This window comes from Nitratireductor sp. ATLC21 (genome assembly GCF_057196525.1).
In genome coordinates this window covers 283,408-339,885 of record NZ_JBXUOU010000002.1, presented here as the reverse complement: position 1 = coordinate 339,885, position 56,478 = coordinate 283,408, and the positions used below count along the sequence as shown (strand labels likewise).

General features: G+C 60.7%; 55 protein-coding genes and 1 riboswitch (2 of these 56 cut by a window edge). Of the genes, 31 read left to right on the top strand and 24 right to left on the bottom strand.

Translation table 11 applies throughout. The features are described 5' to 3' along the window. From AC2CHD_RS09305 to AC2CHD_RS09295, 3 genes are all read left to right on the top strand, one after another. On the top strand, positions 1–500 hold the 3' end of the coding sequence (locus AC2CHD_RS09305) for a TonB-dependent receptor domain-containing protein (protein ID WP_484553451.1). It extends 1,480 nt beyond the left edge of the window; only the last 500 of its 1,980 coding nucleotides appear in the window; its start codon lies beyond the left edge, outside the window; its stop codon occupies positions 498–500. A 193-nt stretch (positions 501–693) separates the two neighbouring features. Next, positions 694–2,574: a PhoX family protein gene (locus AC2CHD_RS09300; protein ID WP_484553450.1), complete on the top strand. Its 1,881-nt coding sequence runs from the start codon at positions 694–696 to the stop codon at positions 2,572–2,574. Positions 2,575–2,781: 207 nt separating this feature from the next. After that, a complete protein-coding gene (locus AC2CHD_RS09295; protein WP_484553449.1) occupies positions 2,782–3,579 on the top strand; it encodes an ion transporter in 798 nt (265 codons plus the stop codon). An 8-nt stretch (positions 3,580–3,587) separates the two neighbouring features. Here the strand turns inward: AC2CHD_RS09295 and AC2CHD_RS09290 are convergent, their stop codons facing one another. Continuing rightward, positions 3,588–4,679, bottom strand: coding sequence for a 2'-deoxycytidine 5'-triphosphate deaminase (locus tag AC2CHD_RS09290; protein ID WP_229450430.1), 1,092 nt, complete (start codon positions 4,677–4,679; stop codon positions 3,588–3,590). A gap of 83 nt (positions 4,680–4,762) precedes the next feature. Beyond that, positions 4,763–4,840, top strand: a riboswitch (SAM riboswitch). Between the two features lie 49 nt (positions 4,841–4,889). On the opposite strand from AC2CHD_RS09290, the gene AC2CHD_RS09285 reads away from it, so the two are divergent. Further along, entirely contained in the window at positions 4,890–6,080 is a 1,191-nt protein-coding gene (locus AC2CHD_RS09285; protein WP_484553448.1) for an O-succinylhomoserine sulfhydrylase, read from the top strand. Between the two features lie 8 nt (positions 6,081–6,088). Here AC2CHD_RS09285 and AC2CHD_RS09280 read toward each other — a convergent pair whose 3' ends face one another. Beyond that, on the bottom strand, positions 6,089–6,694 hold the full coding sequence (locus tag AC2CHD_RS09280) for a CDP-alcohol phosphatidyltransferase family protein (protein ID WP_484553447.1): 606 nt from the start codon (positions 6,692–6,694) through the stop codon (positions 6,089–6,091). A gap of 191 nt (positions 6,695–6,885) precedes the next feature. Between AC2CHD_RS09280 and apaG the strand changes: the two genes are divergently transcribed. Continuing rightward, on the top strand, positions 6,886–7,278 hold the full coding sequence (apaG, locus tag AC2CHD_RS09275; RefSeq protein WP_484553446.1) for a Co2+/Mg2+ efflux protein ApaG: 393 nt from the start codon (positions 6,886–6,888) through the stop codon (positions 7,276–7,278). Here the strand turns inward: apaG and AC2CHD_RS09270 are convergent. Genes AC2CHD_RS09270 through AC2CHD_RS09260 form a run of 3 tightly spaced genes read right to left on the bottom strand, consistent with a single transcriptional unit; the run spans position 7,271 to position 10,384 of the window. Next, positions 7,271–8,272, bottom strand: coding sequence for an Hsp33 family molecular chaperone (locus AC2CHD_RS09270; protein WP_484553445.1), 1,002 nt, complete (start codon positions 8,270–8,272; stop codon positions 7,271–7,273). The genes apaG and AC2CHD_RS09270 overlap by 8 nt on opposite strands. Then, complete coding sequence (argF, locus tag AC2CHD_RS09265) at positions 8,254–9,171, bottom strand: ornithine carbamoyltransferase (protein WP_484554221.1); 918 nt, start codon at positions 9,169–9,171, stop codon at positions 8,254–8,256. The genes AC2CHD_RS09270 and argF overlap by 19 nt, the downstream gene beginning before the upstream one ends. Positions 9,172–9,190: 19 nt before the next feature. Continuing rightward, the gene (locus tag AC2CHD_RS09260) at positions 9,191–10,384 is read right to left on the bottom strand and encodes an aspartate aminotransferase family protein (protein WP_229450424.1); all 1,194 of its coding nucleotides are present in this window, start codon (positions 10,382–10,384) and stop codon (positions 9,191–9,193) included. A gap of 374 nt (positions 10,385–10,758) precedes the next feature. Between AC2CHD_RS09260 and AC2CHD_RS09255 the strand changes: the two genes are divergently transcribed. Next, positions 10,759–11,274, top strand: coding sequence for a GcrA family cell cycle regulator (locus AC2CHD_RS09255; RefSeq protein ID WP_229450423.1), 516 nt, complete (start codon positions 10,759–10,761; stop codon positions 11,272–11,274). A gap of 70 nt (positions 11,275–11,344) precedes the next feature. On the opposite strand, the gene AC2CHD_RS09250 is transcribed toward AC2CHD_RS09255, so the two are convergent. After that, positions 11,345–12,208: a LysR family transcriptional regulator gene (locus AC2CHD_RS09250; RefSeq protein ID WP_484554220.1), complete on the bottom strand. Its 864-nt coding sequence runs from the start codon at positions 12,206–12,208 to the stop codon at positions 11,345–11,347. 119 nt (positions 12,209–12,327) lie between these two features. On the opposite strand from AC2CHD_RS09250, the gene AC2CHD_RS09245 reads away from it, so the two are divergent. Beyond that, positions 12,328–12,714, top strand: a complete 387-nt coding sequence (locus AC2CHD_RS09245) for a RidA family protein (protein ID WP_484553444.1) — start codon at positions 12,328–12,330, stop codon at positions 12,712–12,714. A 62-nt stretch (positions 12,715–12,776) separates the two neighbouring features. On the opposite strand, the gene phoU is transcribed toward AC2CHD_RS09245, so the two are convergent. Together phoU and AC2CHD_RS09235 are read right to left on the bottom strand one after the other, a co-directional pair. Beyond that, entirely contained in the window at positions 12,777–13,493 is a 717-nt protein-coding gene (phoU, locus tag AC2CHD_RS09240) for a phosphate signaling complex protein PhoU (protein ID WP_229450420.1), read from the bottom strand. Between the two features lie 103 nt (positions 13,494–13,596). Beyond that, a complete protein-coding gene (locus AC2CHD_RS09235; protein ID WP_484553443.1) occupies positions 13,597–14,799 on the bottom strand; it encodes an ATP-binding protein in 1,203 nt (400 codons plus the stop codon). Between the two features lie 146 nt (positions 14,800–14,945). Between AC2CHD_RS09235 and ppk2 the strand changes: the two genes are divergently transcribed. Further along, positions 14,946–15,845 (top strand): polyphosphate kinase 2, encoded by a 900-nt coding sequence (gene ppk2, locus AC2CHD_RS09230; RefSeq protein ID WP_229450416.1) that lies wholly within the window; start codon positions 14,946–14,948, stop codon positions 15,843–15,845. Here ppk2 and AC2CHD_RS09225 read toward each other — a convergent pair. Continuing rightward, positions 15,822–17,759: a glycosyltransferase gene (locus AC2CHD_RS09225; RefSeq protein ID WP_484553442.1), complete on the bottom strand. Its 1,938-nt coding sequence runs from the start codon at positions 17,757–17,759 to the stop codon at positions 15,822–15,824. The genes ppk2 and AC2CHD_RS09225 overlap by 24 nt on opposite strands. Before the next feature lie 244 nt (positions 17,760–18,003). Further along, positions 18,004–18,894 (bottom strand): helix-turn-helix transcriptional regulator, encoded by an 891-nt coding sequence (locus AC2CHD_RS09220; RefSeq protein WP_484553441.1) that lies wholly within the window; start codon positions 18,892–18,894, stop codon positions 18,004–18,006. A gap of 301 nt (positions 18,895–19,195) precedes the next feature. Between AC2CHD_RS09220 and AC2CHD_RS09215 the strand changes: the two genes are divergently transcribed. Continuing rightward, positions 19,196–19,903, top strand: coding sequence for a transporter substrate-binding domain-containing protein (locus AC2CHD_RS09215; RefSeq protein ID WP_484553440.1), 708 nt, complete (start codon positions 19,196–19,198; stop codon positions 19,901–19,903). Here the strand turns inward: AC2CHD_RS09215 and AC2CHD_RS09210 are convergent. Beyond that, positions 19,897–20,724 (bottom strand): sterol desaturase family protein, encoded by an 828-nt coding sequence (locus AC2CHD_RS09210; RefSeq protein ID WP_484553439.1) that lies wholly within the window; start codon positions 20,722–20,724, stop codon positions 19,897–19,899. The genes AC2CHD_RS09215 and AC2CHD_RS09210 overlap by 7 nt on opposite strands. 61 nt (positions 20,725–20,785) lie before the next feature. Further along, positions 20,786–21,199: a tellurite resistance TerB family protein gene (locus AC2CHD_RS09205; protein ID WP_229450410.1), complete on the bottom strand. Its 414-nt coding sequence runs from the start codon at positions 21,197–21,199 to the stop codon at positions 20,786–20,788. Positions 21,200–21,345: 146 nt separating this feature from the next. Between AC2CHD_RS09205 and AC2CHD_RS09200 the strand changes: the two genes are divergently transcribed. Next, positions 21,346–23,001 (top strand): lysine--tRNA ligase, encoded by a 1,656-nt coding sequence (locus AC2CHD_RS09200; protein ID WP_484553438.1) that lies wholly within the window; start codon positions 21,346–21,348, stop codon positions 22,999–23,001. Between the two features lie 23 nt (positions 23,002–23,024). On the opposite strand, the gene AC2CHD_RS09195 is transcribed toward AC2CHD_RS09200, so the two are convergent. From AC2CHD_RS09195 to phnF, 9 genes are all read right to left on the bottom strand, one after another. After that, positions 23,025–23,681 (bottom strand): thermonuclease family protein, encoded by a 657-nt coding sequence (locus AC2CHD_RS09195; protein WP_484553437.1) that lies wholly within the window; start codon positions 23,679–23,681, stop codon positions 23,025–23,027. Next, entirely contained in the window at positions 23,648–24,295 is a 648-nt protein-coding gene (locus AC2CHD_RS09190; RefSeq protein WP_229450406.1) for a S24 family peptidase, read from the bottom strand. Before AC2CHD_RS09190 ends, AC2CHD_RS09195 begins: the two co-directional genes overlap by 34 nt. Positions 24,296–24,450: 155 nt before the next feature. Further along, on the bottom strand, positions 24,451–25,017 hold the full coding sequence (locus AC2CHD_RS09185; protein ID WP_229450641.1) for an ActR/PrrA/RegA family redox response regulator transcription factor: 567 nt from the start codon (positions 25,015–25,017) through the stop codon (positions 24,451–24,453). A gap of 53 nt (positions 25,018–25,070) precedes the next feature. Continuing rightward, a complete protein-coding gene (locus AC2CHD_RS09180) occupies positions 25,071–26,405 on the bottom strand; it encodes an ActS/PrrB/RegB family redox-sensitive histidine kinase (protein ID WP_229450405.1) in 1,335 nt (444 codons plus the stop codon). A gap of 38 nt (positions 26,406–26,443) precedes the next feature. Next, positions 26,444–28,903, bottom strand: coding sequence for an ATP-dependent helicase HrpB (gene hrpB / locus AC2CHD_RS09175; RefSeq protein ID WP_484553436.1), 2,460 nt, complete (start codon positions 28,901–28,903; stop codon positions 26,444–26,446). Then, positions 28,903–29,550 (bottom strand): ATP-binding cassette domain-containing protein, encoded by a 648-nt coding sequence (locus AC2CHD_RS09170; protein WP_484553435.1) that lies wholly within the window; start codon positions 29,548–29,550, stop codon positions 28,903–28,905. Before AC2CHD_RS09170 ends, hrpB begins: the two co-directional genes overlap by 1 nt. Before the next feature lie 6 nt (positions 29,551–29,556). Continuing rightward, positions 29,557–31,236 carry an ABC transporter permease gene (locus AC2CHD_RS09165; RefSeq protein ID WP_484553434.1) on the bottom strand — a complete coding sequence of 560 codons (1,680 nt, stop codon included), beginning with the start codon at positions 31,234–31,236 and terminating at the stop codon, positions 29,557–29,559. Between the two features lie 48 nt (positions 31,237–31,284). Beyond that, entirely contained in the window at positions 31,285–32,511 is a 1,227-nt protein-coding gene (locus AC2CHD_RS09160; RefSeq protein ID WP_484553433.1) for an ABC transporter substrate-binding protein, read from the bottom strand. A gap of 123 nt (positions 32,512–32,634) precedes the next feature. Beyond that, entirely contained in the window at positions 32,635–33,390 is a 756-nt protein-coding gene (gene phnF, locus AC2CHD_RS09155) for a phosphonate metabolism transcriptional regulator PhnF (protein WP_484553432.1), read from the bottom strand. 132 nt (positions 33,391–33,522) lie between these two features. On the opposite strand from phnF, the gene phnG reads away from it, so the two are divergent. The 9 genes from phnG to bfr all read left to right on the top strand — a co-directional run bounded on the left by phnG (position 33,523) and on the right by bfr (position 39,944). Continuing rightward, positions 33,523–33,990 carry a phosphonate C-P lyase system protein PhnG gene (gene phnG / locus AC2CHD_RS09150; protein WP_484553431.1) on the top strand — a complete coding sequence of 156 codons (468 nt, stop codon included), beginning with the start codon at positions 33,523–33,525 and terminating at the stop codon, positions 33,988–33,990. After that, on the top strand, positions 33,987–34,598 hold the full coding sequence (gene phnH / locus AC2CHD_RS09145) for a phosphonate C-P lyase system protein PhnH (RefSeq protein WP_484554219.1): 612 nt from the start codon (positions 33,987–33,989) through the stop codon (positions 34,596–34,598). Before phnG ends, phnH begins: the two co-directional genes overlap by 4 nt. A gap of 3 nt (positions 34,599–34,601) precedes the next feature. Then, entirely contained in the window at positions 34,602–35,717 is a 1,116-nt protein-coding gene (locus tag AC2CHD_RS09140) for a carbon-phosphorus lyase complex subunit (protein WP_484553430.1), read from the top strand. After that, a complete protein-coding gene (locus tag AC2CHD_RS09135; protein ID WP_484553429.1) occupies positions 35,714–36,601 on the top strand; it encodes an alpha-D-ribose 1-methylphosphonate 5-phosphate C-P-lyase PhnJ in 888 nt (295 codons plus the stop codon). Before AC2CHD_RS09140 ends, AC2CHD_RS09135 begins: the two co-directional genes overlap by 4 nt. A 187-nt stretch (positions 36,602–36,788) precedes the next feature. Continuing rightward, positions 36,789–37,565, top strand: coding sequence for a phosphonate C-P lyase system protein PhnK (phnK, locus tag AC2CHD_RS09130; RefSeq protein WP_349366311.1), 777 nt, complete (start codon positions 36,789–36,791; stop codon positions 37,563–37,565). 2 nt (positions 37,566–37,567) lie between these two features. Continuing rightward, positions 37,568–38,275 (top strand): phosphonate C-P lyase system protein PhnL, encoded by a 708-nt coding sequence (phnL, locus tag AC2CHD_RS09125; RefSeq protein WP_484553428.1) that lies wholly within the window; start codon positions 37,568–37,570, stop codon positions 38,273–38,275. Beyond that, on the top strand, positions 38,272–38,886 hold the full coding sequence (locus AC2CHD_RS09120) for a DapH/DapD/GlmU-related protein (protein WP_484553427.1): 615 nt from the start codon (positions 38,272–38,274) through the stop codon (positions 38,884–38,886). The genes phnL and AC2CHD_RS09120 overlap by 4 nt, the downstream gene beginning before the upstream one ends. Positions 38,887–39,178: 292 nt before the next feature. Beyond that, positions 39,179–39,493 carry a (2Fe-2S)-binding protein gene (locus AC2CHD_RS09115; protein ID WP_484554218.1) on the top strand — a complete coding sequence of 105 codons (315 nt, stop codon included), beginning with the start codon at positions 39,179–39,181 and terminating at the stop codon, positions 39,491–39,493. Beyond that, the gene (gene bfr, locus AC2CHD_RS09110; protein WP_223019485.1) at positions 39,459–39,944 is read left to right on the top strand and encodes a bacterioferritin; all 486 of its coding nucleotides are present in this window, start codon (positions 39,459–39,461) and stop codon (positions 39,942–39,944) included. The genes AC2CHD_RS09115 and bfr overlap by 35 nt, the downstream gene beginning before the upstream one ends. Before the next feature lie 97 nt (positions 39,945–40,041). Here the strand turns inward: bfr and AC2CHD_RS09105 are convergent, their stop codons facing one another. Continuing rightward, positions 40,042–41,016 (bottom strand): class I SAM-dependent methyltransferase, encoded by a 975-nt coding sequence (locus tag AC2CHD_RS09105; RefSeq protein ID WP_229450388.1) that lies wholly within the window; start codon positions 41,014–41,016, stop codon positions 40,042–40,044. Positions 41,017–41,129: 113 nt separating this feature from the next. On the opposite strand from AC2CHD_RS09105, the gene AC2CHD_RS09100 reads away from it, so the two are divergent. Continuing rightward, entirely contained in the window at positions 41,130–42,140 is a 1,011-nt protein-coding gene (locus tag AC2CHD_RS09100; RefSeq protein ID WP_484553426.1) for a ligase-associated DNA damage response exonuclease, read from the top strand. Then, positions 42,140–43,735 carry a cisplatin damage response ATP-dependent DNA ligase gene (locus tag AC2CHD_RS09095; protein ID WP_484553425.1) on the top strand — a complete coding sequence of 532 codons (1,596 nt, stop codon included), beginning with the start codon at positions 42,140–42,142 and terminating at the stop codon, positions 43,733–43,735. The genes AC2CHD_RS09100 and AC2CHD_RS09095 overlap by 1 nt, the downstream gene beginning before the upstream one ends. A gap of 6 nt (positions 43,736–43,741) precedes the next feature. On the opposite strand, the gene AC2CHD_RS09090 is transcribed toward AC2CHD_RS09095, so the two are convergent. Further along, positions 43,742–44,740, bottom strand: coding sequence for a hypothetical protein (locus AC2CHD_RS09090; RefSeq protein ID WP_484553424.1), 999 nt, complete (start codon positions 44,738–44,740; stop codon positions 43,742–43,744). A 229-nt stretch (positions 44,741–44,969) separates the two neighbouring features. Between AC2CHD_RS09090 and AC2CHD_RS09085 the strand changes: the two genes are divergently transcribed. Together AC2CHD_RS09085 and AC2CHD_RS09080 are read left to right on the top strand one after the other, a co-directional pair. After that, positions 44,970–46,112: an aminotransferase class I/II-fold pyridoxal phosphate-dependent enzyme gene (locus tag AC2CHD_RS09085; RefSeq protein ID WP_229450381.1), complete on the top strand. Its 1,143-nt coding sequence runs from the start codon at positions 44,970–44,972 to the stop codon at positions 46,110–46,112. A gap of 101 nt (positions 46,113–46,213) precedes the next feature. After that, positions 46,214–47,170: an NAD(P)H-dependent flavin oxidoreductase gene (locus tag AC2CHD_RS09080; protein ID WP_229450379.1), complete on the top strand. Its 957-nt coding sequence runs from the start codon at positions 46,214–46,216 to the stop codon at positions 47,168–47,170. A 12-nt stretch (positions 47,171–47,182) separates the two neighbouring features. On the opposite strand, the gene AC2CHD_RS09075 is transcribed toward AC2CHD_RS09080, so the two are convergent. After that, on the bottom strand, positions 47,183–47,590 hold the full coding sequence (locus AC2CHD_RS09075; protein WP_484553423.1) for a GFA family protein: 408 nt from the start codon (positions 47,588–47,590) through the stop codon (positions 47,183–47,185). A gap of 211 nt (positions 47,591–47,801) precedes the next feature. Here AC2CHD_RS09075 and phnC point away from each other — a divergent pair, with 211 nt between their 5' ends. The 8 genes from phnC to AC2CHD_RS09035 all read left to right on the top strand — a co-directional run. Then, the gene (gene phnC, locus AC2CHD_RS09070; protein ID WP_484553422.1) at positions 47,802–48,644 is read left to right on the top strand and encodes a phosphonate ABC transporter ATP-binding protein; all 843 of its coding nucleotides are present in this window, start codon (positions 47,802–47,804) and stop codon (positions 48,642–48,644) included. Positions 48,645–48,731: 87 nt separating this feature from the next. Next, positions 48,732–49,640, top strand: coding sequence for a phosphonate ABC transporter substrate-binding protein (phnD, locus tag AC2CHD_RS09065; RefSeq protein ID WP_484553421.1), 909 nt, complete (start codon positions 48,732–48,734; stop codon positions 49,638–49,640). Between the two features lie 67 nt (positions 49,641–49,707). Beyond that, complete coding sequence (gene phnE, locus AC2CHD_RS09060; protein ID WP_484553420.1) at positions 49,708–50,676, top strand: phosphonate ABC transporter, permease protein PhnE; 969 nt, start codon at positions 49,708–49,710, stop codon at positions 50,674–50,676. Between the two features lie 2 nt (positions 50,677–50,678). After that, the gene (gene phnE, locus AC2CHD_RS09055) at positions 50,679–52,238 is read left to right on the top strand and encodes a phosphonate ABC transporter, permease protein PhnE (RefSeq protein ID WP_484553419.1); all 1,560 of its coding nucleotides are present in this window, start codon (positions 50,679–50,681) and stop codon (positions 52,236–52,238) included. 100 nt (positions 52,239–52,338) lie between these two features. Then, positions 52,339–53,046 (top strand): DUF1045 domain-containing protein, encoded by a 708-nt coding sequence (locus AC2CHD_RS09050; RefSeq protein ID WP_229450371.1) that lies wholly within the window; start codon positions 52,339–52,341, stop codon positions 53,044–53,046. A 2-nt stretch (positions 53,047–53,048) separates the two neighbouring features. After that, complete coding sequence (locus tag AC2CHD_RS09045; protein WP_484553418.1) at positions 53,049–54,188, top strand: alpha-D-ribose 1-methylphosphonate 5-triphosphate diphosphatase; 1,140 nt, start codon at positions 53,049–53,051, stop codon at positions 54,186–54,188. After that, positions 54,185–54,817 carry a phosphonate metabolism protein/1,5-bisphosphokinase (PRPP-forming) PhnN gene (gene phnN / locus AC2CHD_RS09040; protein ID WP_484553417.1) on the top strand — a complete coding sequence of 211 codons (633 nt, stop codon included), beginning with the start codon at positions 54,185–54,187 and terminating at the stop codon, positions 54,815–54,817. Before AC2CHD_RS09045 ends, phnN begins: the two co-directional genes overlap by 4 nt. Before the next feature lie 84 nt (positions 54,818–54,901). After that, a protein-coding gene (locus AC2CHD_RS09035) for a ligase-associated DNA damage response DEXH box helicase (protein WP_484553416.1) crosses the window boundary here: on the top strand, positions 54,902–56,478 show its 5' portion. Its footprint extends 955 nt past the window's final position; the window shows 1,577 of its 2,532 coding nt (coding positions 1–1,577); the start codon lies at positions 54,902–54,904; the stop codon falls past the right edge of the window.

The window sequence follows — 56,478 nt, the reverse complement described above, 5'->3', positions numbered from 1 at the left end:
GAACGGGCGGTACGCTGCACAATTCTCCCGATGAGTCACGCTCGCGTGGTGTGACGCTGAATGCCGGATATCGCTGGGAAAACACGAAGATCGGCGCAACGTTCACAAAGGCGAAGGTGACGATCGGAGACAATACCGCCCTTCCCAACAGCAGTACCTTCATGCCGATTGGCGATATGGCCACGCTTTATATCGACCATGTCATTCCGGACTACAATTTGAAGCTGGGCGCATCCTTGGCCTGGGCGGGGAAGATCTCCGATGCCTATGCCACGGCTGAAGGGTTTTACGATCAGCCCGCCTATACCGTGGTCAACACCTATGCCGAATGGACGCCGCCGTCCTATGAAAACATGACCATTCGCGTCGGCGTCGAAAATCTGTTCGACGAAACCTATTTCGAGCGCACCGGCTTTGCCGCAAGCTCGAACCGTGGCGGGATCGAACCCGTGTATGCGCCAGGTCGCACCTTTACATTCCACACCGCTGTAAAGTTCTGACCTCACCGAGAGCAGAACAGAAACCTTGAAACCGGGGCCGGCCAGCGCAATGGTCGGCCCTTCCCTTTTCGGCCTTCAGGTCGACCATCCGGACACAGCCCTGTAAAAATCCTGTCGCATGCATTCGCTACGGATAACGGCAGATGCCGCCATCGGCGGCTCAATCCAGCCAAACAGCCAGAGGACTGCCGTGATGAAAAAGCAGGATATCGTTCGCCTGTCATGGGACGAATTCGACGAGATGCGCGATCCGCGCCCTGAGGACAATGGTTTTGACGCCGTGGTGGAGCGTGCCATCTCGCGTCGCGGTTTTCTGGGTGGTGTTCTCGCCTTCGGTTCTGCGGCCGCCGTTATAGGGTCCGGCGTTCTTTCTTCCACCTCAACCGCAAAGGCTGAAGGCGCGGCTTTCAAATTCGAGCCGATCGGGATCGCGACCGATCACGAAATACACGTTCCCAATGGATATCGCTGGAAAACACTCGTTCGCTGGGGCGACCCGCTCTTCAAGGATGCGGAAGGCGCCTACTCGCCAGAGGCCGGAGTTCCTGTCGAAATGTCGGACAGGGTGTTCGGTGAGAACACCGATGGCATGGAGACCTTTGTCGATGGTGACAAGACGATCCTTGCCATCAATTCCGAATATGTGAACCCGGAAATCAATCTCCCCGCAGAAGCGGAAGGCATGCCTCGCAATGCCGACGAGGTGAAACTCCTCCAGAACATGCAGGGCGTGACAGTGCTGGAAATCGCCGACAGGGGCGATGGCTACGCCGTGGTGTTCGACAGCCCCTATAACCGCCGCATCACCCATGAGACGCCGATGACCATGGACGGCCCTGCCGCAGGCTCCGATCTGGTCAAGACCAATGCCGATCCGGAAGGCCGCTCGCCGAAAGGCACCATGAACAATTGCGGCTCCGGCAAGACGCTCTGGGGCACCTATCTGACCTGCGAAGAAAACTTCAATGGCTATTTCGGCACGACGGCAGAACGCGAGGCCACGGAAGGCGAAGTGCGCTACGGCATCGGCGGTGAAGGCCGGTACGCCTATGAAAAATTCGACGAGCGATTCGACCTGTCCAAGGAACCCAATGAGCCGAACCGTCACGGCTGGGTGACGGAGATCAACCCGCTCGATCCGGAATCGACGCCCGTCAAGCACACTGCGCTCGGACGCTTCAAGCACGAAAACGCCGAGATGGTGCAGGCTGCCGACGGGCGCGTCGTGGTCTATATGGGCGACGATGAGCGCGGCGAGTTCATCTATCGCTACGTGTCGAACGGCACCTGGGCCGAAGGCCAGCCCACAGACGGGTTGCTTTCGGACGGCACACTCTATGTCGCCAAGTTCAACGATGACATGACCGGCGAATGGCTGCCACTGACACCCGAAAGCACTGGAATGTCCATTGAGGAGATTCTTGTCTTTTCCCGTATCGCCGGCTCCAAGGTCGGGGCCACCACGATGGATCGTCCGGAATGGGTTGCCGCCAATCCGTTGCGGGTCGAGGCCTATTGCGCCCTGACCAACAACAAGAATCGCGGTGTGAAAGCCAATGCCGGCGGCGATGAACAGCCGGTGGGCGGGCCCAACCCACGCGAGACCAACAATTTCGGCCAGATCGTTCGCTGGCGGCCGGAAGGGGAAGACCATGGCGCTGACAGGTTTACCTGGGATCTTTACGTCATGGCCGGCAATCCGAAGGCGTATAACAATGTCTACGCCGGATCGGACAATGTGAACGAAGGCAACATGTTCAATTCGCCCGATGGCATGGCGTTCTCTTCGGACGGGTTGCTGTGGATCCAGACCGATGGTGATGACAGCAATGAGGGTGAATTCGAAGGACAAGGAAACAACCAGATGCTGGTCGGCAATCCCGAAACCGGTGAAATTGCGCGCTTCCTCACAGCTCCGAACGGCGCAGAAGTGACCGGCCTTACCTGGTCGCCGGACCGCAAGGTTGCGTTCGTTGGCATCCAGCATCCCGGCGGCAGCTGGCCAGACGGCAATGGAAAGCCACGCTCGGCAGTGATCTCCGTCTGGCGGGAAGACGGTGAAGTCATCGGCTAGCTCGAAACGCTGCAATTGATGAACGAGGCAGGAAGACGCACTTCCTGCCTCTTTTCGTTCAGGGAAACGAGCGCGCTTCGCTCGCTTTGCCGGTGCTCCATCGCAGGCACTTTGTGGCCGAACTGTCGCGAACGGCTTGACGTTTCGCCGATTCCATCCCACCTGTGTGCCGCTCAATTCTGCCAAACACCAACCGGACTCCCAAACGTGCAAGCGCTCAAAAGCCTGATCGAATCCCGCCGTTTCGAAGCGGTCATCACTGCCCTTATCGTCGTCAATGCGATCACGCTGGGTCTTGAGACTTCTGAACGGGCCATGGCTGCATTTGGCCCACTGCTGAAAACACTGGACCAGGCCATATTGGGTGTTTTCGTCGCCGAGCTTCTCGCGCGCTTCGTCGTCTACCGGCAGAACTTCTTCCGCGACCCGTGGCGTATCTTCGACCTCGTGGTGGTGGGCATTGCGCTTGTTCCGGCGACCGCCGGGCTCTCGGTGTTGCGCGCGCTGCGCATCCTGCGTGTTCTGCGGCTTGTCAGCATGGTGCCGTCATTGCGACGTGTGGTCGGGGGACTGATCTCGGCCCTGCCTGGCATGGGTTCCATCATGCTGCTTCTAGGGCTGGTGTATTATGTTTTCGCCGTCATGGCCACGAAGCTGTTCGGCGCCTCCTTTCCGGACTGGTTCGGCACGATAGGCCTTTCTGCCTACTCGCTGTTCCAGATCATGACACTGGAAAGCTGGTCGATGGGCATCGTCCGTCCGGTGATGGAGGTCTATCCGCTCGCCTGGCTTTTCTTTATTCCCTTCATCGTCTCGACCACCTTCACGGTGTTGAACCTGTTTATCGGTATCATCGTCTCGGCGATGCAGGCCGAGCATGATGAAGAGGCATCGGCTGAGCGCACCGCCCTGCAGGCCGAGCAGGAGATCATCCTCAACGAGATTCGAGCCCTGCGCAAAGAAGTGCAGGCAATGGCCGCGGAAAAGGCGCGAGAAGAGCGCTAATTTTTGCGTCAGCCCATGCGGAAGTGTTTGGAAAGCTTCAGCGACTGGCCCTGATAATTGGATTTCAGATCTGCGCCATAGAGTGCATCAGGGCGTGAAAGCATCCGCTCGTAGACGAGGCGGCCCACGATCTGGCCATGCTCGAGAATGAACGGGACCTCATGGCTGCGCACTTCCAGAACTGCGCGGCTACCGGTGCCGCCGGCAGAGGAATGACCGAAGCCGGGATCGAAGAAGCCCGCATAGTGCACGCGGAACTCGCCCACCAATGGATCGAAGGGCGTCATCTCGGCGGCATGGTGCGGCGGCACATGCACCGCTTCCTGCGACACGAGAATGTAGAACTCGTCGGGATCGAGGATCAGGCCGCCCGCACCGTCGCCGGTCAAAGGCTCCCAGAAGTCCGCGATGTCGTGTTGATCGCGCTTGTCCACATCGATCAGCGCCGTGTGGTGTTTTGCACGGTAGCCTATCAGCCCGGTGCCGCCACCGCTCAGATCGACCGAAAGCGCGATACCACCACCGGTGATGTTGGGATCTTCCGAAGCAACAAGCGTCTCGCGCGCATGCAGCTCCGCCAGCGCGCTTTCATCGAGCAGCGCCTTGCCGGTACGGAAGCGGATTTGGGAGAGGCGCGAGCCGGTGCGCACCACGATCGGAAAAGTGCGCGGGCTCACCTCCATATAAAGCGGACCGGAATAGCCGGCGGGGATCTTGTCGAACTCCTGCCCGTGATCGGTCATCACGCGGGTAAAGATGTCGAGGCGTCCGGTCGAACTTTTGGGGTTGGCCGAGGCGGAAATGCCGTCTGGCAGATCGAGCCCCTCCAGCAGTGGGACAATATAGACGCAGCCTGTTTCCAGAACTGCGCCCTCACCGAGCGCGATCTCATGCAGCTTGAGTTTCTCGAGCTTTTCCGAAACGCGGTGGTTCGGTCCCGGCAGGAAGCTGGCGCGCACGCGATAGGCGACGGTGCCAAGTCGCAGATCGAGGCTGGCCGGCTGAATTTGATCGTGATCCAGCGGGCGGGCCGAGGCAAGCGCCCCATTGTCGAACAGTGCCGCGATATCCTTGTCCGGCAGAATTCCCGCTTTTGCCAACGCCCCTCTCCTTGCACAGGCTTTGTTTGAACGAGGTTTAGCGCCGCTTGTCGTTGACGCAAGGCGCTTGAGGGCGTAATGGAGCTTTATCCCGTGGTGATTTGGCCGGTCGGCTTGCAGCCACGTTAAAGAAGTCGCTAAAAGGCCGTGCTCGATCACCGGACCGGCATGCGGCTTTTCGCGGCCGGTTTTTTGTTGGGTGTAGAAGCGATGACAGAGAATTCCGAGAACGACTGGAAACCACAGACAGCGCTGGTTCATGGCGGGGTCACACGCTCGCATTTTGGCGAAACCTCCGAAGCGCTCTATCTGACGCAGGGCTTCATCTATGACAGTGCAGAAGCCGCGGAAGCCCGTTTCAAGGGTGAGGAACCGGGCTTCGTCTATTCCCGCTATGCCAACCCGACCGTTGACATGTTCGAGCGCCGCATGTGTGCGCTGGAGGGCGCCGAAGAGGCGCGCGCCATGTCTTCCGGCATGGCGGCTGTCACCGCCGCGCTGCTTTGCTCGCTCAAGGCAGGCGATCATGTCGTGGCCGGCCGCGCGCTTTTCGGATCCTGCCGCTGGGTCGTCGAAACGCTGATGCCCCGCTACGGGATCGAGACAACGCTTGTCGACGGCGCGAAGCTTGAAAACTGGAAAGCGGCCATACGCCCCAACACCAAGCTTTTCTTTCTTGAAAGCCCCACCAATCCGACATTGGAAGTGGCGGACATTGCCGGTGTCGCCGCCCTTGCGAATGAGATCGGCGGGCGTCTCGTTGTCGACAACGTGTTCGCCACTCCTCTCCTGCAGAAGCCTCTTGAACTGGGCGCGCATGTGGTCGTCTATTCCGCCACCAAGCACATTGACGGTCAGGGCCGATGTCTGGGCGGTGTTGTGTTGTCGGACAAGGAATGGGTGGACGAGCATCTCCAGGGCTTCTTCCGCCACACCGGGCCCAGCCTTTCGCCCTTCAACGCATGGACGCTGCTCAAGGGGCTGGAGACACTGCCGCTGCGCGTGCGCCAGCAAACCGAAAGCGCCGGCCGCATCGCCGATCTGCTCGCCGACCACCCCAAGGTCGCCCGTGTCATCTATCCGGGGCGCGAGGATCACCCCCAGGCCGATATCATCGCCCGGCAGATGAAGGGCGGTTCGACCCTGATCTGCGCTGAACTGAAAGGCGGCAAGAAGGACGCATTCGCTTTTGAGAATGCTTTGAAAATCTTCCAGATTTCAAACAATCTGGGTGACGCCAAGAGCCTGATTACCCATCCTGCCACGACGACGCACAAGAATCTGTCTGACGAGGCACGCGCCGAGCTGGGCATCGGCGACGGCACGCTGCGCCTGTCGGTCGGTCTGGAGGATTGCGATGACCTTCTCGCCGACGTGGAACGGGCACTCGATGCGATCTAGCCAGGAGTCTAGCTGAACCGCCTGCCCGCCAGAACAATGCGTGAAACGGTGGTATAGGCGGTCAGCGCGGCGAAGCCAAAGGCGAGTACCGGAAACCAGGACGGTAAGAGACACATGGCCACGAATACGGCAAGTGTCTCGCTCGCTTCGGCAAGCCCCGTGGTGAAGAACAGCGATTTCTCCCCCCGTGCATCGCTCTTGAGCCTGCGCTTTTCGGCCATGATCGCGTAGGCCAGGAAGCTCGCCCCGTTCACGTAGAACGCCAGTAGAAGGACAGCGCCGGCAATCGCGTTTGCACCGGGATCGACGATGATGAAGCCGAGCGGCACGGCTCCGTAAAAGGCAAAATCCAGAACGATGTCGAGATAGCCGCCGAAATCGGTCTTGCCGTGAATTCTGGCAATGGCTCCATCCAGCCCGTCACATAAGCGGCTGGCCAAAATGAGGGCGAGGCCCGCCCAGAAAGCCTGATATGCAATGAGAGCGGCGGCGGCCAACCCCAGGACAAGCCCCGCATAGGTGACAGCATTGGCGCGCACCCCCGCTGCCGCGAGTTGAGCGGCAATGGCCGATAATCCCGGGTCGATCTTTCGATGCGCCCAACCGTCAAGCATGTTTCACCAGCGCGTTGTCCTCAATGCCCCATGCTTATCGCCATTCGACCTCTCGTGCCGCTCACAATGGCGTCATGAAAGATCATCGCACCCCGTGCATGATCCCCCGTGACATCTCTGCTATGCTCTTGATCTTTCACGGGAAGGCCCCATCCTTCCTGCCTCGAGTGCGTGCAATGCGAGTTTGAGCCATGTACAGAGCTGTTACCCAATCGATCGAAGTGAGCGCTGAACCGAGCTACCTGCCCGCACAGTCAGACCCGGAAAGCGGCCATTTCGTATGGGCTTATCAGATCACGATCACAAACCATTCGCCCGAGACTGTTCAACTTGTCGCGCGATATTGGCACATAACCGACGAGACAGGCCGGGTTCAGGAGGTGCGTGGAGAAGGCGTGGTGGGAGAGCAGCCGGTCCTGCAACCGGGCGACAGCTACACGTATACGTCTGGCTGCCCGCTGACCGCTCCCTCCGGCATCATGGTGGGGCGCTACACGATGCGGGGACCGCGCGGGGCGCTGTTCGAGATTGACATTCCCGCATTTTCGCTCGATCTCCCCGGCGCCGCGGCCCGGATCAACTGAAATCCTTCGGATCGAAGACATATTCGGTCGAACAGAACTCACAGGTGACGCGTATGACGCCATCCTCGATGCTGTCGGCCACTTCATCCGGTGTAAAGCCGTCCAGAACGGCCTTGATCTTGTCTCGCGAACATGAGCAGTCATCGCGCACGTCGGAGCCTTCGTAGACGCGCACACCGTGCTCGTGAAACAGACGGTAAAGCAAGCGCTCGGCACCGACCGTGGGGTCGACGAGTTCCGTCATCTCCGCAGTGGAAAGCAACATCCGCGCTTCCTGCCACGCATTGTCTTGCGGATGCGTGGATCCTTCGTGCCCCTCGTCACCATCGCCGCCGGGCAGATCCAGGCCGCGCATACGCTCGGGCGAGCTGGGAAGGAACTGCAAAAGCAAACCGCCCGCGCGCCAATGTTCCTCGCCGCTCTCGCCGCCCGGCAGCACCATCTTGGCCACACCCAAACGAACCTCGGTCGGTATTTGCTCGGACTGGCGGAAATAGGTGCGCGCGACGTCTTCCAACGTCGCTCCATCGAGCTGCACGATACCCTGGTAACGCTGCATATCGGCACCCTGGTCGACGGTGAGAGCCAGAACACCGGCGCCAAGCAGATCTTCCGGGGCATCCTTGCCGGCTGCAATCGCCTCTTGCAGACGTGTCTCGTCAAAGCGCGCGTAAGCCCGCATGGAGCTGGGCGTGGAAAAATCGGCAACCAGCATGTCGACCGGACCATCGGAGCGGGTCTGGACGATGAACTTGCCCTCGAATTTGAGCGAGCTTCCCAGAAGCACCGTCAGAACGATGACTTCTGCAAGCAGGCGTGCAACCGGCTCGGGATAGGTGTGGCGCGCGAGGATCTGATCGAGCATCGGCCCGAGCTGAACCGCGCGACCGCGCACATCCAGCGGGTCGACGTCGAAAGGAACGACGTGGTCGTCTCCGGCGAAACCAAATTCGCCCAATTGTCTTGTTTCGCTCGTCACCTGTTGAAACACCATGCAAGAACCGCTTTTTGCGCGTGAAGGCGGTTTTCCGCCTCATCGAACACCACCGAATGCGGCCCGTCGATCACCTCGTCAGTCACTTCCTCGCCGCGATGAGCCGGCAGGCAATGCATAAACAGTGCATCGGATTTGGCGTGCTTCATCAGCGCTTCGTTCACCTGGAAGGGCTTGAAAACATTGTCGCCGCGCGCACGATGCTCCTGCCCCATCGACACCCAGGTGTCGGTCACCACGCAATCAGCATCGGCGACGGCCTCCTCGGCAGTTTTCGTGAACGTGATCCGCCCGCCATTCGCACGGGCCCAGTCGACATATTGCGCCATAGGCTCGCTGCCGGGGGGCACTGCAATGTTCAGCCGGAACTCCATGCGGGCAGAAGCCTCGATTAACGAATGCAGAACGTTGTTGCCGTCGCCGGTCCAGGCAAAGAGCTTGTCCTTGACCGGCCCCCGATGCTCCTCGAAGGTGAGAATATCGGCCATGATCTGACACGGGTGCGTGTCATCCGTCAGCCCGTTGATCACCGGAACGGTAGCATTCTCCGCCAGTTCGATGAGACGCTCGTGCGCCGTTGTGCGGATCATGATTGCATCCACATAGCGCGAGAGCACCTTCGCCGTATCAGCGATGGTCTCGGAGCGGCCAAGCTGCATCTCGGTGCCGGTGAGCATGATCGTTTCACCGCCAAGCTGGCGCATGCCGACATCAAAAGAGACGCGGGTCCGGGTGGACGGCTTATCGAAGATCATCGCCAGCGCCTTGCCTTCCAAAGGCCTTTCGCGTTCACCGGCCTTCAGGCGCGCCTTGCGCGCTCGCGCATCGTCGAGCATGGAACGCAGATCCTGGGGATCAACGGTCGACAGATCAATGAAGTGGCGCAGACCATTGGCCATGCCCGTCTCCCTGGTTTTCTCAAGCATCGGCTTTTTCGGTCGCCCTAACGGCAGCGGCAGCATCGTGGATGCGTTTCACCGCTTCGCGGATCTCATCTTCGGTGATGATCAATGGCGGCAACAGCCGAAGCACGTTGTCGCCAGCGGGCACCACCAGCATCTTCTGATCACGCAGAGCTTCCAGCAGACGCAGATTCTGTACCTTGCATTTGATACCGAGCATGAGGCCTTCGCCACGGACGCCCTCTATAATGTCCGGGAACTCATCGGCAACGGCAGCGAGACTCTGCTTGAACTGGAGCCCTTTCCTGCTGATGCTTTCCATGAAGCCATCGGCGAGGACCACATCCAGAACCGCATTGCCCACGGCCATTGCGAGCGGATTGCCACCGAACGTGGTGCCGTGGGTGCCGGGGGTCATGCCCTTTGCGGCTTCCGCTGTGGCAAGACACGCACCCAGCGGAAAGCCTCCGCCAATGCCCTTCGCCACGGCCATGAGGTCGGGCGTGATCTCCGCCCACTCATGCGCAAACAGCTTGCCGGTTCGCCCGACACCGCTCTGCACCTCATCCAGGATAAGGAGCAGCCCATGGCGATCACAAATTTCACGCAGCCGTCTCAGGGATGCATTGGGGATCGGGCGAACCCCGCCCTCGCCTTGAATGGGCTCGACCAGGATCGCGGCCGTCTCGGGGCCGATCGCTTTCAAAAGGGCTTCGGTATCGTCAAACGGAACCTGGTCGAAGCCTTCGACCTTCGGTCCAAAACCCTCAAGGTATTTCGCCTGCCCGCCAGCGGCGATGGTTGCCAGCGTACGTCCATGGAACGCGCCTTCGAAAGTGATCACGCGATAGCGCTCGGGCTGGCCGTTCACATGATGGTAGCGGCGCGCTGTCTTGATGGCGCACTCCAGCGCCTCTGCGCCGGAATTGGTGAAAAACACCTTGTCGGCAAAGCTGTTTTCAGCGAGCCGCTCTCCAAGCCGAGCCTGGCCGGGGATCTCGTAGACATTGGAGACGTGCCATAGTTTGCCTGCCTGCTCAGTCAGCGCGGCGACAAGATGCGGATGTGCATGCCCCAGCGAATTGACCGCGATACCGGCAGCGAAATCCAGATAGCGCTCGCCTTCGGCGGTCTCTATCCAGCATCCTTCGCCACGTTCAAACGCCAGTGGCTGGCGAGCATAAGTTCCATAAAGCGCAGATTCACGCATCCACACGGTCTCCGCTGAGCCTGAGATTGGTTTTCGGTCCGAGCACATACGGGCACGGAAGAATGAAATCAAAATGCCGCCCAAGGGGCGGCACTCGAGCGATTTATCGGTTGTTTCAGCTTGGCTGTCAACGCAGGCAGGCACGACAGCTCAGTGACAGCAAAAACCAGCAAATTGGGGAAAACCCCAAAAAGCGAATCAGCTTACGGTAAGGACTCTTGTCACGGAGTCTTGCGATAAGGTAGTTTCAGCCCAAGCAAAAAGACTACATTTTGTGCGGCGGACCACATCTACCATGATCATATGGTGCTCCCTCGGCTTTGGCCGGGCGAGACTGGATTCGGATTCCGCACGCTGGACAGGAGCGTGTCCCGATGAACTGGACTGATGAAAGAGTCGAAACCTTGAAAAAATTGTGGGCGGAAGGCTTGAGCGCAAGCCAGATCGCCGCACAGCTGGGCGGCGTTAGCCGCAATGCCGTTATCGGCAAGGTCCACCGCCTCAAGCTGTCCAGCCGGGGCCGAGCCACAAGCCCGCGCACGCGCCAGAAAAAGGCCGCGCCCGCGACCCAGGGCACGACGACGACACGTCGCCCCCGCAATACCCGGCCGACCACGGTCAGCGTTGGCGCGACGGCCCTGCAGGCGCAGTTCGACGAGGAGCCGGTGGCCCGGACCTATCTCCGCCCGACGGAAAATGTGGTGGTCCCGATCTCGCGCAAGCTTGAGCTGGTTCAACTGACCGAAACCACCTGCAAATGGCCGAACGGTGATCCTCTTTCTGAGGATTTCAGCTTCTGCGGCAATGAAGCGGGCGAAAGCGGGCCTTACTGCACCTATCATTCGCGCCTGGCATATCAGCCTGCCTCGGAGCGGCGCAGGAGCCGCTGATCCCATCTTATCTCTCCTCTGGACTAACCCGGCCGGCATATCCTGCGGCCGGGTTTTCTTTGTCGATTGATCAGGTCATCTTCGATAGCGCCGCACACCACCATTGCCAGGCGGCTTCCTCGGCGGCGCTCCGTCGTTTGCGGGCACGAACCAGGCGAAACTGCCCATAGGGCAGAAGCGGCCCATCCAGTCTCTGCAGAAGACCCGCAGCCAGCTCTCGCCCAAGCAGGCTCATATTCGCGAGAAGAACTCCCTGACCGCTAATTGCCGCCTGAACGGCATGCGCTTCATCCGAAAACCATGCAATCCGACCGGTATCGAGACGCCCAAGGCCGGCCTCCTGCCACCACATTTCCCAGTCGGGCGCTTCGGGGTGCGGTGACATCCATTCAAACGCAAGTAGAGGCGCATTGCGAATGGTGAGCGGATGAAGAGATGGCGCCGCCAAAGGCGCAAACCTGCCGGGGGCAAGATCGAAGCTATCCAGGTCCGGATCGCTGCTTCGTTGGAACCGAACCGCGAGATCGGCTTCTCCGCCCGAAAGGTCGACCACATCGTCCGACGCCAGAATACGCCAGCCCAGCTCCGGAAACGCCGCTCGGAACGCACCCACCTGCGGCGCAATCCAGAAGGTCGAGACGGCCATGGTTGCCGAAACCACCAGAGAGCTGCGAGAAAGATCCCGCTGGACCGCAACCAATGCATCGCTGATCCGCCCAAATGCCTCCTCCAGCACCGGATAAAGACGAGCGCCTTCCCGGGTCAGCGCAATGCGCCGCACTTGGCGCTCGAAAAGATCACACCCCAGTTGCTCTTCCAGCTTCCTGATCTGATGACTGACGGCTGTTGGCGTCACATTGAGTTCATGGGCTGCTTTTTTGAAGCTTCCCAAACGTGCAACCTTGACGAAAGTGCGTAACGCGGGCAACGGCATCCAGGACAAGGCGAGCTCCTTATGGATGAATACAATTCATTTATATGCTGAGAATTCACCTTTTGTAACAGTGGATTAACTGCGTCATAGCTGACCTCCAACTTAAATGGAGAACAGCTATGATCCTCAAGCAAATCCGCACCGAGCCTGATCCCTATGCCCCCTATCTCCTTTCTCAAGGAATTCAGGCCGACAATCTCGTCTTCATTTCCGGGCAGGCTGGCTATGACGAGAATGGCAAGATCGTGGAAGGCGGATTTCTGGCCCAGGGGCGCCGAGCTTTCAAGAACCTGGAACGGGCGCTGAAGAGTGGGGGCCTGGAGTTTGGCAATATCGCCAAAGTGACCATTTTCGTGACCGACATGGGGAATTTCGCCGACGTGGTTACTTTGCGGCGGGAGTTCTTTTCCGCCCCCTACCCCGCCGACAGCATCATTGAGGTGAAGGCTCTCTACACTCCCGAAGCGTTGATCGAAATCGAAGCCATCGCTGTCGCCAACGCATAGCGCAGCCTTCCGCCGTGCCCTCCGGGGGTGCGCCTCAGTGCACTCCCGGTTTCAAGACATTCCTATGCCTCGGGTTCCGCAACGACGCTGTGGCTTTGGTCTTCCTTGGGACGCTCCAGAGGCAACTGGCGCCCTGTCACGATGTGGTGCACGGTCTCGGCGATGTTGGTTGCATGATCTCCAATACGCTCGATGTTCTTGGCGCAGAACAGAAGATGCGTACAGGCGGTGATGTTGCGCGGGTCTTCCATCATGTAGGTCAGAAGTTCCCGGAAGAGCGATGTGTACATCGCATCGATTTCCTCGTCCCGGTCGCGAACAAACCCGATCCGCTCAACCGATCGGGACGCATAAACATCGAGCACTTCCTTCAGCTGGGTGAGCGCCAGACTGGCAAGCGCCTCCAATCCGCGGAAGAGGCGAACCGGCTGTTTGCCTTCCGTGACGGCAACAACACGCTTTGCGATGTTTTTGCCAAGGTCACCGATACGCTCCAGATCCGAAGAGATGCGGATCGCGCCGACAATCTCGCGCAGATCATCGGCAACCGGTTGCCTTTTGCCGATGATGATGACAGCCCGTTCGCCGATCTCCCGTTCCTTGGCGTCGAGAAATGCGTCGTCTTCCACCACCTTTCGGGCAAGACCTGAATCCGACTGCACCAGCGCTGCGACGGATTCCGCGACCATGCGCTCAGCATATCCACCCATCGCTGCGATCTGATCCGACAGGTAGTTCAACTCATCGTCGAAGGACCGCATGGTGTGCTGGTTCTGCATGATATCGTTCCTCTTCAGCCAAACCGGCTTTGTTGTCTCCCACCTCTACTATGTGATCGTGATGGCGGGAAAATGAAAGTCGTGAACCCTGTATGAGTGCCGCTCAAGCGCGCTCGACACCGACAGGAGAGGGTGGGACCGGTGGAAAGTGCACCATGAACATCGCTCCTTTGCCGGCTCCTGATTTGACTGACAATCGCGCATCATGCCGCGTCAATATATGCTTGACGATGGACAGACCGAGGCCTGTCCCCTTCTGCGTGCGACTGGTTTCCACATCAACGCGATAAAAACGCTCGGTTATGCGAGGAATATGTTCTTCGGGGATACCCGGCCCGAAGTCCTGAACCGTAACCCGCACTTCGTCCATGGGGCTTGCCTGATCTGCCGAAACGACAATCCGCTCACCTGAACTGCCATACTTGCAGGCGTTCTCCAGCAGGTTTTCAAACACCTGGACCAGTTCATCGGAATGGCCCGCCACCAACAGCGGCGTGTCACCGAGCTCGGAGACGATGTCGACCCCGTTTTCGCTGGCAATATGGCGCATGGATTCGATCACACCCTTCACCAGCGCCACCACGTCGAGCTGAACGTTCGGCTTCTGGTAGGGCTTCATTTCCAGTCGTGAAAGCGAAAGCAGATCATCAATCAGGCGAGCCATGCGCTGCGTCTGGTTCTGCATTATCTGCAGGAAATTATCCCGTGCTGCAGGATCATCCCGGGCAGGGCCGCGCAGCGTTTCGATGAAACCTGCGACAGAGGCGAGCGGCGTGCGCAACTCATGGCTCGCATTCGCGATGAAGTCGGCCCGCATCCTATCGATCCGGCGCGCTTCACTCTGATCCTTGAACATCAGCACATACAGGCCGGTGTCATTTCCGATCCGGCTTGCCACCACACGGTAGGCCCGCTCCACCGGCACCCGCTCAGCGTAGTTGATCGCGGTCGATTGTTCCTCACCCGATATGACCCGGCTGACCAGCTCATGCATCTCTGGCGCGCGGAATTTCAGCCGCAACGACACACTCTTTGCAACAGGACCAAAGGCCAGGTCGGCGGCTTCGTTGGAGTAAAGAATGCTTCCACCGGCGTCGAAAATATAGAGCGGATCAAGCACTGCCGCCGCCAGATAAACTGCAGGCAGGGAGTCAATGTCGCCGCGCGCGGTCAAACGTTTCTCGCCGCGCTCCTCGGGGGAATCGCGCTTCACAAAAGCTTGGAGGGCCCGCGCGAAAGGTGTTCCGCTCTGCGTGATACGCCGCAACACCTTCCCCTGCCCTACTTCCCGCTCTTCATCGCTCATGCCGCCAACCAATTTTGTTTCCACGGGGGCCTGCCTGCCGTTCCCGGGTTCGTGTCATGCAGACCTGTTGTCGCTTTGCCTTCGCCGCTGGACCTTGTATCAAGCTGCAAATAGCATGGACACTCCCACGGTTCAGGATCGATTTTATGAACAAGCCTCTGGATAACCCCGCCCTGGAAAAAATCGAACCCTTCAAGCTGACACTGTCCGGCAAGAAACGGGAGTTCGACATAGACGATCCGGACCTGCCAGACTGGATCAAGGACAAGGAACTGACGGCCGGCGGATATCCTTATGACGAAAAGCTCGACAAGGACATCTATGAGGAGCAGCTAGAGGCGCTTCAAGTAGAACTCGTCAAGCTCCAGGCCTGGATGCAGAAAAGCGGTGCCCGTGTCATGGCTCTGTTTGAGGGGCGGGACGCTGCGGGCAAGGGCGGCACGATTTCGCGCATTCGCGCCTATCTCAACCCTCGCAGCGCGCGCAATGTTGCGTTGCCCAAACCCAGCGAAACGGAGCGGGGCCAATGGTATTTTCAGCGATATGTTGCGCATTTTCCCACCAGCGGAGAGTTGGTCACCTTCGATCGGTCCTGGTACAATCGGGGCGGTGTGGAGCCGGTGATGGGCTTCTGCACGCCCGCCCAACACGAGCAATTTCTGGATGAGACGCCCGATTTCGAACGCGCAATCGTCAATGACGGGATTCATTTCTTTAAATTCTGGCTGAATATCGGCCAGGAGACGCAGCTTGGACGCTTCCATGACCGACGGCACAGCCGGCTCAAATACTGGAAGTTTTCGCCCATGGATGTTGCCGGGATAAAAAAGTGGGACGACTATACCCGTATGCGCGATCTCATGCTCGAGCGTACGCATAGCGCCCATGCGCCATGGACCATCGTGCGCGCCAACGACAAGCGGCGGGCACGCCTGGCGGTCATCCGCCGCATGCTCCTGGCCATCCCCTATGACGGTCGTGACCTTGAGGCCATAGGACAAGAGGATCAGCTGATCATCGGATCAGGCCCTGGGTTTCTGGAGTGACGCCGGCGCCTGATGGCGCCTTTTGTGTGGCGTCTTCTCCCAGTGGTGAGGATTCCAGTAGAGCTGCCAGACACAACGCCGGGCGGCGACCGACATCAGGCACCAGTAAGCAGGCGTCCATAAAACGCGCTTCCAGAAGCCCGGTCTTTCAGTTTTATGAAGCGTCGACCAGCCCAGCATCAAGAAGGCCGCATGCCCTAAAACGACATTCGCGGTATCGATGATCAACAACAGGCTTTCCGCAGGCCTGAAGACGCCACCGAAAATCCAGTAGGCACCGATCCCAATGGTGGTCGCCCAGAACACACCATAGGCCAGCGCCGACAGAACCATGCCTGCAAACAGCACCTGCATGACCAGAAAGGAGGGCATTCCGAGTTCACGAAGGGTCGCGAACGGATTGCGCATATGGACAAGCCAGGTCTGAACCCACCCCTTGAACCACCGGGTGCGTTGAGGCAGCCAGGTGCGAATGTCTGTCGGCGCATCCTCCTGGGTGGCATTCCAGATGACGTCCGTCCGGTAACCGAACCGACAAAGGCGAGCACCGAGATCCGCATCTTCCGTCACATTATAGGGATCCCACCCGCCCGCAGCCTCAAGCGCTGATCGACGGAAGTGGTTTGACGTGCCACCCAACGGCATCATGAAACCGCGTCGCGCCAGCCATGGCAGCACGGCACGAAAAAGTGCTGCGTATTCGAGCGCGAACATCGATGACACCCAGCTTTCACGTCGATTGGAAATGCTTAGAGGTGCCTGCACACAGGCAAGATGCTCGTCGGAATTGCGAAAGGCATGCCAGGCTTCGACAAGCTGGAACGGGTGTGGGCGATCCTCGGCATCATAGAGGGCAACGAAGGTCCCCGACGTCATTGGAAGCGCGTAGGACAAGGCTTTCGGCTTTGTGCGCGGGCCGCCCGCGGGCACTTCTATCACCTCGATATAGGGACGCAGTTCCTGAGCACGGAGTGCCGCCAGTGTCTCGCCGTCATCCTGTTCACAGACCAGCTTGATCTCAAGCTTTGCGCGTGGCCAGACAATTTTGCCGAGAGCGATCAGCAGATCGGGGATGATCTCTGCTTCCTTGTAGAGGGCGATCAGAACCGAATAGACGGGCATTTCCGCCGGGCGGACGGTTGCGAAAGACGCTTCGGCACGTGTGCGCCCGCCAAGACGGATGACAACTCTCAGGAGAACGCACGAGAAAAACGCCAGTGAAAACAGACCATGCAACACCAGAAGCGTTGGCCAAGGCGCATAAAAGGCAGCGAAGACCAAAGAAACAAGTGCCGCGCCCAGCACCGCACCCTGCCAGGCATTGGCGACAAAGCGCGCCGACATGTCCGGCGCAATGGAAAACAGTTCTTCCGTAGCAATGCGCATAAGCGCTTTTTGCGACCGCGTTGAAATAGCGTCTCTCAATACGGTGGGTTGAACCACCCGGATGCGTGTCGAAGCGCGGGGATATCGCTGTACAAACGATCTCAAGGCCGGAATGTTCAGCTTGTCCGGAGCAATAAGCACTACAGACAGTCCACGTTCGTCGACAATGAGGCTCACACGTGCCCCTCCGCGTCGCCCGAGCGCGGCGAGGCCCTGTTTCTCACGCATGACAAGCGCATTGGGATCCACGCGTTGCACAAAGGCAAGTCCGAGATGTTGAGCAAGCGCCATGAACAAAGTCCGCTCGGACACAAGCCCGGACGACAAGAGTTCCGTCTGGAAACACACACCGGCCATTTTGGCCCGCGCTTCCACCCGGTAGGCCTCTTCTTCATCGATTGAGAGGATTTTCAGGATCGGAAGCCAGTCCGTAACAGCAGACGGCGCTGCGACGCTGGCTAACTCATCCCCTTCGCTTGCGCCCTTGGCATTATTTGGAGTCGTCCGGCCTGCGGAGAGATGATCCATGACCGATCATCCCATCAAACGACCGACCTGTGGTTCAAAGCGCTGTTTTCGCTAAAATCTGTTCTGCCGACTGCAGCTCGCGCACCATTCCGGAAGCTGCCATACGACATCTCAAGCACCAGTAGGAAATTACGCCCCATAACCCCCAACTCCCCGCTAGATTTCAACTATAACAACACAATACCTTCACTTTCGCAACTTAAGTAAGAATATTTCAAGAAGGGGCATCACCTGGAAGTGGACTTCAATCCAGAACGCCGCATCGTATAGCCTCCGCAACTGCATGAACTCGATTTGAAGCGCCAAGTTTCGTCTTGGCATTGAGCAGATGCTTTTCCGCCGTATGCTCTGAGATGCCAAGTATCTGAGAGACCTCCCATTCGGATTTTCCAAATGCCGCCCATTGAAGGCATTCCTTCTCGCGCGGCGTCAGGCGCGGCGCTCCCCCTTGCCGATACAGTGCATGTCCAGGTCCGATCTTCTGCCTCGCACGCCGGATCTTGTCGCTCACCTCATCTTCTGTCACGCCGAGCCGCTCGGCAATTTCCGTGACTGATCGGCCACGGATCGCCAATTGCAGGCACTCTTTCTCCAACCTTTCCAGTTCGGCGAAACGATCCTTGCCACGTAAACTCAGCGCGTGGCCGATCGCGTAGGAAGAGGCGAATGAGAGCATCTGCATCTCACTCGGCGACAGCTCCACCTGCTCGCCGCCAAAGGACATGACGACCTGCGTTCCCTCCAGCGTGGTGAATGACATGGCGATGCCATCAGCAAGCTTGAACTCCCGCGCCTCGCTCAAGAATTTAGAGGTTTTGCGAGAGGCATCGTGCTTCTTCAGAATATCACGCCACAAAATGGCATTTCCGCTTTGACGCGCATGGTCTACGATCGGATCATGAAAAATGTAGTTGCACGAAACATAGCGGTCGATCCATTCCGCCGGCCAACTGCTGAGCACGATATGCCCGACCTGATCGCCAGCTGTACTCCCCTTCGCGGGAAGTGTGCCCGCGCAAACAGCATGAAGACCGTAGTTTTCCGTAAACGAGATGAGTGTATTGCAAATGGCCAACGGGCTGCGGGCTTTCTGAATTTGTTGAACAAAGGCCCGTGTCCTTCCAAAATCGAACATATGTATTCGTCCCCGCCGTCTTACCGTCCCCCGCGCAGAATTTTCACGCGTCATTTGACGACTATATACCGCTGTGAAGGAAGAATATAACGATGTTAAAGAGCGTCCCACAAAACTTTGCGCGCAAAAAACTTTCAACATATTTGCCGGCTATACGGTAAAGGAAATGAAACTATTCGTTCTTCAGCTCGCGCTTGCCTTATTCTTCTTGCATCCGACGCAGACCACTTCAGCAGAGGACGCCGCTCCTCCGGGTTTTTGGGAGCCCAGGCAACGGCAATCAAGGCCGGACCTTTCTGCCTTGGCGAGACTGCGCTTCCTGACCACAGTCGATTTTTTCCCCTTCAATTATCTGGACGCTGAAAACCGACTCAGCGGGCTTCATGTCGATCTCGCGCGGGAGATTTGCGCCGAGCTTGAGATCATGGAGCGTTGCCAGGTCCAGGCTCTACCCTGGGATGAGCTCGATACAGCCCTCGAGAACAGACAGGGCGAAGCGATTATCGCGGGGATGGCGATCACAGCCGAAAATCGAGAGCGCTACCTGTTTTCACGCCCTTATCTGCGCTTTCCTGCACGGCTTGTCACGCGACGCGGAGAGAAACTGACTGAACCGCTTCACACGGCCATCGCCGGCAAACGGGTTGGTGTCCTCGGCGCCAGCGCTCACGAAATGCTGTTGCGCGATCTTTTTCCAGAAGCGCAGAGTGTCGTTTACAGCCGGACCGACTGGCTGTTCGACGATTTGAAATCGGGCCGTATCGATGCCGTCTTCGGCGATGGGGTAAAACTGAGTTTCTGGCTCGCGGGCCAGGATTCCGAAAATTGCTGCACTTTTGCGGGTGGACCGTATCTCGCGCCCGAATATTTGGGGCAGGGTCTGGCGATCGCCGTACCACGCGATATGCCTCAACTTGCGCAAGCCATCGATTTCGCCCTCCACAGCATCAATGCGAGCGGTCGTTTCACCGATATCTATCTGCGCTATTTTCCTGTTGGTTTCTACTGACCCCGACCCAATGAGCGGAATGGCAGCGCAAGCATCCAGACAAGGGTCGCGGTAAAGGCACCACGATAGGCGGAAAGCCCGATATCCATGCCTTCATGGCCCAGCTTCGGTTGGGCGATGTAGGTGCCAAACAAGCGGTCCCAAAACGGGAAATTGAAACCGTAATTGGAATCCGTCTCCTGCCTTATCGTAGAATGATGGACCCGATGCATATCCGGGGTCACCACAAACCTCCGGACAACGCGATCAAGCCTGAGCGGAAGCTTCACGTTCGAGTGGTTGAACATCGACATGCCATTCAGGACGATTTCGAACAACAGAACGGAGAGAGCCGGCGCGCCAAGAAGAACCACAATGATCGCCTTCCATACCATCGACAGAAGGATTTCGAGCGGATGGAAACGCAGTCCTGTGGTCACGTCAAAACCATTGTCGGCATGATGCATACGGTGAATACGCCACAAAACAGGAATTTTGTGACTTGCCACATGTTCGAGCCAGACCGCAAAATCCAGCACGACAAACGAGATCAGTCCCGCGAGAAGCGGATCGATGGCCACAATGCGGTGGAAGAGCCCCATGCCGCGGGTTTCCGCCCAAAGCGCAGCGCCCACGGCTGCCGCCGGGAAAACCACCCTTAGCACCACCGAAGAGATGAGAACCATGGAGAGGTTGGCAAACCACCGGCGCGATTTCAGCGCGCCTGTCATTTCCGGCCGTTCCAGACGTGGCGAACACAACTCGTAAAGCCCCATGGCCGCGAATATGCCGATGAAAGCGAAAAGACGGATTGCTGCTTCGGAGAACAGAAACGAAGTCATGGCGCCATTATTCCGCAATGCCGATCAAACGCCAGTCACATGCGCTTGAGTGGGCATCACGTCAGGCAAGTACCCGTTTGCGGGCCTGAACCGTTCGTTCGATGGCGGCGGCCACGAGCGGCTCCAGATGCAGCCGGCTGCGCACGATGTGGAGCATGCGCTTTTCTTCTGGCTCCACATGCATGTCGGCAGCCGCGACCTCGACCGCCAGCGCATAAGCCGTGTCGTGCAGTTTCGCCGGCACGGTGTCGCGAACCGCATTCAGGATACGCTCGAGCCCGCTGTCTTCCTGAAGTATCTGCTGACACTGGCGCGCCACTTCGATAATGCGGTTGTCATCAAAATCCCTGAATACCGGCCAGGAGCGAATCGTGTCTCCAATAATCGCCAGCTCCGCATCGGTCATGTCTCGGTCAGCGGCCGACATGACAACCATCAAATAGATCAGGGCTTCCTGGGCGGTCGGCTCGGCCATATCAATCTCCGCTGGCAAAACAATGGAGCCTGAAGGTAGGTAGCCGGGCGTCATGTCGCAATGAAAAATCGCCGCTTCGATTGACGCACCGCCTGAGCCGCCTTACAGGCATTGCTTTTGATGAAACCCGAACCCTGGAAAGCGACATGACGACGGCAAGCCAAGACGCGCTTGAATTGACGCCTGAAGTGATGGAGGCCGCAGCCGAGAGCAAAGCATGGCCCTTCGAAGAGGCGCGCAAAATCGTCAAACGCTACGAGGGCGGCACCTTCCCTGAAACCGTCCTGTTTGAAACCGGCTACGGCCCTTCGGGCCTGCCGCATATCGGCACGTTCGGCGAAGTGGCCCGCACCTCCATGGTGCGGCACGCGTTTCGCGTGCTTACCGAGGGCAAGGTCAAGACCAAGATCTTGTGCTTTTCCGACGACATGGACGGGCTGCGCAAGGTCCCGGACAACGTGCCCAACAAGGAAATGCTGCGCTCCCACCTGGGCAAGCCACTGACTCAGGTGCCGGATCCGTTTTCGAACGAATATCCATCCTTCGGTGCCGCCAACAATGCGCGGCTGCGCGCTTTCCTCGATCAGTTTGGCTTCGACTACGAGTTTGCATCCTCGACCGAGTATTACGCTTCGGGGCGTTTTGACGAAATGCTCCTCACCATGCTCGAGCGCTACGACGCGGTGATGGACATCATGCTGCCTTCGCTGCGCGAGGAACGGGCGCAGACCTATTCGCCCTTCCTGCCGATCCATCCGAAGACGGGCGTGGTGATGCAGGTTCCACTTGAGGAGCGAAAGGTCGATGCAGGCAGCATTGTCTGGCGCGACCCCGAGAGCGGCGAACTCTTCGAAACGCCCGTGACCGGTGGCCATTGCAAGCTGCAGTGGAAGCCCGACTGGGCGATGCGCTGGGCGGCCCTGGGCGTAGACTATGAAATGTCCGGCAAGGACCTGATCGACAGCGTCAAGCTGGCGGCGCAGATCTGCACGGCACTGGGCAAGGCGCCGCCGGAAGGCTTCAACTACGAACTGTTCCTGGACGAGAACGGTCAGAAGATCTCCAAATCCAAGGGCAATGGTCTGACCATCGACGAATGGCTTTCCTATGCGCCGACCGAGAGCCTTTCGCTCTACATGTTCCAGAAGCCGAAGGCGGCCAAGAAGCTCTATTTCGACGTGATCCCGCGCGCGGTGGACGAGTATTACACCTTCCTGTCAGCCTATGACCGTCAGGACTGGAAGAACCGGCTCGGCAATCCCGTCTGGCACATTCATGACGGCAATCCGCCGGCCACAGAACTCCCTGTTCCATTTGCGCTGCTGCTCAATCTCGTCAGCGCATCCAACGCGCAGAATACGGATGTTCTTTGGGGCTTCATCTCTCGCTATGCGCCCGGTGTCACACCGCAGACACATCCCGAGCTCGACCGCCTTACCGGCTACGCGCTGCGCTATTTCGAGGATTTCGTAAAGCCATCCAAGGCATTCCGTGCGCCTGATGAGGTCGAACGAGAAGCACTGGCCGGGATCAACGATGCCCTTGCCGCCCTGCCCTCGGATGCCGACGGCGAAGCGATCCAGAACGCCATACTGGATGTGGCCCGCGGCATCGAGCGCTATCAGGACCACAAGCGCAAGAGTCCGAATGGGGGCCCCGGTGTTTCGGTTGCTTTCTTCCAGATGCTCTACCAGGTCCTTTTGGGTCAGGAACGAGGCCCGCGCTTCGGCTCCTTCGCAGCACTTTACGGGATCGCGGAAACGCGTGCCCTGATCACTGCAGCGCTGGACGGCGAGCTGTAGGCGAAGTCGTCCGCAGCGCCAGATCAGGAACCAGACGGCCCGCCGCTGAAGATGCCCTTGCCGGCATCGCGGGCCGCCTTTTCCTCTTCTGCGTATGGGCCTTCCGCCTGGGACAGCGCCCAGCCGTTTTCCACCAGCCACGTTCCGACATCATAGCCTGCAAGCGAACAGCGCATCGGCCTCTCGCTTTCTTCCCCAGCGGCGGCCTCTTCTGCATTCTCCCCAATGTGGCACTCCACTGCGCGCCCGCGCAACCAGTACCGAAACGCCGTACGGGCACGCTTGCCACAGGGCCAAGCACCGCCATCCGTTGCATCACAGACTTGATCGGGAGCGATGACGCGGATGCCGGCAACGGTGATGGTGTGTCCCTCGGATTCAAACATTCCCGCGGCGATTGCGATCGGCCGATAGTAAAGCGTGTCCTGAGGCTTTGGTTCAGGTGCGGGCGCTCCCAGCTCACTCAAGGGTGTGCGCGGCTCCGCACGCTTCAATCCGGTAGCATCGATTGGGGGTGGGGCCACGAGTTCGGGCGCGATGATACGCGGCTGCCGCGAGTCCTGAGCTGCTGCGGAACCAAGCCCCAGGGACGCAAGCATCACGGCGGCGACCATAAGCCGAATGCGGCGACGCACCGGCGCGCGCATCACTGACTTGCCCAGATGATGCGTGCCATCCATTCCATCTGCGATTTTTCCAGAACGCGATTGGGATGATCCGGATTGAGCGAAAGCAGTTCCACCTGCCGGTTCGTCTGACGCAAAAGAACCTTTGCCATCACCTCGCCATCGGCAGTCTTGACCACCACGCGATCGCCACGGCGCAGGCGCGCGGTCGGGTCCACGATCAGCGTATCGCCGTCGCGATACAACGGCATCATGGATTCGCCCTGCACCTGGAGCGCGTAGGCTCCCTCATGTGCCGGCCCAGGCAAATCGACATGCTCCCAACCTTCTCCCAACGGAAAACCCGCATCGTCGAAAAACCCGCCTGCTCCGGCCTGTGCAAAGCCAATCAGGGGAACGCTGGACGAAGGCTGTTCATAGGGCTCGGATGGTTTGCCCTCGTGCTGTAACAGCGCGACGAATTCCCAGATCGTGGTGCCGGTCGCCTCCATGATCTTCGACAGGGATTCTGTCGAAGGCCAGCGCGGGCGGCCATCCGCCGAAAGCCGCTTGGATTTGTTGAAGGCAGTCGAATCCAGACCTGCCTTCCGGGCCAGGCCGGAGGCGGAAAGCGAGTGACGCACAGCCAGTGCGTCTATGGCTGCCCAAACCTTGTCGTGCGAAAGCACGCTACCCATCCTTCCGGGACCTTGGAAACAGGAAAAAATACCTGTTTCTTGTTTTACCGCTGGTTCTGGAACTTGTCCATAAACCCATGCTTGCCTACTGGAGGCAATATCCCGGGCTCAGCTCGGTTCCGGCATCAGTATCTGCCCGAGAAGCCCTAGCGTGGCGCGCGCTTGGCAAGAATACGCTGCAAGGTGCGCCGGTGCATGTTCAACCTGCGCGCCGTTTCCGAAACATTACGATCGCACATTTCGTAGACCCGCTGGATGTGCTCCCAGCGCACCCGGTCGGCGGACATGGGATTCTCCGGGGGCGCCACCTTTTCACCGGCTTGCCGGGTGAGCGCCGCGTAAATGTCGTCTGCATCAGCCGGCTTTGCCAGATAGTCGACCGCGCCGAGCTTTACCGCAGTGACGGCAGTCGCGATATTGCCATAGCCTGTAAGGATGATCGTACGGGAATCCTTGCGCTTTTCCCGGATGGTGGCGACCACGTCCAGACCATTGCCATCGGCAAGCCGCATGTCGACAACGGCGAAAGCGGGCGGGGCCGCCTTGGCGCGCGCGATGGCTTCTTCCACGCTTTCAGCCGTTTCTACCGTGAAGCCACGGCTCTCCATCGCCCGCGCCAAACGCGTCAAAAACGGTTTGTCATCGTCAACGATGAGAAGGGAGCGGTCTTCACCCAGGGCCGCTTCCGGGTCTTCCACGGTGTTGCTTGTCATATCCAGCACGTTCAGCACATTAATTTTCCTGGAATGTTTCTAACCGAAATCTGTCAGCTTTCCAATTTAGGACTCTTTTCGCCTGAATCCAGATTGTCCTCCGGCACGACGAAGATCGAGCGCGGCCAGATGACTTCTGCAAATGCACCCTTGCCCTTTTCGGCGAGATTGCCGAAGCGGATCTGGGCGCCGGAACGCTCAAGGAGAGTCTTGGCGATGAAAAGCCCCAGCCCCAACCCGCCACCACTGCTGCCATCGGACGAGCGCTTCGACATATAGGGCTCACCGATCCGATCCAGGATTTCAGCGGGGAAGCCGTGGCCGTCATCGACCACAAGAAGCCCGACAGTGTCTGCGTCCCAGTGCCAGCGGATGGTGACGCTTTCCCGCGCGAAATCCACCGCGTTTTCCACCAGATTGCCCAACCCGTAGATGACGCCCGGGTTGCGTCGTCCCACCGGCTCCGGCCCTTCCGTCGCGCCGGGCTCCAAGCGGATTTCGATGCCGAAATCACGGTGTGGGGCGGCTGTTTCCTCGATCAGCGACGTAAAGGGCTGGCGCGCCATATGGGCCTCGCCTTCCGACGACAGGCTGGTCAGCTGGCGCAGAATCTCACGGCATCGTTCGCTCTGCGTGCGCAGCAGGGTAACATCTTCGCTAAAGCGCTCGTCCTTACCGAGAGCACGCTCCATCTCACGCGCCACAAGGGCGATGGTGGCCAGCGGAGTGCCGAGCTCGTGGGCAGCGGCCGCCGCCAGACCATCCAGTGCAGAGATGTGCTGTTCGCGCTGCAGCACCAGTTCTGTAGCGGCAAGCGCATTGGCCAGAAGCCGGGCTTCCTTCGCCACCCGATAGGCATAGACCCCGGTGAAGGCGATGCTCGACACCACGGCAATCCAGACGCCGATGATATAGACGAGAGGCATCACCAGTTCTGTGCCAGGAAACCACGGAAGCGGCCGATGGAAGACGGCGAGCGCTGTGGTCAGGGCCACCACCAGAGAGCCGAGAAGCGCGGTCCATCGCAGCGGCAGCGATGTCGCCGAGATCACGACAGGCACTGTCATAAGAAGCGAGAACGGGTTTGTGAGGCCGCCCGTCATGTACAGCAGACCGGCAAGCTGGAAAGCATCGAAGGTGAGAATGCCGAGCGCTGCCAGAGGCGCCAGCCTGTGTGCCACCGAATAGCGAATGGCCAGATGCACATTGAGCCATGCGGAAGCCGCGATCAGCGCGAAACAAAGGCCGACCGGCAGCGGAAAATCGAGCCCGAAGGCGACGACGATCACTGCTGCACTCTGGCCAATGATGGCCAGCCAGCGCAGTTTGATCAACGTGTTGAGCCGCAGGCCGTGGCTCGGATCGTGGGCCCTGATATCCTCAAGCATGGCGGGGTTATGGGGGAAGTCCGCCCGCACTCCAAGCGTTATTTTTTACGCGGTTTGGCGCGATGTGTCGCGGCTGCATTCGCCGGATCTTCCGGCCAAACATGCTTCGGATAGCGCCCGCGCATGTCGGCGCGTACATCCGACCACGAGCCAGCCCAGAAACCAGGCAGGTCGCGCGTGGTCTGGATCGGCCTATGGGCAGGCGACAGAAGCTCGAGCTTCAGCGGGATGCCATCGGCGACTGTTGGATGTTCTTTCAGGCCGAAAAGCTCCTGCACGCGGATCGCCAGCACCGGCCCTTCCGCCTCATATCGGATGGGTACGCGGCTGCCCGAAGGCGCATCGTAATGGCTGGGCGCCATCTGGCTGATGCGTCTTTGGAACGCGTGCGGCACCAGCGCGGTCAATCCCTCGCGCAAGCTGTGAGACGCCAGCTTTGAAAGCGACGCTTCTCCCGTGAGAAAAGGGAGAAGCCAATCGTCAAGCCGTTCAAGAAGGGCTTCATCCGACATGTCCGGCCAAGGGGCGCCTTTCGCGGTGTGGAGCCACGCAAGCTTGGATCGCAGGGCGTTTGCCTCCCTGTCCCAAGGCAGAAGCGAAAGGCCGTTCGCCCTGACAGCCTCGACCATGGCACGGTCGGCCTCGGGGCCTGATGGCAATGGCAGCGCCTGCTCGGCGAAAATCAGCGCACCCAGACGGCGGACGCGTCGCTGCCGCAATGATCCCGAGGCCCGGTCGAAGCGCGTCTCCATGATTTCCTCGACCTGATCCCCAAGCGCGGCAATGATCTCGTCTTCCCCGATGGCGGCGGCCTGGGCAATGCGCGCGTTCTGGGCTCGCCCCTGGAGATCAGCCACCACGAGATAGTCAGCACCGGCAAGCCGCTCGTCCGGTGCCACCACGCCGCCGCGCCCATTGACCATCACGAAATGCCCATGCGCGCCGCGTGCCCTGGCAACGCGGTCCGGCCAGGCATGGATGAGCAGGGGGCCCGCAGAGACGGCACTGCTGGAGCGCGCGCCACCTGCGGTCCTGGCGAGCCGCGCGGCCAACCCGCGCGCCTGTTCCGCTCTCGCGCCCTTTTCCCGGCGGAAGCGCTGCAACCGTTCATCCAGATCGGTGGAACGACCACCCAGCCCGCGCTCGGAGAGTAGAACTGCGAGTTCCGCTGCGGCAAGCGCATGACCATCTTCAGCCGCACGCGCCACCATATGCGCCAGCCGCACCGGGAGTGCGAGTTGGCGCATGGCCTCGCCCGACGGTGTGAGACGAGCGCTCGTGTCCAATGCTCCGAGCCGCTGCAAAAGGCTGCGCGCTTCGGCAAGCGCGGGGGCCGGCGGGGCATCGAGAAAGGAAAGCGACGCCGGGTCGCTGACGCCGAAGGCGGCGCAATCGAGCAACAGGCCCGACAGATCCGCCTCCAGAATTTCCGGCGGCGTGAAGGCGGGCAATGCCGCTGTCTGTTCGGCGCGCCAGAGACGAAGCGCGATGCCCGGCGCGGTGCGCCCCGCGCGGCCCGCCCGCTGATCGGCGGAAGCGCGCGACACGCGCACCGTTTCAAGCCGCGTCAGACCCGTTGAAGGCTCGAATTTCGGCAGGCGCGAAAGGCCGCTGTCGATCACCACCCGCACGCCGTCAATGGTCACCGAGGTTTCAGCAATGGCCGTGGCCAGAACCACCTTACGCCGACCTTGGGCGGCGGGCCTGATGGCATCATCCTGGGCGCGCCCGTCGAGACCGCCATAAAGCGGTGTGATGTCCACATCGGCGGGCAACCGTCCGGCAAGGCGCTCCGCCGTTCGCTCGATCTCACGCTGACCGGGAAGGAAGGCGAGCACACTGCCCTCCTCCTCCGCCAGAACCGTGCGCACCGCCCGCGCCATGGTGTCCTCGATGGCCTCGCCAGCGGGCCGTTCCGCGTAGCGAAGTTCAACCGGAAAGCTGCGTCCCTTGCTCTCGATCACCGGCGCATCGCCGAGAAGCGCCGCCACCCGCGCGCCATCGAGCGTGGCAGACATGACCAGAAGCCGCAGGTCCGGCCGCAGTGCTGCTTGCGCATCAAGCGCCAGTGCCAGCGCGAAATCACCATCGAGCGAGCGCTCGTGGAACTCGTCAAACAGCACCGCCGCGATGCCGGAAAGCTCCGGATCATCGACGATCATGCGCGCGAGAACGCCTTCGGTCACCACGAGAATGCGCGTTCTGGCGGAGACCTTCCGCTCCATGCGCATGGCGTAGCCGACGGTCTGGCCCGGCTCCTCGCCAAGGATCGCCGCCATGCGCCGGGCAGCCGCCCGCGCGGCAAGCCGGCGCGGCTCCAGAAGCACGATGCGCCCAGCAGATGCCCATTCAGCCTCCAGAAGCGCCAATGGCGCAAGCGTCGTCTTACCTGCTCCCGGCGGTGCAACCAGCACCGCCTTGCCCTGCGTCTCCAGCGCCGCGCTCAGCGCCGGCAGCACTTCCGTTACCGGCAGGTCGGGAAGTTCAAGTCTCTCCATCAGGCGCCGATCCGCACGATGTCGCCACCAGCCGCCTCCGCATCCGCCGCGTCATGCGTCACCAGAAGCACCGGCAATCCGCTTTCGCGTGCTTTGGAAAAGACGAGTTCACGGGTCTGCGCGCGCAGGTCCGCATCGAGCTTGGAAAAGGGCTCGTCCAGAAGCAGGGCGCGGGGTGCGGAGGCGAGCACGCGTGCCAGCGCCACACGCGCCTTCTGACCACCGGAGAGCGTTGCCGGGTCTCGCGCCTCAAGCCCCGCAAGGCCCACGCCCTCAAGCGCCTGAGCGACACGCTTAGCCCGCGCCTCTCGCCCGCGCAGCGTTTCGGGCAGCGCGAACATCAGATTGGCACCGACGCTCATATGCGGAAACAAAAGCGGGTCCTGAAATAGCACGCCCATATGCCGGTCCTCGGGTTTGAGCCCCGTTACCTCGGTTCCATTGACAAAAACCCTGCCGCGCGCCGAAAAAACCGGATCGAGAAACCCGCCAATATAGGCGAGCAGGGTGGACTTCCCCACACCCGAAGGCCCCATTACGGTCAACACGCTTCCGGGCGCGACCTTCCTGGTAAGCGAGACGATCTCTCGACCTTCCAGCGTAATCGTTACCCCATCGATGAAGAGCCCTGGTTCCGCCAATTCCATTTCCGTTCAAACATGCATGTCGCGATACCGGCGGAATATCAGCGCCGGCACGATCGTGGCAACGGCAAAGCCTGCGGCCGGCAACACCATCTGCATGAAGGCATAGACACCGATCACACGACGATTGCCGCCCGAAGCGAGCGCCACCGCCTCGGTGGTTATGGTTGTCAGTCGGCCCGCTCCCACCAGAACGGTGGGCAGATAAAGCCCGACAGAGACGGAGAACCCAATTGCGGCGACCGCGAGCAATGGCCGCGCCAGCATCGGCAGGCGGATCTGAAAGAACCGCCGCATCGGCCCCTTGCCGAGCCCCGCCGCGATCTGATCATAGCGGCGATCGAAGGCCCGCCACGGGTCTCTCAAACTCAACCAGGCATAGGGCAGAACAAAGACGAGATGCGCGAAGACAAGTGCGGTCCACGTGGCCTCGATACCTGCGAGAATGAAAAGCAGTTGAAGCCCGAACAGAAAGGCCACCTGCGGTACGAGCAGCGGCAGATAGAGCACGGTGAGTGCCCCCCGCCCCGGCGGTCTTGCGATCTGGTCCTCTCGTGCGAAGCAAAGTATGGCAATCACCATGGCGATCATCGTGGAAACGAGCGCAACCGACAGCGTGGTCGCCAACGGCTCCATGAGATTGGGCAAGACGCGCATCCAGTTGCGCAGTTCGAACCGCGCCGGCAGAACGTCCGGGTACTGCCATAGCCCAGCAACAGACCAAAGCGCGAGCGCCGCGATGCCGGAAAAGATCGCTCCCGCCGAAGCGAGCATCACGGCCAGCGCGCCGAGCCGCAGAGCTCTATCGCGTCGAAACCGGCACCCGGCACAGGCAAGACGCTCGCGCAGGAGCGCGCCAAGTTTCTCCACGCCGATCCAGATGGCGATTGCCAACGCCGTGACGCCCAGTTGCAGAATGGCGCCTGCCGAGGCCAGAAAACGCATGGAGAGGTCCGGGTCGTTCATCCAGGTGACGAGCCGCACCGCGAGCGGCGCCGGTGTTGTGGGGCCCAAAATGGCGGCGACATCCACCACCGATGTGGCGAATGCTATGACGGCGAAGACGGGGAGACGTATCTGCCGATAGATGGAGGGCCATAGGCCGAAGGCGAAGCCGGAGATGCGTCCGTATCCCATTGATGCGATCAAAGCCCGCATGCGCTTCGGCTTGACCTGCGGCAGTGCTGCCAACGTGACGAGCAGCAGGAACGGAATTTCTTTCACGATCAGTCCTGCCATCATGGAAAGACCAAGCGGGTCGTGCACGATCAGGAGGTCGGGTGGACGCTCCCAACCGGTCAGCTCCGGCGAGAGAACGCGCGCGATCAAGCCGGACGGCGCGATGAGGAAAGCCAGCGCGAATGCGGTGGCCGCGTGCGGCACGGACAGGAGCGGTGACAAGAGATGCTGTATGCGCGCAAACATGCGTGTGCCGCCCCATGCGGCCGTGAAAAGCATCACGGTCACAAGTGAAAACGCGGCTGTGACGAGCCCGGTCGCAAGGCTCATAAGCGCCGACATGAGGATGGCAGGCTCTGCGAACAACCTTCGAAACGGCTCGAGATCAAACGACGTTCCGCCCAGGGCAGGCAGATAGCCGAAGGCCGGCAGCAACGTACCGGCCAGGCCGAACACCACCGGAACCGTCAGGAGCCCTATGGCGAGAATGGGACCGAGGTGCATCAGCATGGGCCCCAGGACCTCAGCTGCGACCGTGGCACCCGCGCAGCGAACAGGCTAATTGCCAACTCCATAGCGGCGCTTCCACTCGGTTTCGATGCGCTCCATCCAGCTTGGGTGTGGCTCATCCAGCGCCGGGCCAAGTTCTTCAGGCCGCAATGTCGCAACACCGAGATCGATGGCATCGAAGCGGGCACGGTCTTCCGGTGGCAGCTTGTGGATTGCCAGCACCGTCGGATCACCCCAGACAGCGGGGTCCTGCTTGCGGGCCTGGGCATGTGGTGACAACAGGAAATTGGCTGTGACCAGCGCACCTGCCTTGGCCGGCGCATTGTAAGGAATGGTCAGAAAATGCGTGTTGGAAAGCGTACCGCCGGGAAAGGTAAAGGAGCGCACCGTGTCCGGCAGTTCGCCGTTGGCGATGGCGTTTGAAGCTTCAGCCGGGTTGAAAGCGAAAATGATGTCGAGTTCGGAATCGGCGAGAAGCTGCTTCATCGCCGGGTAATTCTGTGGATAGGCACGGCCTGAACGCCACATGACAGGGTTGAGCTCGTCCAGATAGTCGAACAGAGAACTGGTCACCTGGTCGAATGTTTCTTCATCGACCGGCTTCTGGAGCATTTCGGGATTTTCGACAGTTTCGGCAAGCACCTGTTTCAAAAACGAAGTGCCAACGAAGTCCGGCGGCTGCGGGTAGGAAAAACGTCCCGGATTTTCCTTTGCCCATTTCAACAGACTGTCCGCGTCCTGCGGCAGGTCGCTCACCTCGACGCGGGCTGAATCATAGAAAAAGACGAGCTTCGCCATGCCCCACGGGCTTTCCAGTCCCTCGACAGGAACGGTGAAGTCGGTGCGGATGGTCGGCTTGTTTTCGACATCGACAAAGGCCCAGTTGGGCAGCTTCTCCGCCCAGCCAGGAGACAGGATCAGCCCCTGCCGTTTCATGGCGGCGAAATTCTCGCCATTGATCCAGATGAGATCGACCGTCCCACTCTCATCGCGCCCGGCGGCTTTTTCCGCCACCACGGTGGCCACCGCGCTTGCGGTGTCCTCAAGCTTCACGTGTTTGAGCGTGACGCCGTAGCGTTCCTTCAGTTCCGCACCGGCCCACTCGATATAGGCATTGATGTTCTGCGACCCTCCCCAGGCGTTGAAATAGACTGTTTCGCCGCGTGCATCTGCGAGAACGGAAGCCCAGTCGTCAGGACTGGGGTCGCCCTGACCAGCGCTTGCTGAAATGGCACCGAGCGCCAGAATGGCCGTCGAAAAAACAAGTGACCTCACGCAAATCCCCTGACTCGCCCAGAATTGAAATCTTGACGATAGAGCACGTGGGGTCTTTGCAAATCAACGCAAACCATCTCGCGCTACGGTCACTTCACGGTGAGCGTCAGGTGAAACGAGGTATCAGCCGCCAGCCTCTGTCCCCGCTGCAGGGATGTGCAATTCAATCCGGTCGGCGGCGAAACGGGTCTCGGAATACTGCACGGGAGAGCCCTCGGTATCGACATTGATGGCGATGGTGACGAGGACGATTGCACCGGGCGAGAGCTTCAGGTCCTTCAGGTCACCGGTGTCGGCGTGCCGCGCCGTCACGGTCGTGCTCTGACGAAGATAATCGGCAAGCCCCAGTTTCCTGAACGACGCGGTGATCGAGCGCGTGCCCTCAAATGCCTCCGCCATGCCGGAAAACCGGTGCGCATCAAACCAGCTTCTGGCCCGGGAGACCGGCCGCCCGTCAGCATGCGAGCGTGTTTCAAGCCGGATAACGGGCGAGCCAGGAGCAAGCTTCAAAGCGCGCGCGACATCAATCGGTGCCGCTTCCACCGCATGATCGAGCAGGTCGGCCGCCAGCCCGCGCGACTGGCCGGCCAATCCCTCGGAGAAGCGCGTTCGATTGCGGATGGGATAGGCAAGCCGCTTTCGCCCCTCCACGAAGGTGCCTCGCCCCTGCTCGGCTCTTAGAACGCCCTCCTGCACCAGAGCTGCAATGGCGGTGCGCACCGTGTGCCGATTGACACCAAAGCGTTCGGCCAAAGCCATCTCGGGGGGCATACGCCCCTCGCTGCCAAGCGTCCCTTGGCTGATCTCGCGCCGCATACGGTCGGCAATCTGCCGCCAGAGTGCGACACCGCTGCGTCGTTCGATTATCGCTTCGGCCATCTGCACCGCTTTTCTACCTGCTTCGCCCGCATTGTCATCAACACGTCATGGACACTCGATAGGCAGGAGTCATAATATGTTTGATTGTCTAGAACAATAGACAAATTTAGTGATGACAAGATTGGATCCATCATGGTCTCACGACAGGAACGACAAGCCCTTACCGAGCAACGCCGCGAAGCCATGGCAATATTGGCAATGGCCGGCGGATCTGAGCTGCTTGCGCTTTGGAAAGAAGCCGGGCTTCCCGAGGACGCCAAGACGCTTCGCGGCCCGGAAACCGGGCTCGTGACTGTGCGCGGGCGCATGGGAGGGGGCGGGGCGCCGTTCAATTTCGGCGAAGCCACCGTCACACGCGCCACCGTCAAGCTGCCCACAGGAGAGGTTGGGCACGCCTATGCACTCGGCCGGGAGAAAATGAAGGTGCGGGTCGCCGCACTTATCGATGCTCTGAGGCAAAAGCCGGATTTTCACGAGCAGATCGAAGAAAAGATTCTCGCACCCTTGCGTGCGCGCCAGACCGAGGCCGACGCCCAGCGACGCGCTGAAACGGCTGCCACCAAGGTCGACTTCTTCACCATGGTTCGGGGAGAGGACTGATGCTTGATTCCATCGCCATCGAAGGCGGCTTCCAGAAGCCGGTGTTTGACGCACAGACCGTTTTTCGCGCGATCATGCAGGCCATGGCAGAGCCGGGCACGATCCACCGGGGAATGGCGCTCGCCAATCCACCCGCCCCGCTGACGCCGGAGGCAGCCGCTGTCGCCCTGGCGCTTTGCGACCAGGACACGCCGGTCTGGCTCGATTCATCGCTTGCCGCAGAGGACGCCGTTCATGCATGGCTCGCATTCCACACCGGCGCGCCGCTTGCGAACACGCCGGCGGATGCGCATTTCGTCTTTTCCGCCGATCCGGAACACCTGATCGGGCTCGAGAATTTTGCTCAGGGCTCGCAGGAATATCCCGACCGCTCCGCCACGCTCGTTCTTCAGGTGAGCGACCTTTCGGGCGGTGAGGGCCTGGTTCTCGCCGGGCCCGGCATCGAGAGCGAGGCGCGGCTCGCACCCCATCCCCTGCCGCGCCATTTCATCCGCCAATGGGCACAAAACCATGCCCGGTTTCCCCGTGGCGTCGACCTGATACTGGTCAGCCGTGAGGGCCTTGCAGCCCTGCCCCGCTCCACCCGCATCACCAGCCAGGAGGCCTGAGCCATGTATGTAGCCGTCAAGGGCGGCGAAGCCGCCATCCAGAACGCGCACCGGCTTCTGGCCGACCGCCGGCGCGGTGACCGCAATCTTCCCTCGATCACGCTCGAACAGATCGCCAGCCAACTTTCGCTCGCCGTCGACCGTGTCATGTCCGAAGGCTCGCTTTACGACACGGGCCTTGCAGCACTCGCGGTCAAACAGGCGCGCGGCGACATGATCGAAGCGATCTTCCTTCTGCGCGCCTATCGCACGACCCTGCCGCGCTTCGGCTATACGCGCCCCGTCGATACGGCAGCCATGCTGGTGGAGCGGCGCGTCTCCGCCACCTACAAGGATCTGCCCGGCGGGCAGCTTCTCGGCCCCACCTTCGATTACACGCATCGCCTGCTTGACCCGGAACTGGCCGAAGACGCCGAACCGGCAACACCCGAGGCGCGCAGCGAAGCCGAAGAAGCCATGCCGCGCGTGTCCGACATTCTCGCCAATGAAGGCCTGATCGAGGAAGACGGCTCCCTGCCGGAAGACCGCGAACCCGGCGACATCACCCGCGAGCCGCCGGAATTCCCCATGGAGCGCGACCAGCGCCTCCAGGCGCTTTCACGCGGCGATGAGGGTTTCCTTCTGGCGCTCGGTTATTCCACCCAGCGCGGCTATGGCCGCAACCACCCCTTCGCCGGCGAGATCCGCATCGGCGAGGTGGAGGTGGAGATCGATGTGCCGGAACTCGACTTCCCGCTCACGCTTGGCCGCATCCGCGTCACCGAGTGCCAGATGGTCAACCAGTTCAAGGGGTCGAAGAAGGTGCCGCCGCAGTTCACCCGAGGCTACGGGCTGGTGTTCGGCCAGTCGGAGCGCAAGGCCATGGCCATGTCGCTGTGCGACCGGGCGCTACGCGCGGGCGAACTGGACGAAGACATCACCGCACCGGCGCAGGACGAGGAGTTCGTCATTTCGCACTGTGACAACGTGCAGGCGACCGGCTTCGTCGAGCACCTGAAGCTGCCGCACTATGTCGACTTCCAGGCCGAGCTCGGTCTGGTCCGCCAGATGCGCCGCGAATACGAGGAGCGCCGCGAGGGCGCAGCCGCAGACACCGAGCGCCGGGAGGCCGCCGAATGAACGCCCACACCGACAACATCGCCCAGTACAATTTCGCCTATCTGGACGAGCAGACGAAGCGCATGATCCGCCGCGCGATCCTCAAGGCCATCGCCATTCCCGGCTATCAGGTTCCCTTCGCCAGCCGCGAAATGCCAATGCCCTATGGCTGGGGCACCGGCGGCGTGCAGGTGACAGCATCGATCATCGGCATGGACGATGTGCTCAAGGTCATCGACCAGGGTGCGGACGACACCACCAATGCCGTCTCCATCCGCGCCTTCTTTCAGAAGGTCGCCAATGTTGCCGTGACCACGCACACGAGCGATGCAACCATCATCCAGACGCGCCATCGCATTCCAGAAGAACCTTTGAAATCAGGGCAGGTGCTCGTCTACCAGGTGCCGATTCCCGAGCCGCTGCGCTTTCTCGAACCGCGCGAGACCGAAACGCGCAAGATGCACGCGCTTGAGGAATACGGCCTCATGCATGTGAAGCTCTACGAGGACATCGCCCAGCACGGCCACATCGCCACCACCTTCGCCTACCCGGTCAAGGTCGAGGGGCGTTACGTGATGGACCCCTCGCCGACGCCGAAATTCGACAATCCGAAAATGCACATGTCGAAGGCGCTCCAGCTTTTCGGCGCAGGGCGCGAGAAGCGCATCTACGCCGTTCCGCCCTACACGCGGGTCGAAAGTCTCGACTTCGAGGATCATCCATTTGAGATCCAGGCCTTCGATGAGCCCTGCGCACTGTGTGGCGGCACGAATGTCTATCTCGACGAAGTGGTTCTGGATGACCGCGGCGGTCGCATGTTCGTCTGCTCCGACACCGACAATTGCGAGGCGCGCCGCGCCGAGGGCCATCGCGGACATCTGTGCGGCGAAGAGGCTGCGGCATGAGAACCGACAGCGCATCGATGACAGCGCCGCGCAACGCCCCTCACCCTCTCCCCGCCAGCGGGGAGAGGCGGGCCTTGATGTTGGCGCCTGGATCGCAGCCATCCTCCTTCTCCCCGCTCGCGGGGAGAAGGTGCCGGCAGGCGGATGAGGGGCTGCGCAAACTTCTGAAAATTCGCGGAGAAATCCAATGACCGACGAACCGCTGCTTCGCGTTCGCTCCATCTCGAAATTCTACGGCAACCGCATCGGCTGCAACGACATCTCCTTCGACCTGTGGCCGGGCGAGGTTCTGGCTGTGGTGGGCGAGTCCGGCTCGGGCAAGACCACCCTCCTGAACTGCCTCTCGACACGCCTCCTGCCGACCTCCGGCACCGTGTCCTACCGCATGCGCGACGGGGCCTTCCACGATCTCTACCGCATGAGCGAAGCCGAACGCCGCTTCCTGATGCGCACCGACTGGGGTTTCGTTCACCAGAATCCTGCGGACGGGCTGCGCATGACGGTCTCCGCCGGCGCGAATGTCGGCGAGCGGCTGATGGCCGTGGGCCAGCGCCACTATGGCGACATCCGCGCCACCGCCACCGACTGGCTCGGCCGCGTTGAGATCTCCAGCGACCGCATCGATGACCAGCCCCGCGCCTTTTCCGGCGGCATGCGCCAGCGCCTGCAGATCGCCCGCAACCTCGTCACCGGCCCGCGCCTCGTCTTCATGGATGAGCCGACCGGCGGTCTTGACGTGTCGGTGCAGGCCCGCCTGCTCGATCTCCTGCGCGGCCTCGTTCACGAACTGGGCCTCTCCGCCATTGTCGTCACCCACGACCTTGCGGTCGCCCGCCTTCTCTCCCACCGCATGATCGTCATGAAGGACGGTCATGTGGTCGAAAGCGGCCTGACCGACCGGGTGCTCGATGATCCGCAGGCGCCCTACACCCAGCTTCTCGTTTCCTCCATTTTGCAGGTGTGACCATGGCAACACCCCTCGTCGTCTCCGAAGTCTGCAAGAGCTTCACCATGCATCTCCAGGGCGGCATTCGCCTGCCCGTGGTGGCCGATGCCTCCTTCTCGCTCTCCGCCGGCGAATGCGCCGTGCTTGGCGGCCCCTCGGGCGCTGGCAAGAGCTCCATCCTCAAGATGATCTATGGCAGCTACGCCATCGACAACGGCCAGGTGATCGTCACCCATGATGGCAATCTGGTGAACCTCGCCACCGCCGATCCGCGCACCGTCATCGCCATCCGCCGCGACACGATCGGCTATGTCAGCCAGTTCCTGCGCGCCGTGCCGCGCGTTTCCGCCCGCGACGTGGTGGCCGAGCCGCTGATTGCGCGTGGTGAAGTTCTGGAAACCGCGCGCGGCAGGGCCGAGAAGCTGCTTGCCCGCCTCAACCTGCCGGAGCGCCTTTGGGGCCTGCCACCAGCCACCTTCTCCGGCGGCGAACAGCAGCGCGTGAACATTGCACGCGGCTTCATCACCGATCATCCGGTCCTGCTTCTCGACGAGCCAACCGCCTCTCTCGACAAGGCCAACCGCGAAATCGTGATTGCCATGATCGACGAGAAGAAGAAGGCGGGCGTGGCGCTGCTCGGCATCTTCCACGATCAGGATGTGCGCGATGTGGTTGCCGACCGGATCATCGACGTCACCGAATTTGCGCCGAACAGGAAAGCGGCATGAGGAAGCTCTCGATGGAGCCCTGTGTTCACCCGACCGCAGAAGTGAATGGTTCGACGCTTGGCCGCTACACGGAAGTGGCCGAGCGCACGCGCCTTCATGAAACGGTGCTTGGCGACTATTCCTATGTGATGCAGGATTGCAGCGCCTGGTGTGCTGAGATCGGCAAGTTCTCCAACATCGCGGCCACCGTGCGCATCAACGCCACGAACCACCCCACCTGGCGCCCCACGCTGCATCACTTCACCTATCGCTCCGCCGACTATTGGCCGGATGCCGAACATGACGGCGCGTTCTTCGACTGGCGACGCGACAACATGGTCAGGGTCGGCCATGACACCTGGCTCGGTCATGGCTCCACGATCCTGCCCGGTGTGACCGTGGGCGACGGGGCGGTGGTCGGTGCAGGTGCCGTGGTCTCGAAGGATGTCGCCCCCTACACGATTGTCGGCGGCGTCCCCGCCCGCCCGATCCGCGAGCGCTTCGACCGGCGGACGGCAGAACGGTATCAGGCGCTTGCCTGGTGGGATTGGAGCCATGGCAAGCTCAGGGAAGCTCTGGAGGATTTCCGTGCGCTCGATGCAGAAGCGTTTTTGGAAAAACACGAGAATTGAGCCCGCGCCATCTGGTCGCAACATTCCCTGAATATAATCGTCAGGTTTTTATTGACAGGATCGAAGACCTGCGGTTTCTATAGTTCCGCATCCGCGCGATGCGTCCATGATGTCTGGGCCTTTACCCCTTTCGATCGCAGGACGTCTGTCGTTGCCCATTGAGCTGTGTGCCGTCTGTTCTGACGGGACACGTTTTTGTTCGCTGGGCGCCTTTTCCGACAAACTCCGGCACAAGGTTTTGGCTCTGCATCGGGGCTCGACCTTGCAAAGCCACGGAGTTTCCGACGTCGCCATGCTCGTCTGCCAGTGCAACATGATCACCCAAAAGGAGGTCGAGGAGACGATCGTCTCCATGCTGGATGAAGACCCCTGGCAGCTTGTTGTGCCGGCAAAGGTCTACCACACCATGTCCAAGCGCGGCCGATGCTGTGGGTGCTTTCCGAATGTCGTGGAAACAATCATCCGCGTCACCGAAGCCTATCATGCACGCCTTGATGCTGCCCAGAATGCTGCTACCGTGACCTATCTCGATCAGGTACGCGCGTTGCGCGAGCGTTTTGGAAGGAAGTTCAATGAAAGGCGACAAAAAGGTCATCGAGCGGCTTAACGAGGCGCTCACCCACGAACTGGGGGCAGTCAACCAATATTGGCTGCATTATCGCCTTCTGGAAGATTGGGGCTTTACCAAGCTCGCCAAGAAGGAGCGCGAAGAATCCATCGAGGAAATGCACCACGCCGACAAGCTGGTCGAGCGTATCATCTTCCTTGAGGGCCATCCCAACCTTCAGGTTGTTGGCCCGCTGCGCATCGGCCAGAACATCAAGGAAGTGCTTGAGGCTGATCTCGCCGGTGAGCATGACGCCCGCAAACTCTACAAGGAAGCGCGCGACGACTGCCACGATGCGGGCGACTATGTTTCCATGAAACTGTTCGAAGAGCTGCTCGCAGACGAGGAAGGTCATATCGACTACCTCGAAACGCAGCTTGAACTCCTTGAGACAATCGGCGTGGAAAAATACGGCCAGCTCAATGCCGGCCCGGCCGACGAAGCCGAGTAATCAAGTTTTGGGGGTGACCGGTCAGAGTGTTGATCCGGTCATCCCTCACGGCGATCTGGTGCACTTCGGGGGGCGCTTGAGTGCCCAGGGCCGGACCCTAGTGGACTTCCGGGCGCTCTTTTCGGTGGTCTGGAACTGCGACCTTGGCCGCTGCAGCGCCAATCCCTCTCCGTTCGGCGACGACCACCAATCCTTCGATGGGTTCGCCACGATCCCGGCGGATCACTGCCTTTTCAAGCAGTACCGGTTCAAATCCCGCATCTCCCATGACCGCCCGCAAATGCGCCTCGGAATGAGCGTAGCGCCGCGAGGGACGCAGCACCATTGCCTCCGGTCCCGCATGATGTTCGACTGAAAAAACGAAAAGGGCCCCCGGCGCAAGCGAGGCTCCGGCCGCTGCAAAAAGCCGGTCGAGCGAACCCAGATACATGAAAACGTCTGCCGCGGTCACCAGATCGGCCTCGCGGGGCAGCTTGGTGAGTGCGGAGAGATCGGCCCGTTCCAGCCGGTCGTAGATCTGTTTGTCATCCGCACGCTTCAGCATTTTTGCCGAGATATCGATCCCTTCAAGAAAGCTGACATGGGCTCTCAGTCGCTCGCCCATCAAGCCAGTGCCGCATCCAAGGTCGACGGCATGAGCGAAAGCATGTTTTCCGATCCGCAGAAGCGCTTCCTCCAGCAATTCGGGCACGCGATAACCGAGCTTGTCCACCAACGCCGTGTCGAACGTTTCGGCATACTGATCGAACAGGGTTTCGACGAAAGCCGATGGAACAGCGCCAAGACCATCGAGCGCACCGAAAAGCTCCAGCTTCAACGCCGCACCCAGCCGATCCATTTCATCGAGCCTGAGGACATTTCGCCAGGCGTCCAGCGCGGCTGCGACCTCGCCTGCCTCAGCCAGCATCTCACCGTGGCGGAAATGCCCTGCCGCCCAATCCGGCGCACGGGTCAGAGCCTCGCCCATCAGGTCGGCAGCCGCTTTGAAATCCCCGCTTTCGAACAGCATCTCCGCATACTCCGCACGGCGATCGGCGAGCAGATCACCCGAAGTGAAGAAAATCGGCTTCATTCGATATGTTTTCCAGGAGGCCCGCATGCGGGCGGTGAGCGCTTATGCTCCCGGAAATGTCTCCTGACAAGTCTGTCTTTCACTGCCTGAAAAATGACCTATCTTCTCATTCCATGAAGCCGCAGAACCTGCTCCAGCCGCGCCCGGCGGGACTTTATTGCCCGCCCGGTGATTTCTACATCGATCCTGTGCGTCCGGTGGAGCGGGCCCTGATCACGCACGGGCATGCAGACCACGCCCGCGCGGGTCATGGACACGTTCTGGCGACGAGAGAAACGCTCGACATCATGGCGCTGCGGTACGGTACAGACTTTGCGCGAAGCCGGCAGGCCATCAATTACGGCGAAACGCTGACACTTGATGGTGTTGGCATTTCTTTTCACCCTGCTGGCCATGTGCTGGGATCGGCACAGATCGCTGTGGAGAAAAGTGGCCTGCGCATTGTCGCCTCTGGCGATTACAAGCGTCATCCCGATCAAACCTGCGCCGCCTTCGAGCCCGTGCGCTGTGATGTCTTCATCACCGAAGCGACCTTTGGGCTCCCCGTTTTTGTTCACCCCGACCCCTTGCAGGAGATCCGGCGTCTGACCGCGTCATTGACGCAATTTCCGGATCGCGCGCACATTTTGGGGGCTTATTCCCTTGGCAAGGCGCAGCGCGTCATCAGTCTCTTGCGCACCAGCGGATACGATACACCGATCCTCATTCACGGTGCCTTGGAAAAACTCTGTCGCTATTATGAAGGCCAGGGCATCGACCTCGGCGAACTTGAACCGGCAACTGTCGAAGGAGGCCTTGCCGATCGCGCCGCGGGCCGCGTCATAGTCGCACCTCCATCCGTGTTCGGCGAACGCTGGACGCGGCGCTTCGCCGATCCGCTCAACGTCTTTGCCTCCGGCTGGATGCGCATCCGCCAGAGAGCGAAGCAGCGCGGTGTCGAACTCCCCCTGATCCTTTCCGACCATGCAGACTGGAATGAGCTGATCGCCACTATCCGAGAAACGGAGGCAGGCGAAGTGTGGGTGACACACGGCCGCGAGGAAGCCATCGTTCGCTGGTGTGAACTGAACGGCATCAAGGCCCGCCCTCTCAACCTCGTCGGCTACGAAGACGAGGTCGAGTGATGCGTGACTTTGCCAATCTGCTCGACCGTCTGGTTCTCACCCCGTCGCGGAACGGAAAAATCCGCCTGCTTACGGACCATTTCAGTGCTGTGCGTGACCCTGATCGCGGTTACGCTCTTGCTGCGTTGACCGGGGGGCTCGACTTTCCCGCTGTGAAACCAGCCATGCTGCGGACCCTGATCGGCGAGCGAATGGACGAGGTGCTTTTTGCCTATTCCTACGATTATGTTGGCGACCTTGCAGAGACCATATCGCTCGTTTGGCCAAGCACCCCGGGTGAGGAAACCCCGCCGCCGCTCTCCGAAATCGTAGAAATGCTTTCCACGCTTGGGCGGGCTGAAGCGCCTGCGGTCATGGCGCGTCTCCTCGATCGACTCGATCCCTCTGCCCGATTTGCTCTGATCAAACTCGCTACCGGAGGCTTGCGTATCGGCGTATCAGCACGGCTTGCAAAGCAGGCGCTGGCAACGTTCGGCAATAAGGACATCGGCGAGATAGAAGAACTCTGGCACGGGCTCGAACCACCCTATGAACCGCTCTTCGCATGGCTGGAAGGCGAAGCCCAAAAGCCTGTCAGCACTGCGAAAGCGCTGTTCCGGCCGGTCATGCTTGCCCATCCGGTCGGCGACGGTGAGCTTTCAAAGCTGGATCCTGCCGACTACGCGGCCGAATGGAAATGGGACGGGATCCGCGTTCAGGCAGTGTGCGAAGACGGTGTCAAACGGCTCTATTCGCGCACAGGCGACGACATATCCGGTGCATTTCCGGACCTCCTGTCATCGTTCGAAGCCGAAATGACCCTGGATGGAGAGCTGCTGGTCGGAAACCCGGATACGCGGACCGGCACCTTCTCGGACCTTCAGCAGCGCCTCAACCGCAAGACGGTGTCGAAGAAGATGCTTGGCGAGTACCCGGTCTTCCTCCGCTGCTACGATCTGCTTCAGGCGGAAGGAGAAGACCTGCGCGGATTGCCGTTCATCCAACGCCGGGCAGCACTTCAGGAGCGGATATCGGGGCTGTCGCAGGATCGTTTCGATCTGTCCCCGCTCGTCGATTTCACAAACTGGGAAGAACTGGACGCCAAACGACGTGCTCCACCGCATCCCGTGATTGAAGGGGTGATGTTGAAGCGGCGCGCTTCGTCCTATGTTCCCGGCCGCCCCAAAGGCCCATGGTTTAAATGGAAGCGTGATCCGTTCATCATCGATGCAGTGCTGCTTTATGCGCAACGTGGTCACGGCAAGCGGTCGAGCTATTACTCCGATTACACATTCGGTGTATGGACCGGGCCCGAAGACGCGCCCGAGCTCGTCCCTGTCGGTAAGGCCTATTTCGGTTTTACCGATGAGGAACTGAAGCAGATCGACAAATATGTGCGTGACAACACGATCGAGCGTTTCGGCCCCGTCCGATCAGTCCGCGCCGAGCGCGATCACGGTCTTGTTCTCGAAGTCGCGTTTGAGGGGCTCAATCGCTCAACGCGACACAAATCAGGTGTGGCGATGCGCTTTCCACGCATTTCCCGCCTGCGCTGGGACAAGCCGGCAGCCGAAGCGGACCGGCTTGAAGCCCTGACCTCCATGCTCGAAGATTAGCACCTCTCATTGCGTCGCAATGGCCGCACGGATGGAGAAGACGTCGAGCGCATGACCTTGGCCGGTGGCATCCGGAACAATGGTGATCGTTCCGCCGCTGCTGGGCGATTGATTGGGCAATTCGACCTCGAAGAGATAGTCCGAACGCGTTGGCCCGACCACGTAGCGGGTGCGACCGCAATCGCCAAGGGCGCCAAAGTTGCAGGAGAGCGAAAGCTGTGTCTCCTCCCCGTCCTGCGCTCTGGCCTCGATGCTGAAAATGGCGTTGCGTCCGGCGAGCGTCTCCAGAACGCCGCGCCCTACATCAAAGGAAATGCCTGCCCCGCCGGAGGTGCTGACCTTCAGAAAAACCTGATCGTCATTGCGCATTACGTCTATGTTCCCGCCATCCGGGGCAGAAACGGTGGTGGGATCGGTTGGGTCGAAAATGGTGATCCATTCGCCCTCCGCGCGGCTTCCTCGCGACCCGGAGGCTGTTGTTTCCTCGTCCGCAGAATAATTGTCTTCCTCCAGGGCAAGCGGCGGGTTGCGCACACTGGTGTCCCGCTCATCGCTGGACATCAGAATGCCACTGGACATGGTCCACCAGAGCCCCAAGCCGAGAAACGCCACCACAGTCGCGATCAGAAAGAGCATGGCATAAGAGCGCCGCGGCCTTGGCAGGGCCGCACGAATGCGTCGTTTCGCCTCTTCAGAAGAAGGATCATCCGACACGCCGCTGCGATCTCGCGGGTCAATCTGTGGAGCGAACGCCTCGCTTTTTTCTCTGGGGCGTGGGGCGCTGCGCGCCTCAGGCTCGACTTGCGGCGAGGGAGCCTGCCGCTCTCGCGGCGCAGACTTTGAAACCTGCGGATCCCTGGCTTGTGGGGCGGCAGGAACGAACTCTGTCTCGATCTCGGTGATCGTTGTTTTCAGGTTCTCGCGCCTGGCAGTTTTTGCCTCTTCAGAAAGATCGTCGCGTGCTTCAAGCGTGCGCTCCAGCGCTGCAAAGGCAGAACGATACACCTTTTCACGAAAGGGCCGTTTGCTAGCGTCGCCCTTTTCGAACGCCTTTCTTATCGCATTTTCTATCGCGTCCAAGGCTGGCTGCCCTCTTTGCCTGTCTTTGTCACATGGTTAACCGTTGGTGAGTATGCAATCAACGGTCATAACAAGGTGTGAACAATAGGCTATTCCGCCCTGATGAGGTCGAGCCTGGTTTTTCTCCACCCTAACCATGCCCGAGGAGTTCAGAATGCGGGATTTCGCGCTTGAGGTTCACTTTTCCCGCTGGGAGTTCAATGCCCGGCATCACATGACCGCCTCCGACATGGAAAGCATGACGCTCGGTGAGCTGACACAGATGGCCGGGCCTTCCGCACGCGAAGAGCTCGACAGGCTGTGGCTCGGCTACACGGAAACCTGGGGCGCGCCGGACCTGCGCGAGGCCATTGCCGCTACTTATGACGGCCTTTCCGCACGTGACATTCTCTGCTTCGCCGGCGCCGAGGAAGGCATTTATGCGGCCATGCGTGTAATGCTCTCACCCGAGGATCACGCCATCGTTTCTGTTCCAAACTACCAGGCTGCAGAAACCGTGCCGCTGGGGCTGTGCGCGGTGACCGGCGTTCCGCTTCTGGAGAACGACAACTGGCGGCTCGATCTCGATGCGGTGCGTGCCGCGATCCGTCCCAACACGAAGCTGATATCGGTCAACCTGCCCAACAATCCGACCGGCGCCCTGATGCCGCAGGAGGATTTCGCAGCCCTCGTGGCGCTTTGCCGCGAGCACGATCTCTACCTTTTCAGTGATGAGGTCTACCGCCTGCTCGAAAGCGATGACAAAAAACGCCTTCCTCAGGCAGCGGAAGCCTATGAGAAGGGCGTTTCCCTCAACGTCATGTCCAAGGCCTATGGCCTGCCGGGCCTGCGTATCGGCTGGATCGCCAGCCGTGACACGGCGCTTTTGCAGAAGCTGGAGCGCTACAAGCATTACCTGTCCATCTGCAACTCTGCCCCGAGCGAGCGGCTGGCGGTGATGGCGCTTTCAGTGCGCGACCGCATTCTTACGCGGAACCGCTCGCTGATCGCGGAGAACCTTGAGAAAATGGACGCATTCTTTGCCGAATACCCGGATCTCTTCGACTGGAAGCGCCCGGATGGCGGTTGTGTTGCCTATCCCCGATATAATGGACGGGATGGGGTCGAACAGTTCTGCCACGATCTCGTGGAACAGGCAGGCGTGCTGTTGCTGCCCGCCTCCGTCTACCACTCGGAGCTGATGGAAAGCCCAGCAGGGCGCTTCCGCATCGGCTTTGGGCGCAAGGGGATTGATGCCGGGCTTGCCGCGATGCGAGACTTTCTCGGGCGGCGGCACAACGACATTAAACCCGGTTGAGACAAGAAGCGCGCAAAATGTGGCGATGGAGGTTTTCAACCGGGACCAAGATGCTGTAAAAGTTTTGACGTTTACGAATACGTCAATTGAAGGGAATTAACATGGCGCTTCCGGCTGTTTTCGACACTTTGCGTTTGCCCGTCGTCGGCGCGCCCTTGTTCATCATCTCGCATCCGCCTCTGGTGACCGCACAATGCAAAGCCGGGATTGTGGGCTCCTTTCCAGCACTCAATGCGCGCCCCAAGGAGCAGCTTGACGAATGGATATCGCAGATCAAAGAGGAGCTGGCCGCGCATGATGCGAAAAACCCGGACCGCCCCGCTGCTCCTTTTGCCGTCAACCAGATCGTCCATCGCTCCAATGATCGGCTGGAGCATGATCTGAGGGTCTGCGTCGACCATAAGGTGCCCATCGTCATCACCTCGCTCGGCGCCGTCGAAGAGGTGAACCAGGCCGTTCATTCCTATGGCGGCATCGTGCTGCACGACATCATTCACGATCGCCATGCACGAAAAGCGATCGAAAAGGGCGCAGACGGGCTCATTGCGGTGGCAGCGGGGGCTGGCGGACATGCGGGCACGCTTTCGCCCTTCGCTCTCGTACAGGAAATCCGGCAGTGGTTCGATGGGCCGCTGCTTCTGTCAGGTGCCATCGCCAATGGCGGCGCGGTGCTGGCGGCCGAGGCGATGGGCGCGGACCTTGCCTATATCGGTTCACCCTTCATCGCCACACAGGAGGCGCGTGCAACCGAGGATTACAAGGAGATGATTGTCTCCTCGCGTGCTGCCGACATCGTCTATTCAAACCTCTTCACCGGCGTACACGGCAACTACTTGAAGGGCTCCATCGTCAAGGCCGGCATGGACCCCGACAATCTCCCGGAAGCCGACCCCTCCAAGATGAATTTCGCAAGCGCTGACGCAAAGGCCTGGCGCGACATCTGGGGAAGCGGACAGGGCATTGGGGCGGTGAGCGAGATCACCAGCGCTGGCGCTCTGGTGGACCGCCTGGCGGCAGAATATGCCGAAGCGAAGGATCGGATCTGCGGCGCGCGGTAACCCCGCCGCGCTTCATCCCGGCAGGCCATCCAGCCGGGGGACTTCGTTCAGCCCGTCATCCCAATCCGCACGACTGGACATGCAGATATGTGCGGTCGGCTGCATGGAAACAGGTGTATCAAGACATCCAGCCGGAACGATGACCATCGCCCCGCCTGCTTCCGATCTCGGCAGAGCAGAGCCACAGGACCGGCAGAAGCTCCTCCGGTGCCGCGCCCCCGGCACCCGGTAGCTCGCTATATTCTCTTCCCCAGAAAGCCAGGTGATCTCCGCCGCGCTCGAAAAAAGGTTCGCAGCATGGGCTGAGCCTGATCCCTTGCGGCAGCGCGAACAATGGCAGAGATAAAAGCGCTCGAACGAGCCTGAGATTTCAAATCTCACCGCGCCACAGAGGCAGGTGCCGGAATGCGTTGTGCCCATCAATCATCTCCCTAAAGATGATGCCTCTTAACATATCCAGGAAGAAGACCCCATTGCCACGACGCAACCCTGCGCGCGGCAGCACTGTGGACTGTCAAGAAACCGTCATCCAAGCGACATGCAGGTTTCATCCACACCCATTAGGCGAATGAGCGACAAGGGCGAAAAGCCTGCGGGAGAGCCGCAATACGGCGCTTAACGGGATAAGCAAATGCTTGAAATTCGACAGGTCACCCGACGCTTCGGACAGAACACGGCCGTGCGCGATGTGGAACTGGAAATCGAACAGGGCCAGATGGTCGGCATCATTGGCCGCTCGGGCGCAGGCAAGTCGACGCTTTTGCGCATGATCAACCGGCTGATCGATCCGTCCGAAGGGACGATCTCATTTCAGGGCAAAGAGGTATCGGCTCTTAAAGGCGCGGAGCTGCGCCGCTGGCAACGCGACTGCGCGATGATCTTCCAGCAGTTCAACCTGGTGCCGCGTCTCGACGTGCTGACCAACGTCCTGCTCGGGCGCCTCAATCATCGTTCCACCGTTCTCAACCTGATGAACATGTTCACCCGCGAGGAACGCATCCGCGCCATTGCCGCGCTCGAGCGCCTCGACATCGCGCAGACGGCGCTGCAGCGCGCCGGCACCCTTTCTGGCGGTCAGCAGCAACGTGTGGCGATCGCCCGTGCTCTCATGCAGGAACCGAAGGTGATCCTCGCCGACGAGCCGATCGCCTCGCTCGATCCGCTCAACGCCAAGGTGGTGATGGACTCGCTGGCCGACATCAACGCCCGCGAAGGCATCACCGTCATCACCAACCTGCACACGCTCGACACGGCGCGCGCCTATTGCAACCGCATCGTCGGCATGGCCAAGGGCGCTGTCGTGTTCGACGGCCCGCCCCAGGCGCTGACAAGCGAAGCGGTGCGCACCATTTATGGCGGCGAGGAAGGCGCGGAGCTTTCCGAAGCCATCACCTCCACCAGCATCAATGTCCCGGCTCCACAGCCGGCAAGGAAATCGACCGGTCAGGCGGCTCCGGCGCTCGCCGCCGTCTGACCCACGGGATCGCCTGGCCCGCGTAACGGGCCGCTCTGCCTGAAAACCCGCCGGCGGGAAAAGCCGGCACCCAAATGGAGAGACGTCATGTTCAAAAAAGCTCTTATGGGCGCCGTAGCGCTCACCGCAATGATGGTCGGCGGCGCACAGGCCGAAGACCTGAAGGAGTTCCGCATCGGCATTCTCGGCGGCGAAAACGAAGCCGACCGCCTGCGCAATTTCTCCTGCATGGTCGACAAGCTTCCCGAGGTTCTGGGTGTCGAAAAAGTCTCGCTTTTTCCCGCCGCCGATTATGACGGCGTGATCCAGGGCCTGCTCGGCGGCACGCTCGACTATGCCGAGCTCGGCGCTTCGGGCTATGCAAAGGTCTATCTGGAAGATCCCAAAGCCGTTGAGCCGATCCTGACCACGGTCCAGACAGACGGCTCCACTGGCTATCATTCGGTCATGGTCGCCCGCAAGGATTCCGGCATCCAGTCGCTGGAAGACATGAAGGGCAAGAAGCTCGGCTTCGCCGACCCGGATTCCACCTCCGGCTACCTCGTACCCGCCGTCACGCTGCCCAAGGCCGTCGGGACATCCATCGAAGAATTTTTCGGCGAGACCGGCTTTGGCGGCGGCCACGAGAACCTCGTTCTCGAAGTGGTGAAAGGCACGTTCGACGCCGGCACGACCTGGGCTTCGGGCGTTGGCGAGTTCTCCGACGGTTACACTTCCGGCAACCTGCACAAGATGGTCGAGAAGGGCATTCTCGACATGGACGATCTGGTTGAGCTCTGGAAGTCCCCGCTGATCCCGAACGGTCCGGTCGTGGTTCGCACCTCCATGGACGCCGACATGAAGAACAAGTTCAAGACCTTCATGATGGAAATGCCGGAAGCCGATCCGGAGTGCTTCGCAGCCATCCAGGGCGGCGACTACAAGGGCTACACCGAAGTGACGCCGGCATTCTACGAGCCGATCATCGACGCCCGTCGCTCCAAGATCGGTTCCTGATCCCTTCCCCGCAATCTGACACGCCGCCGGTCCGTGCCGGCGGCGTTGTCGCACAGGCGTGCCAGACATGACAGCAACGACCCATTCCCCGCTTCTTTCCGAAGCCGGCCAGGCCGTGGAGCGCCACTGGCGCGAACTGGCCGGACGCCGCCGGCTCTACACCATTGGCGGCATCGTGTTCATGGTTCTCGCCATGAGCGGTTCGCTCTGGTTTGCCAATGAATCGAACGCCGGCAAGTTCTTCGACCGACTGCCCTATCTGTTCGACTTCGTGGGACAGATGATGCCGCGCGATGGCTGGGAAATCTGGCGCGCCCTTTTCGACCTGCCCTCGCCCTATGACGATGGCAGCCTGAAATACAATTATCACGATGGACGGATCTATCTCACCGAGACGTTCTATCTGCCCGAATATTTCTACAAGATGCTGGAAACCATCAACATCGCGCTGGTTTCCACGCTGATCGGGTTCGGCTTTGGCTTCGTCCTTTGCTTTCTGGCAGCATCGAACCTGACGACGCGGCGCTGGCTGCGCTTCTTCGTGCGCCGTTTCATGGAGCTGCTCCGCGCTTTTCCCGAGATCGTCATCGCCGGCTTTTTTCTGGCCGTGCTGACCATCGGTGCCGTGCCTGCCATCATTGCCGTGTCGATCCACACGGTCGGTGCGCTCGGCAAGATGTTCTTCGAAGTGGTCGAGAACGCCGACATGAAAGCCGAGGAGGGCCTGCGCGCTGCCGGTGCGAACTGGACCGAGCGTGTCTGGTTCGCCATCGTGCCGCAGGTCATGCCCAACTTCCTGAGCTACGCGCTTCTGCGTTTCGAGATCAATGTCCGTGCCTCCACCATCATCGGCGCGGTCGGTGGTGGCGGTATCGGCGAGGCGCTGCGCCTGTCGATCAGCCGCACGCATGAGGCCAAGACGCTCGCCATCATCCTTCTCCTGTTCTGCACCATCGTCGCGGTTGACCAGCTTTCGGCCTGGCTACGCGGGCGCATCGTCGGCAGGCAGGCATTCGAATTCGGCCGGGGAGGCTGACCATGACCGAAACCGAAGCCAACACCATCGTCGCGCGCCACGCGGATGTTTTTCAGCGCCCGCTGCTTGAGCGCTTTCGCGCCGCGCTCATCATCGCAGCCGTCGCGCTTTATATGATCTTCGCCTGGTGGCTCTTTGCCGTGGGGCAGGTGATCTCCAACGGCAATTGGGATATCGCAGGAAGCTATCTGGCCGACTGGGTTTCCTATGAGGTGCGCCCGGACATCGAGTATGACGGCGATGCGCTGGATGTTTCCTTCCCCCGTTTCTCGCCGCTGGGCGACGATCCGAAACCGGACTGGGTGGTGACGGAAACGGCGACCGTGGAACGCCGGAGCGCGGGGACAACTGAGGCCACCAGCTCCGGCAGCGGCGCAACCAGCGGCGCCGGTTTCCTGGGGGCGTTGGACACGAAGCCTGCTGCGAAAGACGACGGTGGGTTTCTTGGTGCCATGCCATCTGCCTCCACACCACCCGAAACACCGACCGCGAACACCGCTCCGGCGGAACCGGTGGTGACCCGTGAAGAAGCCATTGTGAGCGCCGATGTTTCGTTCGGTGGCGACACGCATATCCGCGTTCAGCCCGGCTTCGTGACCGTCACGCACAAGGGCGAGACGCTGGAACTCGACATCGAGGAGCGTATCGCGGTCAATGCGCGGGGGCCCCTGCCCGACTGGGCAAGCCAGCGTGCACCCGGTGCCAAGGTTATCGTGCGCTTCGGCTTTGCCGGCCGTGCGGAGATCGAAGACGATGAGGTCAAGATACGCCGCCGCTTCCTCGGCTGGGAGAATTTCTTCTTCGACACGCGCTCGCCGTATTGGGGCATGCCGGTCAGCGAGGTTCTGGGCACGATCTTCTTCGGCGAGCGCATCGAGGAAGGCCGCTCCAATCTGGCCATTGCCTGGGACAACATTGTCAACAATGCCGACTGGCAGCATGGCGATGTGTGGCTGAAGCTGCTGCAGACCATCGTCATGGCGTTTGCGGGCACGGTGTTCGCCTCGCTTCTGGCCTTCCCGCTCGCCTTTGCGGCCGCGCGCAACATCATGCCCAACCGTTTCATCAACCATCTCTTGAAGCGCTCGTTCGACTTCCTGCGCTCGGTGGACATGCTGATCTGGGCGCTGTTCTTCACCCGCGCGTTCGGGCCGGGGCCGCTCGCCGGCATTTCGGCGATCTTCTTCACCGACACCGGCACATTCGGCAAACTCTACTCGGAAGCGCTCGAAAACATCGACGACAAGCAGCGGGAGGGCGTGCGCTCTGTCGGTGCAGCACCATCCTCGGTCCAGCGCTACGGGGTCGTGCCGCAGGTTCTGCCGGTGTTTTTGAGCCAGTCGCTGTATTTCTGGGAGTCCAACACGCGCTCGGCCACAATCATCGGCGCTGTGGGTGCGGGCGGCATCGGCCTCAAGCTCTGGGAGGCGATGCGCACCAATCAGGACTGGGAAAACGTTGCCTATATGGTGATCCTGATCCTGCTGGTGGTTTTCATCTTCGACAACATCTCCAACACGCTGCGTCAGCGTCTCATCGGCAGGCAAGGAGCCGAAGGATGACGCGGCGGAAAATGGCTGATAGCTTCTGTGGTCCTTTCGAGGGATTCGTTAACCTGTCACACAAATCGCCTATTGCACCGCAATCGGCGAGGAAAAGCTCATGCGCTACGCAATCTACTTCACACCCGAACAGGATGACCCGCTGACGCGGGCCGCTGCCCGCTGGCTGGGACGCGATGCCTTTACCGGCGCATCGCTCACGCCGGTGGATGCAGGGCCCTTTTCAGCGGCGGAGATCTCATTTCACACAGCTGCGGCACGCCGCTACGGGTTTCATGCGACGCTGAAGGCCCCGTTCCGGCTTGCTGAAGGCCAGAGCGAGCAAGCGCTGATCCAGGCGCTGGCAAAGTTCTGCGCGCAGATGGAGCCGGTAACGATCCCGCGCGCCGTGGTGCGCAGGCTGGACGGCTTTTTCGCACTTGTGCCCGAAGAACGCTCGGAACGGCTGGATGCGTTGGCCGGCGGCATCGTCGAGTATTTTGAGCCGTTTCGCGCTCCGCTGACCGTTGGGGAACTCGAAAGGCGCAATCCGGAAAACCTCACGCCGGCGCAGCTCAAGAATCTGCACAAATGGGGCTACCCCTACGTGTTCGAGGAGTTTCGCTTCCACATGACCCTGACCGGCCGCGTGCCGCAGGAAGAAGCCCCCCGGATGGAACGGGCGATCGACGCCTTCTTCGGGCCGCTTTTGTCGGAACCACTGGAGATTGGCTCGCTGGCCCTGTTCATCGAGCCGGAACCGGGCGCACCGTTCCAGGTGAAATCCCTGGAAACGCTCGGCTGGAACAAGACAAGAAAGACCGCCTGATAATGACGAACGAACTGGTCCTAAAAAACGCCCGCATCGTGCTGCCCGATGAGGTGATCGAAGGCAGCATCTCGATCCGTGACGGGCGCATCACCGACATTGCCGCCGGCAATTCCGCTGTTGGTGAAGATATGGAGGGCGACTACGTCCTGCCGGGCCTGGTCGAGCTGCACACGGACCATCTGGAGCGGCACTACGCGCCCAGACCGAAAGTGCGCTGGAACCCGATCGCCTCGGTGCTTGCGCATGATGCACAGATTGCCGCATCCGGCATTACCACCGTGTTCGACGCGCTGCGCATCGGCCTTGATGAAGACAGCAACCTCGGCGCGCCGGAAATGCGCGAGCTTGGCCACGCCATCGAAAACAGCGTGGAAGCCGGGCGGTTGCGTGCCGATCACTTCCTGCATCTGCGCTGCGAGGTCTCCGCGCCCGATTGCCTGGAAGGGTTCGAGCTTTTCAGGAATGACAGCCGGGTGAAGCTTGCTTCACTGATGGACCACTCGCCGGGCCAGCGCCAGTTCACCAGCATCGAGACCTACAAGGTCTACTACATGAACAAGACAGGCATGACGGAAGAGGATTTCCGCCAGTTCTGCGACAAACGCGTTTCCCAGTCGCAGACCTATTCCAACAGACATCGCAAAGCGATTGCCGACATCTGTCGGGAAAAGGGCATCATCCTGGCAAGCCATGACGACGCGACGATGGAGCATGTAAACGAGGCCGCAACCCAGGGCGTGCGCGTCGCCGAGTTCCCCACCACGCAGGAGGCCGCCAAAGCTTCGCGCGAGGCCGGCATGCAGGTGTTGATGGGCGCGCCCAATGTGGTGCGCGGCGGATCGCATTCCGGCAATGTTTCGGCACGCAGTCTGGCGGAAGGCAAGACGCTCGACATTCTGTCGTCGGATTACATCCCGTTCAGCCTTGTTCAGGCCGCCTTTGCTCTGGGCGAGACGGTAGAGCACATCTCGCTTCCGCAGGCAGTCGCCATGGTTTCGAAGAACCCGGCAGAAGCCGTCGGGCTCGATGATCGCGGCATTCTCGAACAAGGCCGGCGTGGCGATGTGATCCGTGTGCGCGTGGATGAGCATGTGCCGATCGTGCGCTCGGTCTGGCGCGAGGGAGCGCGAGTGGCATGAGGTCCTCGGCCACGCTGGAACGCGTCATCGGCGAGCAGGATTTCCCGATACGGCATGGCGTGTTCGTCGCTGTGGCCGGTCCCTCGGGCGCCGGCAAGGATTCGGTGATGGACTATGCGCGCCAGCGACTCGGGCCCGAGGGCAGCGACGTCACCTTCGTGCGCCGTGTCATCACGCGCGAGATGGACGGTGCCGGCGAGGCCCATGACTGCCTAACGCGCGCCAGTTTTGACGACGCGGACAGCAAAGGCGCATTCGCCGTAAGCTGGGAGGCGAACGGGCTGAAATACGGTCTGCCCGCCAGCGTGGACGACGTCGTGCGGGAAGGCCATGTGGCTGTTGCCAATGTTTCGCGTGCCGTCATCCCGCTCCTGCGTGAACGCTATGGCAATGTCATCGCCGTGATCGTGACCGCATCGCGCGAGGTCCTTGCCGAGCGGCTTTCAAGCCGCGGCCGCGAAACCCGCGAGGAAGTTCTGGCCCGTCTTGAACGGGCGCATGCGAAAGAACTCGCGGTGGAAAACGCGACAGTCATCGACAATTCAGGCACGCTGGAAGAAGCGGGTGAAAAGTTTCAGGACATTCTGCGCCGCGCCGCTGCCTGGAGCGCGGTGAGCGACAGCGTCTGATCCTCGCCCCTGATTCAGATATCCGGGCTGATGCCGACAGCCCCTCTTGGCGCGCCGTCTGTTCTGGTTTAGTTCTAATCCATCTTGGAACATCGGACGCACCCCATTGACGGCATTGCCGCGCCTTTCCTGCCAGCGCCCTTCAGCGAATGGTTCGCCACGCGTGGGTGGCAGCCGCGCGCGCATCAGCTGGAACTTCTCGCCCGCACGCAGGCCGGCCGCTCCGCCCTGCTGATCGCGCCGACGGGTGCCGGCAAGACGCTCGCCGGGTTTTTGCCAACGCTCACCGATCTTGCGGACCGGCCAAAACCTCGGCCCGGCGAAGCGCGGCGTGGCGTTCACACGCTTTACATATCGCCGCTCAAGGCGCTCGCCGTCGACATTCAGCGCAATCTGAACCTGCCGGTGACCGAGATGGGGCTGCCGGTGACCATGGAAACACGCACCGGCGATACGCCCACTCACAAGCGCCAGCGGCAGAAGCATGCGCCGCCCGATATTCTGCTCACAACACCCGAACAGCTTGCGCTTCTGATCGCCTCACCCGATGCGGAGCGCTTCTTCTCGGACCTCAAATTCGTGGTGTTCGACGAGTTGCATTCGCTGGTGATCTCCAAGCGTGGGCATCTGCTCTCACTCGGCCTTGCGCGGCTACGCCGCCTGCGACCGGAGTTGCAGACCATCGGGCTTTCGGCGACGGTCGCCGAACCCGAAGCACTGCGCCGCTGGCTGGTGCCACAGGACACGCCCGGCGCCCTGTCCGATATCGTGACCGTGGCGGGTGGCGCAAAGCCGCTCATCACCATTCTGGAAACGGAGGAGCGTGTGCCCTGGGCAGGGCACTCCGCGCTCTATGCCATTCCCAAGGTCTATGAGGCGATCAAGGCGCATCGGACCACCCTGCTCTTCGTCAACACGCGCAGCCAGGCCGAGCTTCTGTTCCGCGAATTGTGGCGCGCCAATGAAGACAATCTGCCGATTGCCCTGCACCACGGCTCGCTCGATGTCGGCCAGCGGCGCAAGGTGGAAAAGGCGATGGAGACCAACAGCCTCCGGGCCATCGTCGCCACGTCGACGCTGGATCTGGGCATCGACTGGGGCGATGTGGACCTGGTCGTGCATGTGGGCGCACCCAAGGGAGCGAGCCGGCTGGCGCAGCGAATAGGTCGCTCCAACCACCGCATGGATGAACCGAGCCGCGCCATTCTCGTGCCGGCAAACCGCTTCGAGGTGATGGAGTGCCGTGCAGCGCTTGAAGCGAACTATCTGGGCGCGCAGGACACGCCGCCACTGGTGGAAGGGGCGCTCGATGTGCTGGCGCAGCATGTGCTTGGCTCGGCCTGCGCCGCCCCTTTCGACGCCGATGTGCTCTATGGCGAGGTGGCGAGTGCGGCGCCCTATGCCGGGCTAAACCGGGCGACCTTCGACCGCATCGTAGATTTCGTGGCGACCGGCGGCTATGCGCTGAAGAGCTATGAGCGCTATGCCCGCATCCGCAGGACGAAGGACGGGCTCTGGCGCATCGCCAATCCGCGCATCGCCCAGCAATACCGCCTGAATGTGGGCACCATCATCGAATCCCCGATGCTGAACATCCGCATGGTGCGGCCTGGCCGTGGCAACGCCTCGCGCGGCGGCCCCGTGCTCGGCAAGGTGGAGGA

Bases quoted from the DNA above. Each gene is read 5' to 3' on its own strand.
- AC2CHD_RS09300 (WP_484553450.1), top strand. From the start codon at position 694: ATGAAAAAGCAGGATATCGTTCGCCTGTCATGGGACGAATTCGACGAG.
- AC2CHD_RS09285 (WP_484553448.1), top strand. From the start codon at position 4,890: ATGACAGAGAATTCCGAGAACGACTGGAAACCACAGACAGCGCTGGTT.
- AC2CHD_RS09280 (WP_484553447.1), bottom strand. From the start codon at position 6,694: ATGCTTGACGGTTGGGCGCATCGAAAGATCGACCCGGGATTATCGGCC.
- apaG (WP_484553446.1), top strand. From the start codon at position 6,886: ATGTACAGAGCTGTTACCCAATCGATCGAAGTGAGCGCTGAACCGAGC.
- AC2CHD_RS09270 (WP_484553445.1), bottom strand. From the start codon at position 8,272: ATGGTGTTTCAACAGGTGACGAGCGAAACAAGACAATTGGGCGAATTT.
- argF (WP_484554221.1), bottom strand. From the start codon at position 9,171: ATGGCCAATGGTCTGCGCCACTTCATTGATCTGTCGACCGTTGATCCC.
- AC2CHD_RS09260 (WP_229450424.1), bottom strand. From the start codon at position 10,384: ATGCGTGAATCTGCGCTTTATGGAACTTATGCTCGCCAGCCACTGGCG.
- AC2CHD_RS09255 (WP_229450423.1), top strand. From the start codon at position 10,759: ATGAACTGGACTGATGAAAGAGTCGAAACCTTGAAAAAATTGTGGGCG.
- AC2CHD_RS09250 (WP_484554220.1), bottom strand. From the start codon at position 12,208: ATGCCGTTGCCCGCGTTACGCACTTTCGTCAAGGTTGCACGTTTGGGA.
- AC2CHD_RS09245 (WP_484553444.1), top strand. From the start codon at position 12,328: ATGATCCTCAAGCAAATCCGCACCGAGCCTGATCCCTATGCCCCCTAT.
- phoU (WP_229450420.1), bottom strand. From the start codon at position 13,493: ATGCAGAACCAGCACACCATGCGGTCCTTCGACGATGAGTTGAACTAC.
- AC2CHD_RS09235 (WP_484553443.1), bottom strand. From the start codon at position 14,799: ATGAGCGATGAAGAGCGGGAAGTAGGGCAGGGGAAGGTGTTGCGGCGT.
- ppk2 (WP_229450416.1), top strand. From the start codon at position 14,946: ATGAACAAGCCTCTGGATAACCCCGCCCTGGAAAAAATCGAACCCTTC.
- AC2CHD_RS09225 (WP_484553442.1), bottom strand. From the start codon at position 17,759: ATGGATCATCTCTCCGCAGGCCGGACGACTCCAAATAATGCCAAGGGC.
- AC2CHD_RS09220 (WP_484553441.1), bottom strand. From the start codon at position 18,894: ATGTTCGATTTTGGAAGGACACGGGCCTTTGTTCAACAAATTCAGAAA.
- AC2CHD_RS09210 (WP_484553439.1), bottom strand. From the start codon at position 20,724: ATGACTTCGTTTCTGTTCTCCGAAGCAGCAATCCGTCTTTTCGCTTTC.
- AC2CHD_RS09205 (WP_229450410.1), bottom strand. From the start codon at position 21,199: ATGGCCGAGCCGACCGCCCAGGAAGCCCTGATCTATTTGATGGTTGTC.
- AC2CHD_RS09200 (WP_484553438.1), top strand. From the start codon at position 21,346: ATGACGACGGCAAGCCAAGACGCGCTTGAATTGACGCCTGAAGTGATG.
- AC2CHD_RS09195 (WP_484553437.1), bottom strand. From the start codon at position 23,681: ATGGATGGCACGCATCATCTGGGCAAGTCAGTGATGCGCGCGCCGGTG.
- AC2CHD_RS09185 (WP_229450641.1), bottom strand. From the start codon at position 25,017: ATGACAAGCAACACCGTGGAAGACCCGGAAGCGGCCCTGGGTGAAGAC.
- AC2CHD_RS09180 (WP_229450405.1), bottom strand. From the start codon at position 26,405: ATGCTTGAGGATATCAGGGCCCACGATCCGAGCCACGGCCTGCGGCTC.
- hrpB (WP_484553436.1), bottom strand. From the start codon at position 28,903: ATGGAGAGACTTGAACTTCCCGACCTGCCGGTAACGGAAGTGCTGCCG.
- AC2CHD_RS09170 (WP_484553435.1), bottom strand. From the start codon at position 29,550: ATGGAATTGGCGGAACCAGGGCTCTTCATCGATGGGGTAACGATTACG.
- AC2CHD_RS09165 (WP_484553434.1), bottom strand. From the start codon at position 31,236: ATGCTGATGCACCTCGGTCCCATTCTCGCCATAGGGCTCCTGACGGTT.
- phnF (WP_484553432.1), bottom strand. From the start codon at position 33,390: ATGGCCGAAGCGATAATCGAACGACGCAGCGGTGTCGCACTCTGGCGG.
- phnG (WP_484553431.1), top strand. From the start codon at position 33,523: ATGGTCTCACGACAGGAACGACAAGCCCTTACCGAGCAACGCCGCGAA.
- AC2CHD_RS09140 (WP_484553430.1), top strand. From the start codon at position 34,602: ATGTATGTAGCCGTCAAGGGCGGCGAAGCCGCCATCCAGAACGCGCAC.
- AC2CHD_RS09135 (WP_484553429.1), top strand. From the start codon at position 35,714: ATGAACGCCCACACCGACAACATCGCCCAGTACAATTTCGCCTATCTG.
- phnK (WP_349366311.1), top strand. From the start codon at position 36,789: ATGACCGACGAACCGCTGCTTCGCGTTCGCTCCATCTCGAAATTCTAC.
- phnL (WP_484553428.1), top strand. From the start codon at position 37,568: ATGGCAACACCCCTCGTCGTCTCCGAAGTCTGCAAGAGCTTCACCATG.
- AC2CHD_RS09120 (WP_484553427.1), top strand. From the start codon at position 38,272: ATGAGGAAGCTCTCGATGGAGCCCTGTGTTCACCCGACCGCAGAAGTG.
- AC2CHD_RS09115 (WP_484554218.1), top strand. From the start codon at position 39,179: ATGCTCGTCTGCCAGTGCAACATGATCACCCAAAAGGAGGTCGAGGAG.
- bfr (WP_223019485.1), top strand. From the start codon at position 39,459: ATGAAAGGCGACAAAAAGGTCATCGAGCGGCTTAACGAGGCGCTCACC.
- AC2CHD_RS09105 (WP_229450388.1), bottom strand. From the start codon at position 41,016: ATGAAGCCGATTTTCTTCACTTCGGGTGATCTGCTCGCCGATCGCCGT.
- AC2CHD_RS09100 (WP_484553426.1), top strand. From the start codon at position 41,130: ATGAAGCCGCAGAACCTGCTCCAGCCGCGCCCGGCGGGACTTTATTGC.
- AC2CHD_RS09095 (WP_484553425.1), top strand. From the start codon at position 42,140: ATGCGTGACTTTGCCAATCTGCTCGACCGTCTGGTTCTCACCCCGTCG.
- AC2CHD_RS09085 (WP_229450381.1), top strand. From the start codon at position 44,970: ATGCGGGATTTCGCGCTTGAGGTTCACTTTTCCCGCTGGGAGTTCAAT.
- AC2CHD_RS09080 (WP_229450379.1), top strand. From the start codon at position 46,214: ATGGCGCTTCCGGCTGTTTTCGACACTTTGCGTTTGCCCGTCGTCGGC.
- AC2CHD_RS09075 (WP_484553423.1), bottom strand. From the start codon at position 47,590: ATGGGCACAACGCATTCCGGCACCTGCCTCTGTGGCGCGGTGAGATTT.
- phnC (WP_484553422.1), top strand. From the start codon at position 47,802: ATGCTTGAAATTCGACAGGTCACCCGACGCTTCGGACAGAACACGGCC.
- phnD (WP_484553421.1), top strand. From the start codon at position 48,732: ATGTTCAAAAAAGCTCTTATGGGCGCCGTAGCGCTCACCGCAATGATG.
- phnE (WP_484553420.1), top strand. From the start codon at position 49,708: ATGACAGCAACGACCCATTCCCCGCTTCTTTCCGAAGCCGGCCAGGCC.
- phnE (WP_484553419.1), top strand. From the start codon at position 50,679: ATGACCGAAACCGAAGCCAACACCATCGTCGCGCGCCACGCGGATGTT.
- AC2CHD_RS09050 (WP_229450371.1), top strand. From the start codon at position 52,339: ATGCGCTACGCAATCTACTTCACACCCGAACAGGATGACCCGCTGACG.
- AC2CHD_RS09045 (WP_484553418.1), top strand. From the start codon at position 53,049: ATGACGAACGAACTGGTCCTAAAAAACGCCCGCATCGTGCTGCCCGAT.
- phnN (WP_484553417.1), top strand. From the start codon at position 54,185: ATGAGGTCCTCGGCCACGCTGGAACGCGTCATCGGCGAGCAGGATTTC.